Genomic DNA, 57,671 nt, shown 5'->3' with positions numbered 1-57,671 from the left:
TACTTGGACTACTATAATAATTCCCATAACCTTTAAGAAGCTCATATTTTCATTTATATGTTCAAATATATTAGCATTTGTACTTCTTACATTAAATCCATTAAACACTGCACAAAGCACAAACATTGAGAAATATGCTGTCATATGCTCTTCAGTATTAGCAAACATCTCTACAAAGAATGGAGCTTTTAAGAATACAAAACTTAATATAGTTACCCAAATTCCTGCAAAAATAATTTGATTCATCATCTTACCTGAAACTATACTTTGAGTTCTTGATTTAGGTTTTTCAAGCATATATTTCTTAAGAGCAGGTTCAGAACCTAATGCTAACGCACCAAGACCATCCATAACTAAGTTAATCCAAAGTATATGAGTAATCTTAAGTGGCTCCTCAATACCAAAGAAAGGTGAAATAGCACAAACTGCAACAGCTGCAACATTTATAGTTAATTGGAACTTTATAAACTTTAATATATTATTATAAATTGTTCTACCATATAATATAGCACTTTCTATAGATTTAAAATTATCATCTAAAATTACTATTGAACCAGCTTCTTTAGCTACATCTGTACCACTACCCATAGCAAAACCAACATCTGCTCTCTTTAATGCTGGCGCATCATTAACACCATCACCAGTCATACCACATACAAGATTTAACTCCTGAGCAAGTCTTACCATTCTTGATTTATCTGTTGGTAATGCTCTAGCTATAACTCTTAAGTTTGGTATAATAGCTTTAACTTCGTCATCTGACATTTTATTTAATTCTTCTGAAGTTAATGCAACATCTGTATCTGCTCTTAATAATCCGGCCTCTTTAGCAATTGCAACTGCTGTTTCTTTTCTGTCACCAGTTATCATTACAACTTGAACTCCAGCATTTTGTACTTCTTCAATAGCTTGTTTTGCTTCAACTCTTACATCGTCACGAATTCCAACAAATCCAACAATAACTAAGTCATCTGGAAGAGTATCTTCTACTAATCCACTTTCACTATAAGCAAATGATAAAACTCTCATAGCTCTTATAGCTAATTCATCTATCTTAGAGTTAATTTTATTTTTATTTATATCAACTACATTTCCATTTTCATCTAACATTTTTGTTGCTTTAGCAAGTAATCTTTCTGGAGCACCTTTATATACTGTTTTTCCATTTAACTGACTTGCTGAATATTTATTAGCTGAATTGAAACCTTGTGATTTTTCAACAACTAAGCCTGTTAACTTTTCCATTTCTCCTTGTGTTAAGAAGTTAAGTAATGCCTTATCAGTAGCATTTCCCCCTACTATTTTACCATTTGCATCAAACATAGCTCCTGTATTTTTCCCAATACAAAGCTTCATCATTTCTTTAACTTTAGAACCCTCTTTATAAGTATCCTTTAAGTTTCCATCAAAGAACTCAACAACTTCTAATTGACCTTTAGTAATTGTTCCTGTTTTATCTGAGAATAAAATATTTAATGATCCCGCTGTTTCAATACCTATTGGTTTTCTAACAAGTACATTATTTTGTAACATCTTAGATGTGTTTCTCATAAGAACAATTGCAATCATAAGTGGTAATCCTTCTGGTACTGCCATAACTACAATAACAACTGCTAACATAATAGCTTCTAATACATCTTTAAATATTAATACTCCACCTTGTGCAAAGTACTCTGCAAATCCACCTTCGACTAGTACCTTATGTCCTAATAAAGCTAATGCAATAACAACTGAACCAATATAACCAAACATAGAAATTTGTTCTGCAAGTTTAGTAAGCTTAACTTTTAATGGACTTTCTACTTCATCATCAGCCATATCTGCAGCCATAGCACCCATCATAGTTTTCATACCAACTTTAGTTACTTCCATAACACCTTCGCCATTAAATACTACAGCACCTCTAAATAAAGAATGTGCATCTACGAATGTATCTCCAGTTATATCTGCTGTCATAGCAATTTCTTTATAAGTCTTAGAGTCTTCTACTGCAACCTTTTTACATTCTTCTGCTTCACCATTAAGAGCTGAATTATCTACTCTTAATTCTCCATTATAAAGATATCCATCAGCTGGAATTTTATCTCCACTTTGAAGAATAACCATATCTCCTACAACTAGTTCATTTACTTCAATTTCTACTACCTTACCATCCCTATGTACTTTACATACATCTTTTTTAGTAGAATTTTTTAACTTTCTATACTCATTATCACTTGCAATTTCTGTCTTGGCAGAAATTCCAGTTACTAATAATACAGATATTGCTATACCTATTAATTCCCCAAATTCAGCATATCCCATAAATGCCATAATTGCCATAATTGCTGCAATTGCAAGCAATAACTTAATCATTGGATCATCGAATGCACCTTTAAATTTGTCCCAAAAAGTTTCTGGCTCTGCTTCATGAATTATATTATCTCCATAGAGCTTTCTACTTTCTTCTATTTGCTCTTTATTAAGCCCTTTAATCATTCCATTCTCTCCTTAAATAAAATTTACATATCTTTATATAATATACTATCTTATCATTTATTTAAATATCATATTGTTAACTTTTCTTTAAAAAATATACATGCAAAAGTGAATTTATCTTTTGCATGTATCTCTTTAACTATTGATATAAAGCTAATACACCATTTAAATCAGCGATTTTACCTTCTCCAACAGCCTTAAACTGCCACTCTGCCCCATTTCTATAAAGCTCAGCAAATATTACTGATGTAGCTGTAGATCCATTTTCCTTTAAATTAAATCTACATAATTCTTTTCCATTTTGTTCTAAATCAACTAGTCTAACGTATGAATTATTTATCATTCCAAAAGTTTGTCTCTTAGCCATAGCTTCATGAATTGTAACAACAAATACTATCTTTACTATGCTTGGATCGATATTATCTAATTCGATATTTATAGTTTCATCATCACCTTCACCAGCACCAGTTCTATTATCACCACCTAATGTAATACCTCTACCTGCTTTATTATTAAAGAATATTACATTTGAAACAGTGTTAAATTTATTATTTGCATCTAATAAAAATGCTGCTATGTCTAAATCAAAATCTGAACCACTATTTGAAGTATCCCATCCTGCACCAAGCATTACCTTCTTTAATCCTGGATTTCTTTTTGTTAAATCTAATACATCATTCTTGTTTAAATTTAAAATCCCACCGGTTGGTGCATTATTATTTGTATTTCCAGCTAAATTTCCAAATCCTGAACCTAAATTAATTCCCATATCAATTTCCTCCTCTATTTATACATATCTGCTAAAGATTTAACTGTAGCATGTAATAATTCTCCTTTAGCTTTAAATTGCCAGCTTCCATTTGTTCTTTGTAATTCAGCAAATAGTAATGCTGTATTATCTCCACCATCTTCTGATAAATTATATCTACAAATCTCTTTATTACCATTATCCTCATTTACTAATCTAATGTAAGCATTTTTTACTCTAGAGAAACCTTGCTTTCTAGATACTGCATCATAAATGTTAAGAGCAAATATAACCTTATTACAATTTGATGGAAGTCTATCTAAATCAACAGATATTCTTTCATCATCTCCATCTCCAGCACCAGTTCTGTTATCTCCATGAAGATATATTCCATCTCCTTTTAAGTTTCCGAAATATATTACTCCTCTATTAACAAGTTTATCATTACTATCTAATAATAATGCAATTAAATCTAAATCATAATCTGCTCCTAAATTAAAAAAACCTTTTTTAGCAACATCCCATCCAGCTCCTAACATAACATGCTTTAATCCTGGATCTGCTTTTCTCAAATCTAAAACATCATTTTTTTGTAAATTTAAAACTCCAACCATATTTTTTCCTCCTCTAAAACTCTTATTCAAAATTCAATCTATTATAGGTACTAATAGTTTTTAGTTATTGTTGAAACTACTATTTTAGTTTCTAAAAAATATTTTTTCAAAAAGTCTGCCCAAGCAGACTTTCATCCTAAACTACTAACTATATAAGCTTCTAACTACATATACAGACCTAAAATTCCATTTAAATCAGCAATCTTTCCTTCTCCAATAGCTTTAAATTGCCAATCACCACTTGTTTTATATAATTCTGCAAAAATTACTGAAGTAACTGTTGAACCATTTTCTTTTAAATTGAATCTACATATTTCTCTTTCATTACGTTCTTCATCTAAAATTCTTACATAAGAATTTTCTACCATACCAAATGTTTGTCTTTTAGCTTGTGCTTCATGTATAGTAACAACAAAAACAATTTTTTGAACATGTGGTGATATAGCTTCTAAGTCTATTCTTATTCTTTCATCATCGCCTTCACCAGCACCTGTTCTATTATCACCCTCTAAACAAATTCCTTGGCCTTGCATATTATTAAAGAATATTACATCATCAGGTATGTTTTGAGCTTTTCCATTTGCATTTAATAAAAATGCAGCTATGTCTAAATCAAAATCTTGTCCTATGCTTGCAACATCCCATCCAGCTCCTAGTATTACTTTTTTAAGTCCTGGATTTTTCTTAGTTAAATTTAAAACATCGTTCTTTTTTAAATTTAAAGCATTTACTCCATTATTATTTGCACTTGATTGCATATTTCCTATCATTGAACCTAAATTAATTCCCATTTTACAGACCCCCTATACTTTAAGAATTATTTTTAATTACCTTACGTGATAAAGTATACCACTTAATGAAATATATTTCAACACTTTTTATAGTATGAAATAAACTTTTGTTTTTACTATTTATCTTAAGTATGTCCACATTAAAAATTTTATTCAATAAATTTACAACTTTTTTTGAAAATTTTTTATAAAGTCGACCTAAGCCGACTTTATTTATTAACTATTAACTTTGAGCTATATTTTTCTTCATGCTATGTTTAATTCTTTCAAGCTTAGCTGAATTCTCAATTCTTTCTGTTCTATTAGCTTCTTGAATTGCTTTTGTATCTTCAATACCCTTCATTATTGTTTCAAATGACTTTTCTAAAGTAGAAATAGCAACTGAACTTCCTGATGCCATTTTTGCAATTTCAACTGATTGTCTAGCGGTATTTTGAGCATTCCTCATAATAAGTTCATTAGTTTTATCATCTAATTGCTTAATTGATTTTGCTTGTATTTCTTGTCTCTTTAATATAACTGCTTGTGCTAAACATTGTTTAAATATAGGTAATGTTACTATAAATGATGAGTTAATTTTTCTCATCAAATTAAAGTTAGACATTTGAATAGTTTGAATCATTGGAGCTGCTTGAATAGCAACATTTTCAGCAATTTGAAGATCGTACACACGTTGTGATAGCATCTCTTTACTTATTTCAAGCTTTTGAGTTAACATTTGCTTTTCTTCTTGATTCATTGCATTATTCATTGATATTTGTGATATGTATGCATCTATTTCTTCTAATGCTAACTCACCGGCTACTATATACTTTTCAAGTAGTTGATAAAAATGAAGATTTGCATCATATAACTTCTTTAAATTTGCATTAGATTCTCTAATATCATTTTCGTATTTTTTTAATAACACATATACTTTCTCAACTTCATATCCCATAGTGTCGTATTTTTGAAATATTTTAGCAACACTATTTCCTACCCCTTTAACTAATTTAGAAAATATAGATTGTTTCTCTCCACTTTCAAGTTCCTTAACATCAAATTTATCCATTATTTTAGTTAAGCTTACTAGCATTTCACTAGCTTCCTCTGCCTTTACAGCTTTCATAGATTTTAATAATTCATCAGAAACCTTAGATATATTCTCACTAGCCTTTTGCCCAAACATTACTATGGAATTTGGATTTTGAATTTCAACTTCTCCAGTAAGGTCTTGAACTTCCTTCATTCCTCTTAATCTTTGCTTATACTCTGATATAGTTGACATATCAAAATCATTATTTTGCATTTGCATATTATCATTTTGATTCATCATACCTTGAAATTGCATTGATTGTTGATTTTGGTATCCCATTTGTTGATTTGGATACATTCCTTGTTGTCCTTGATACCCTATTTGCTGATTTGCTTGCATTCCTTGTTGTCCTTGATATCCCATTTGCTGATTTGGATACATTCCTTGTTGTCCTTGATATCCCATTTGCTGATTTGGATACATTCCTTGTTGTCCTTGGTATCCCATTTGCTGGTTTGGATACATTCCTTGTTGCCCTTGGTATCCCATTTGCTGATTTGTTTGCATCTCCTGCTGCCCTTCATATGCACCATAATTATTATTCATATTTTGAAAATCAACATTCTCTATATTATCTTCATTAAATGACTTTCCAAACATATTATTATCATCTTTAATCATAACTTATATTCCCCTTTATCTATATAATTAAAACCTATTATTTTCTTAGAAATCTTGAAAAAACACCTTGCTTTAAATTAATTAAATTATTATATTTTGAATCATATTTCATTACATCTAATCTAAAATCATTTAAGGCTGTTTCCTTAATAACATTATTAATATTAAATAAACCTGATGGATTAAATATAACTATATCAATTCCTATAGTATGAATATATCCTAATAGTATTTGCATAGATTCAGGCATAGTATTTTCATCTTCAAGATAAATTACTATCTTAGGTATAGCACCTGTAAAATCAAAATTATCTATTAACCTAACAATACTTTCATTTAATCCTAAAACTAATACTAATAATCTTAATATTTCTTCTTTATTAAATTTTCTACTAAACAAGTCCTTACTACTTATTGTTTCATTAAACTTATTAAGTAAAAAATTCTGAACATCCTCACTATACTTAGAAAATCTATATAAAGGCAATTTCTTAATTTCCTCTATATCAAAAGAACCATCACTTAATTGACAAAACATAAGCTGGTACATATCATCTTTAAATTGAACATCTTCAGAGAAATATATTCCATTAAAAACTAAGGTATTTTGTGATGATGTGCAATACTTAACCAATTTTTGATATTCAAACTCATCACTATATACACCATCTATTTTTTTAAAAAAGCAGGGAACTTGAACTATGTTTCCTTCAACTTTAAATCCACTTCTTAACTTACAAGGCTCATTCCAGTAAATATAAATATCTTCTAATATGGTATCTAATAACACACTTTTAGTATAACCTTTTCTAAATTGCCACGGCTTAAACATTCCTGTATTAGAAAATAGTTGTTCTTCTATATCCCTTTGAACTTGCTTAGTAATAGTTTCAAAGTTATCAATAACTTTTCCTCTGTTAGCCTTTTCCCTAAAAGATTCTATATTTAATATACCCATACTTTTTATACATTCACTTAATCCATTATCTTCAATTTCATTCCAAAGTTCTTCTTTTAATGGATTAATATAAATAACATCAAATCCCATTTTATAAAGCATAATTAAAAAATAAATTTCATGTCTTTGTATATTCCCATAGTAAATACATTTTGGATTTATATTAGCGTCATATTTTATATCTTTTGCATAAGTGTATGTCCAAACAATTAACTTTGTTATAAAATTATTTCTTACATTTTCATTAAAGAAATTTTCTTTATTGCAAGCAATAGGTATAATATATTCTAATGCACTTAAAAATTTAAAATTAATTTCTAAGTCATCAAATATTGTGATATCTTGCGAAGTGATTTTATAAACATCCATAGATGCAAGCTCATTAAAAATATACTGAATTAATTCCATTTCTCCACTTAATGGAATGCTATTATCAAATATAATACACTTATCTTGCTCTTCTATGCATTTACTTTGAATTGTCTTAATAAAGTCATCATATTTCGAACTATCTTCTACACCTATAAATCTATAAAAATATGGCTTAAACTTATTATATGTATCTTCTCTTTCATAAATAGTTCTAAACATATAACTTGTTATGTTTTTTAAATTTATAGCCATTTTTCAAATAACCTCTTACTTTCCTAGAATAAACCTTACATCTAAATTTTAACCTATTTCATACTTTACTTTCAACATCTTCCTATTTTAGATAAATTTATTCTCATATTTATACAATAAATCATTTATATAATCTAATATCTCTTCAGTTGAATTTATTTTATCTTTTCTAGTTATTATGGCTTTATCATGCTTAAAGGAACTATGTTTAGGAAGAATAGCTATCCCTCTAGTAGTAAATTCCTTATCCACCTCTGTGTCCCCAGAAGTAATTAGATTTTTTATATTAAATTTTTTAACAATATAATCAACAGCATATACCTTATTTATTTTTTTATGAATAATAAATATCTTAGCCTCTATTTTTAAAACATCAATATTCTTACTAAACTTATCCTTTATAATATAATAAAACTTATTTGCCTCTTCTGAATCTTTACACTTAACAGTAATATAGAAATTTTCAATATTTCTTACATCTATAATATTTATACTTTCCTTATAAATTTCTTTTAATTCCTCTAGATAATTAATATTTTCAATTAACTCATTATAATTACACAAATTCCTCATTTGCTTGTCCCACTCGTTATCTAGCTTTCCATCAATATAAATTTGAGCTCCATTAGTACATATAATAATCCTAGGATTATAGACCCTTATAAAATCAACTCTTAATGTTTGACTAATACTTCTCATTGTACATGGTATAAATATAAATAGTTCATTTTTTAATAATTCTTGTAGCTTATCATAAGCATAATTAGTCATGTATGTTATTTCTCTATCTCCTAATTTCTCAACACATTTATATCCTTTATGCTTAGAATGTATAATAGTTCTATCTAAATCTGTAATAAAAAATATATTCTCCATTTATTTTTCATTAATTATCGAAATACAATTATAATCACTATTCTTGTACTCAATAACCTTTACTCCCTTTTCATCTGCTAATTTAATTATATGCTCTACATTTTTATCATTCTTATTTTTTACTAATATAATTCTCGGATCTCTTCTTAATAAAACCCTAGCTGATTCACCAACGCTTAACTTAATATTATTTATATTGTTAATATCATATAATTCTCTTATACTATTAACAATATTTATTGAATATTGTTTATCTATAACTTCTAAATCTAACTCTTTACTTTTAATACTTATATTTTTAAACTCATTATATATTTTGTTTATAAAATATTGTGAATAGTCCTCATCCTCTAAATAATATAAGGTTTTTGCTCCATGAAAATCATTTTTCCCAATATACTTTTCATTGTGAACAGTTCTGCTTATTAACCCACTTACAGTTGAATTTAAACAACATGTTACTATACCAAAATCTTCTCTTGTTCCACATACTTCACATAATTTTGCTGGATCAGAAATAACAGCTAAAGAACTATCTATATTAGTTCCATTTTCACTATTAAAAATATCTATAGATTTATTTAATTCTTTAGTTATAGATCCCTTCCCTGTCCATCCATCAACAAATTGTATTTTTGCATCTTTATTCTTGTTTAAAATATATTTTAAAGCATTTATATCTAGACCTTTTCCTCTTATAATAGAAATACTGTAATGTGGTATACTAACATTATATTTTAATCTTAGATACTTACTCATTAATATTCCATAAGGAGTACCAGCTCTAGCTAAAGATACTATTACTAAATCATTTCCCTTTTCTCTATATACTATTTCTGATATTTTTGCCACATAGTATGCAATTATTTTTTTATCTCTATTTAGCATATTAAGAAACAAACTTTTTATCTCTTTACTAGGCTTATTTTCTTTTGAAATCATTTCTGAATAATTAATTCCATTTCTTATTAATGCCTCTTTCTCTTTTATTGTAATTTCCTCTATATCATTAGTTAAATCTTTAAGTAAAAATATACAATCTTCATCATAACTATGCTTGACTAAATTTATATTATCCATAACTCTTAAATCCTTACTATAATCATATTATTTGTTAATTTAACATTTAAATCATCTTCTGTTATTAAAATTACTTTATCATACCTTTCTTCTATTTCGCTTTTATTATAGAAGTAATACTTAACTCCTTTATGATAAAATACATGCTTTTCTTTTATTGGATAATCATCAATATTCTCGCAATAAATAGGACTTCTTGTAGTACTTTTAAAAAATACATCACCCTTTATGTAAGAAGCTATTCTACATGGAATATATATATTTTCACCATGGCCTAATATTAATACTTTCTCACTACTTTTAATAAAAGATTGCAACTTATTAGCAACCTCTTCACAGCTTTTTTCTAAAGCTTCTATTTCATTAAATTCTACTCCAAATCTACCTGTATTCAATAAATAACTCTCTTCTTCTTTATAACTTGTCTTTAAATTTATTCTATCTAAAACCTTATAATTTAGAATATCAGTAGTTTCTTCTATTAACTTATCTGAATTATCTATATAAGTACTATTATCATTTATTTTAATATCTCCGCATATTAACGATAAAACTTCTACATTAATATTTTCTTTTTTAATTAAATCATCATATGCTTTTCTATGCTCTTCACTTCTCCAATCTAATATACTAAGAATAATAAAATCCCTTACACTACTTACTGATTTTAATTCCTTTATTATATTTATCATAGATTTTCCTGTTGTTATTTCATCATCTACTAAAATTATTTTTTCTGCATTTACAATCTTATCTTTATCTAATGGGAAGCATTTATGTGTTGTAGCATGAGAATGTTCTTCTTCAAATTTTAAGAGTGAACTTAATTCTGTTATATCTTCTCTAGTAGTTGTAATATAATAACAATTTTTAATATATGAAGCTACAGCCATTCCTAATCCAGTTGCTGTTTCAGCAAACCCTAATACACATATTCTCTCATTACTTTTATAAGGTAATTCTTTTTGTTCCTTATCAAAAATAAGACCAGCTAATTTTGCTCCTATTTCCTTACATATATTAGGCCTAGCTTCAATATGCTTACCTAGTACCTTACTTATAAATAAAAAATTTCTCTTTTCATTATTAATCCTTTTTCCCATAACTATCAAATCATTTAAATCTAAATTATATCTATTATCTCTTATATTTATATCTATACTCATAAGCCTTCCCCTTTTTCTCTATATTTCTATAGATTTATTTCTAAAGTTATACTTATCATTTTCTTTATATAACTCTTCATTTGATACTTTTCCATTTAATACCCCAAAAATTTTCGCCCTGCTCATTATCTTTTTTGCCCAATTAAAATGTGGTTTTACCTCATTCATTTTATTTCCACCATATCCTTTAAATACTCCTCCATCATTACAAGATCCAATTATATTTTTTGCATCAATATATTCTTCATAAGTAACTGCATATAATGAATTTACATATTTAATTTGACTTGGGTGAATTATCGTTTTACCACAAAAGCCATTCTCTTTATCGACTTTAATTTCATTTATTAAACCAATAATTTCTTTAGAATTTATATCCTCTGAAAAATATTCCCAAACTGGTGCTGAAATAACATAATTTTGCCCTTCTCTTAAAAATATATTTATAATATCAATCAAACAATCAGCTACAACTCTTACATTATAAATACTTGAATTAACGCTTCTTCTTAATCCAAACTTTGAAGAAAAATCTGTTCCTCCAACTCTAATATTTAAAATAATATCGGAATATTTATCTATTACTTCTTTTAAATTTATTAATTCTTGTAGTCTTGTCTCCTTATAAATAATATCTTCACTTTCTAAAATAGGCATAGCGTATAAAACTTCATTATATCTTTCAGAAAGTTCTTTTATATATTCAAGATAAGCTATGGAGTTTTTTGTTGTAAACTTTGGAAAAATAAATCCCGCAATATAACTATAATGTTCAGGTTTTAGTTTAGAAGTAAACTTAATAAATTGGTTGTAATTTCTTACTCTAAAAAAAATAAGAGGAATATTATTTATAACCTCTATATTCTCACTATAAATTTTCAATTTATCTAACATCTTAACTACATTATCTTCTGCAGCTTTAACCTCACTATCTCTAGTTGCATCCTCAAAACAAATAGAAATTGCTCCTAATTCATCAAAGTCTCCATTAATTATTTTTTCATAAAAGTCTTTTTCTCCATTCATATATAGATTAGCACCTACTGCATATTTCAATATATCCTTATCTGAATACTTATTAAATACTACCGGTTCTTTATAAAATAAATTCTTTTTACATTCTTTTAAATATCTCACTTTATCTTCATACTCCTTTGTAATACCTATTAATTACTTTTCTGTAATAGTTAAGTATTATTTAATTATATCAAAATAAATGCTATTTTAGTTAAAATATACTCTTAATATTTTATTATATTTTTTTGACAATTTCTTCATATCCCCATATAATATTTGAGTATTATTCGCATTATATTAACAATAAAAAAAGGGGGGAAAATATATAATGTATTTAATTATTTCTATTTTTTCGTTATTAATATCATTTTTGCTTTCTGTTATTAAAACAGATTACAGAAAAATATTAATATTTGTAAATGTTCTTATATCACTTATATATATTATATGGAGATTTACTGTTATACCTATTAAACACGGACTCATAAGTTTTATATTAGGCTTATCTCTATATTCTGCAGAGGTTTTAGGACTAATATCATTTATAAACTTTCAATATTTATTTACTAAGAATTATAAATTAGAGAGTAAATCATTAAATGATTATCTTCCTAATGACATTCCTTCAGTAGATGTACTTATATGTACATATAACGAACCATTAAATCTACTAAAAAAAACTATAATGGCTAGTAAAAAATTAGATTATCCTAAAAATAAACTTAAAATTTATGTTTGTGATGATGGTAATAGAGTAGCACTAAAAAATTTATGTAAAAGCTATAATGTAAACTATATTACTAGAGATAATAATGAAGGTGCTAAAGCAGGAAATATAAATAATGCTTTAAATATAATAAATGGTGATTTATTTGCTATTCTAGATGCAGATATGATTCCTAAGAAAAACTTTCTAAGTAGAACTGTTGGATACTTTGTTAGCGAAAACACTTCTTTTGTACAAGCTCCACAAGTTTATTATAATCAAGACATGTACCAATATAATCTTAATAAAATACTTCCTAATGAACAAGACTTCTTTATGAGAGATATAGAAGAAGCTAGAGCTGCTAGAAATGCTGTTTTACACGTTGGAACAAATGCAGTTTTTAGAAAAAAATACGTTATGGATATAGGCGGATATCCTACCTGTTCAATAACTGAAGATATGGCTGTTGGCATGCTATTATAATCTAAAGGCTATGATTCAGTTTTTATAAACGAAGAATTAGTTTTAGGCTTAAGTGCTACAACTTTTACTGAACTTGTTAAGCAACGAGATAGATGGTGTAGAGGAAACCTACAAGTAATGAAACAATTTAATGTTTTATTTAATAAAGGTTTATCTTTAGGACAAAAAATTACATACCTTGATGGAGTAATATATTGGCTTTCAAGTCTCCAAAAACTTATATATATTTTGTGTCCATTAATATTTTTATTAAGCAGTAAATTAATTATAGATTCTTCAGTAAAAAACTTATTAATAGTATTTATTCCTTTTTTACTAGGACAAATATTAATATTTAATAGACTTTCACCTAGAACAAGAAGTTTAAGGTGGTCTCACTACTATGAAATAGCTATGTCTCCTCATATAAGTCTTTCTATATTGCGCGAATTATTTTGTTTAAAATTGAAGTTTAATGTTACATCTAAAGATATAACTAATGATAAAAAACAATTTCAATTTAAAATGGCTTTACCTCATATTTTAATAATACTATTAAGTATACTAGCTTGGATTTCCGGTACTGTATTCATAATAAATAATAAAATTAATTTAGGCGCCTACTTAATTAATATTATATGGAGTGTATATAACTTTTTAGGTGCAATAGTTTCTATTAAAGTTGCATATCAAAATCCATTGTATAGGAAAAGTGAAAGAATTCAGATTCATGATGCCATAAATATTTTTATTAATACAGAAAAAGGTAAATTAACTGGTTCCTTAATAGATATATCAGAAAATGGGATGGCCATAAACTTAGATAAATATTCGGATATTACATTAAATTCAAAAATAGATATACATATTGATAATAATATAATTCCTTGTAAAGTTGTTAGAAATAAAGATACTCTATTGGGATTGGCGTTTGAATCATTAAATAATACTCAATTCGATTTCATAATGAATATATACATAAATAATATGAAGCCATATTATGATACTAAAAAACTTCAAAAATACCTAGAAAAAAAATCCTCGCTAAAGGATATTTTTTCATTTAATAAATCAAAAGTTCAATCTACTTAATTAATAACTATCTCAAAATTATAAAAATATAATTTTGAGATAGTTAAAAATCTTATATCTTTACTAAAATTTCATTTATTTCTTGACTTACTTTAAGTCTTTCTGAATAAACCCAATCCACATCAAATTTTAAATTAAATATCTTAGAAAAAGAGTAATACATATTTATTTTTTGATAATAAATTTCTAAATCTTCAAGATTCCCTGTAAAGCATGCTGGTTTAGTTATCTCTTTTGCCTTAGCTACAAATATCTCATCAACATACTCTAAAAACTTATCCATAAGTTCTTCATTTGTAACGTCAAAAGGAACCTTTAATAAATCCCATTGATCTGCTTCTTTAAGTTTGTATCTTTTAATCTTTTCTAATATTAATAAGTATTCACTTATATCCATTTTTGTATAGTAATCTAGCTTCTCTTCTCTTGTTTTCCATAAAACTAACTTTTCATTTAAAGGTAAACTTTTAATGGTAAGAATTGCTTCTGACGGACCTACAACTGCTTGTTTAATAACTTCATCTTTCACTTCAAGTTTTCTACTTATAAAGTTATGTGTGTCAGAAACACCTGCTACATATCCTACATCATAAATTCCCTTTCTACCGGCTCTTCCTGCTACTTGTTTAACTTCTTGAGAAGTTAATTCTCTCATTTCTTCCCCATCAAATTTTCTTATAGACATAAACACAATTCTTCTAATAGGAAGATTAACGCCCATTCCAATAGCATCTGTTGTAACTAACACTTTATTTTCTTTATTTATAAATTCTTCATACTGCATTTTTCTAACTTCAGGAGGTAAATCTCCATAAATAATACTAGTCTTAACATTTTTATTAGAATAATCCTGTGCTATTTCTAAAACTCTCTTTTTTGAAAAAACTACAATAGCATCTCCTTCTTGAACATCATTATAACTAAAATTCTTAGTTTCTACTTCTAATGGTATACTTCTGTGATACTCTTTTATTTCATAATCATCTTCACAATCTTCTAAAATCTTAATTAATAACTCTTTAGCATTCATTGCTCCACAAATATGAATTTCATTACATCTTAAACCAAGAACAGCCCTAGTCCATGCAATTCCTCTTTGTGAATCGTTAATCATTTGAATTTCATCAATTACAGCAATATCATAATTTTGCTTTAAATTAACTTTTTCAATAGTACAAGAAACATGTGTAGCATTTTCTTTGATTATCTCTTCTTCTCCAGTCATTAAATCACAAACTACACCTTCGTTATTTAATTTCTCATAGTTTTCTAGTGCAAGTATTCTAAGTGGTGATAAATATACTCCCTTCTTTGCAGTTTTTAATCTTTCTACCGCATTATAGGTCTTACCTGTATTTGTATCACCTAAATGAACATATATCTTTCTTTTCATTCTTCTGGTTACCATATATTCATCTTTAGGATTATCAGGAAATGCTTCTTCAAAAGCTTCACCTATAAGTTTAGGTATATGTTGCTTTGTAAGAACTGTCATAACACCTGAATTTAAAAATGTATTATAATTTCCCCTTACTACCTCATAAAAATCAAAATCTGTATTATTCTTTTTGTTATAGTCCTCAAGCATTCTCTTAGAAGCATCCTCTAATATCTCCTCATACCTGTCACATACATCTTGATATTCCTTAAAACCTTCATTCTCCATTTCCTTAAGTAATCTTATCTTTTTTCTAATCGATGTTTCTTGTTCTATTAATGCTCCTACTTTAGAATGATGTACTATCTCTTCTATTTGATTAATTTGACTCTTTAATTTTTTAAATTCTCTTAGTGCTGCATTCTTTTTCATATATTTCCTCCACTACTCTATTAGTTCTTTTATCCATATTACTGCTTTTTTCATGGCTTCCTCTTTATCATTATTAATAGGTTCAAAGAAATCTATTTCTCCTATAAACTTATTATTTGGAATTTCTTTTTTTATATTATTAAAAAACTTAGTTGCTCCACCGCCACCATGACATGCAAATAACGCTATATTTTTTCCTTGTATTTTATTTTCTTTAAAAAAAGTATTAAATGGCGGTGCATAAGTTCCAACCCATATAGGTGTTCCAATAATAATATTCTCGTAATCTTCTATATTTTTATTTACTTCTAAGAGCTCTGGCTTTTCCTTAAAAATTACACTTTTTCCGCCCCAGAAATATTTTTTAAATCCTTTATCACTATATTTCTTTTTTGTTTTTAACTCTAAAACATCTGCATTTATAGCCCTTGCTATAGTACTTGCAATTAATTTTGTATTACCTTCTAATGAATAAAATATTACTAAATTTTTCACTTAATAATCGCCTCTTTTTTTATTTATTAATATAACATTATTATAAACTACTTTACATTATTACCCAAGGTAACTTACTCCTTTAAATTAATCATATTAACTTCATTAAATTGAAACACAATTGACATATTTTAATACTATAATTTAATCATAAAGTGTTAAACAAAAATTTCCCCTATAAAAAAAGTTCCTAGAAAAATACCATCCCCCGGTAAATTTCTAGGAACTTTTATTTATAAATTATATAACTCTACTATTAATTTTAACTATTCTAAAAACATCTTCATATCATCTTCAACATTAGTTATTCCACCAATTCCAAAGTTTTCAACTAAAACTTTAGCTACATTAGGTGAAAGGAATGCTGGAAGTGTTGGTCCTAAGTGAATATTCTTAACTCCAAGATATAATAATGATAATAATACTATTACAGCTTTTTGCTCATACCAAGCAATATTAAATGCTATTGGTAACTCATTAATATCTTGTAATTCAAATACTTCTTTTAATTTTAGAGCTATTAATGCTAATGAGTAAGAATCATTACATTGACCTGCATCTAAAACTCTTGGAATTCCATTTATATCTCCTAGGTCTAACTTGTTGTATTTATACTTAGCACATCCTGCAGTTAATATTACTGTATCCTTTGGTAAAGCCTTTGCAAAATCTGTATAATAATTTCTTGACTTAGCTCTTCCATCACAACCTGCCATAACAAAGAACTTTTTAATAGCTCCAGTTTTAACTGCTTCAACAACTTGATCAGCTAATGCTAATACTTGTGCATGAGCAAATCCCCCTATAATTTCACCTTGTTCTATTTCTGTTGGTGCATTACACTTCTTAGCTTGTTCAATAATTGCAGAAAAATCTTTAAATCCATTTTCATCAGCTTCTATATGAACACACCCTTCAAATCCTGCAGCCCCTGTTGTGTACATTCTTGATTTATAGCTTTCATTCTTTGGTGGTACTATACAGTTAGTAGTCATAAGAATTGGTCCATTGAAGCTTTCAAATTCTTCTTTTTGCTTCCACCATGCATTACCATAGTTACCTACCAAATGCTTGTACTTCTTTAAATTTGGATAGTAGTGAGCTGGTAGCATTTCTGAATGAGTATAAACATCTACTCCTGTTCCTTCTGTTTGAATTAATAATTGTTCAATATCTTTTAAATCATGTCCTGATACTAATATACCTGGATTTTTTCCTACTCCTATATTTACTTTTGTAATTTCAGGGTTTCCATAAGTTGTTGTATTAGCAGTGTCTAATAATGCCATACCATCTACCCCTACTTTTCCTGTTTCTAAAGTTAAAGCAATTAATTCATCTATTGATAATGAATCATCTAAAAGCTTAGCTAAAGTTTCTTGCATAAATGCATCTATTTCTTCATTATCATAGCCTAAAGCATTAGCATGCTTAGAATATGCTGATAGTCCTTTTAATCCATAAGTTATAAGTTCCCTTAAAGATCTTACATCTTCATCCTTAGTTGCAAGAACTCCTACTTCATTACTATTTGACTTTTCCTTTAATATTAAGTTTAGTGATTTAGTTTCTTTACTTCCACTTACTACACCTTTAATTTTTTCTAATATACCTGCTTTTTTATCCATTTCTTCATTTGAAGAAGCATCCCATAAAGCAACTTCTGATAAACCTTCTTTATTATTTAACTTTGATATCAATTCATTTTTTATTCTTAAAGTTTCTTTTACTCTTCCATAAAATACTTCATTATCGAAGTTTGCATTTGTAATAGTTGTGAAAAGATTTAAAGTGATAAAATGATTTAACTCCTTATCAATTTTCTTTCCCTCTTTTCTTAATCTTGTTGTTACTTCTGATAATCCCTTAGTAACATATATTAATAAATCTTGCATATTAGCTAATTCTGGGCTTTTACCACACACCCCAAATTTAGTACATCCTGTGCATCCTGCTGTTTCTTGACATTGAAAACAAAACATCTTATTTTCCATATTTAAAATCTCCTTACGAAATATATTTTTTAAACTTCATGCCCTTATTCTATATCTATATAAAAAAAGAGTCTGTAACTATTGTTACAAACTCTTTTTTTTCTAATTAAATAATTCTTCTTCTAAACTTTCAACATCTAATACTCTAATTATTTTTCTATCAAATTCAATATATCCTAAATCTCTTAAACTAATCAATTCTCTAGATAATGATGGCCTTGGAATACCTAATAATGATGCTATTTCTTCTTTAGTGTTATTTAATATAATAGAATTACTTTTTTGGTCTTTTATTTCATTTAATATATAGTTAATTACTTTTTGCCTTAAACTTTTAAAAGATATACTCTTTATTTTTGAATTTAAAATAAATACTTTATCACTTAATAGAGATATAAAGTTTTCCAATACCTTTTCCTCATAAGAACATATTTTTAAAACATCCTCTTTATTTATAAAAAGCACCTTACATTCATTTAAAGCTATTACGGTTGCAGGATATGTTTTTGATTTTGAAAATACTAATGCCTCTCCAAATACATCCCCTTGAAGTAACCTACTTAAAACTATGTATTTTCCATTAGAATATAGCCTTTGTATTTCTACTGTTCCAAACAAAACTAATGCTAAACTTTTACATTCATCATCTTCATGTGCAATTATTTCGCCCTTACTATATGTTTTTATATAATACTTAATTTCTCTTAAAACATTTCTTATACTTTCATCACTTAATCCAATAAACAATTGATTTTTCTTTATTGTTTTAATTATTTCTTCCATAAGAATACTTCCTTTTCTATTGTATAGGTAACATAATTATAAACTCACTACCTTCTCCCTTTTCACTAATTACACTTATCTCTCCTCCGTGAAGTGTAATTAAGTTCTTAGTTAATGTTAATCCTAAACCACTTCCTCCAAATCCTTCTGATTCACCATTATAAACTTGACCAAATCTATCAAAAATACTATCATGATACTTTTTATCTATACCTACTCCAGTATCCTTAACTCCTATTTTAACTTTTTCATTTAATTTATTGACACTGACGCTTATAGTTCCTCCTGCATCAGTAAATTTAATAGCATTCCCTATTAAATTTATTATACATCTTTCTATATCTAATTTATCACAATTTATAAATAACTCTTCTATCTCTGGATCTACTATAAGCTCTATCCCCTTAACTTGTGCAAGTTCAGCCATAGATAATGCTGTATCTTCTACAAGCTCTACTATATTAACTTTCGCTTTATCAATCCTGTAAAATCCTGAATCTATCTTAGATGTATCAATAATATTATTTATTAAATTTAATAATCTTTTTGAATTTCCCTTTAAAGTATTCATATATGTTTGCATTTTTTCATTAGATATAGGAGTTTTTGATTTATTTAATGAACTTATCAACTGTTCTATAGATAAAATAACATTTAATGGTGTTCTAAGCTCATGTGATAAATTAACAAAATAATTATTTTTATATTTTTCTAACTCTATAAGCCTTTTATATAATTTTTTATTTTCAATTAATTTATTATTTAATTCCTGCGTTCTTTGAATTACTAGTGCATCTAATATTTTTACCTGATTATAATATATATATATTATACTTGCTATAATAATAATATATATTATATATGCTATAGGGCTTCTCCAAATAGAATTCTTTACCTTTATATTTACCTCTGATACATCAGACCAAACACCATTATAATTTCTTCCAGCTACTAACATTTTATATTTTCCTGGTGCTAAATTAGCATATCTTGCATAGTTTTCATTTCCTGCAAATGTCCATTCACTATCTATTCCTTCAAGTTTATAAGCATACTGCATTTGATTTATATTTTTATACTCTGGTATAAAGAATTTTATATAAAGTTCCCTAGAATCATAATCTAAAACAATGTTATCATGTACTTTTATCTCAGTTCCTCCGCTAGTTTTTATACTATCAACTATTACGTTACTAGTATTCATCTTTAACTTAATATCTACCGGGTTAAATTCTGTTAAACCATTTACTCCTCCAAAATAAATATTACCTTCTTTGTTTTTATGATAAGAAAATCCATTATGCTCATTACTTGCTAGACCATCTGATTCATAATACCTTATAAATTTATCATTCTCTTGATCATACATTGATATTCCATAATTAGTACTTACCCAAATATTATCATTATTATCTACTACTACTCCATAAATAAAATCATTAGATAATCCTTCACTGTAAGTATATACTGTAAACTCTTCAGTTTCCTTATTTAATTTATTTAATCCATTCTGAGTTCCTATCCATATATTTCCTTTGCCATCTTCTGCTATAGATCTTACATTATTAAAACTTAATGAATTTACCGCTTCATCATTAGCTAAATAATTTTTAACCTCTCCTGTTTTTTTATTATACTTAACTACCCCGCCTTCATTTCCAAGCCCAAACCACATTATTCCATCACTATCTTCATATATACTACTAATAGTTTTTTCGTAAATACCATTTTCCTCTAAAATATCATTATATGAAACAAATTCATTTTTTCTATCAAATGTAGATATTCCACCTCTAGTTCCTATCCAAAGAATTCCTTCTTTATCAATATGTAATGCTCTTATTTCATTATTTACTATACTATTTTTATCATCAGATTTTTTATAAACACTAAATTTATCTGTACTTTTATCATATTTATTTAATCCATTATCAGTTGCAATCCAAACTTCATTTCCTATTCCAGTTATATCTTTTATTCTATTACTACTTAATGAATTATTATTGTTAATATCACTATAATATCTAGTAATGATATCATTTTTCTTATCTATTCTATTAATCCCTGAATTAAATGTTCCAACCCATACTATACCTTCATCGTCTTCATATATCCCACAGACACTACTATTACTTAATGAGTTATTGTTTGTTGGATCATTTCTATAAACATTAAAATCCTTATTAGATGAAAACTTACTTATTCCATTAAATGTTCCTACCCATATTACCCCTAAATTATCTTGATATAAATTGATAATATTATCATCACAAATGCTATATTTATCTGTATTATTTTTATATGTATAAAAAATTTCATTTTCTTCATCAAAACGCGCTAAACCTTGATCTGTAGCTAACCACATTGTCCCATCTTTATCTCTAATTATATCTCTTATGAAATTACTTGGAATAGACTTAGAATTGTTAGGATCATGAGTATATACCTTTACACTATAATCATCTAAATTCATTACATTTAATCCACCTGTTTTAGTACCTATCCACAACTTCTTTTCACTATAATAAACAGAAAATATATTATTTTCACTAATTGTATTTGGATTATTTTTATCATGTAAAAATTCTTCTATTTCATTATTACTAGGATTATATTTATATAATCCTTCCCTTGTAGATACCCAAATATTTCCTTCACAATCCTCATCAATAGCTTGAAGACCTTTATTTTCTAAATACTCACTAGCTACTTTTACAAATGTATCATTCTTACTATCATATAAATTCAATCCATTTATAGTACAAACCCAAAGTCTTCCTTTTGAATCTATTAATAACTCATCAACAACGGTATTAGACCTTACTTTATCATCATCTGATACTAAATACCTCGTTATATCTCCAGTAATTAAATTCATTTTATTTAATCCACCGTCAGTACCTATCCATAAATTTTTATCCTCATCTTCTACCAATGAACTTATCATATTATTACTAATGCTATTAATATCATTTTTAATATTCTTATATACTTTAAACTCATTTCCATTATATCTATTTAATCCATCATTAGTCCCTATCCATATATATCCAAAGCTATCTTGGTATATATATTCCGCTAAAGATTGTGATAATCCATCATCTATAGTTATACTCTTAAAATTAATATTATAATTATCTTTAGCATAAGAATCGTTACAAAATACCCCTATTAATATAACTATAAATATTACAACCTTTTTTATAATTTTATTCATTGGTTTACCTCTCCCCCATTTTTATCTCTTCTACATATTATAACAAATTTATCTAAATTAATCATTGGAATTCTAATTTTAGTATTATTTTCATGAAAATAATTTATATTTTTTAACCTTTTAAGTATAATTGTATAAAAAAAGGAATTTGTACTATTTATTACAAACTCCTTTTTTATAATATTAAATAGGAAGGAAAATTATAAACTCACTACCTTTTCCTTTTTCACTCGTTACACTAATCTCTCCACCATGAAGCTTAATTAAGTTTTTAGTTAATGTTAAACCTAAGCCACTTCCTCCAAACTCTTCTGAAGCCTCATTATAGACCTGTCCAAATCTATCAAATATACTTTTATGATATTTATTGTCTATACCTATTCCTGTGTCCTTAACACTTATTTTCACATATTCATTTAACTGTGATATATTAACAGTTACACTTCCTTTAGGTTCTGTAAACTTTATTGCATTTCCAATTAAATTAATTATACATCTTTCTATATCTAATTTATCACATTTAATAAATAACTCTTCAATTTCAGGATCCACTATTAACTGTAAGTCTTTTATCTCTGCAAGTTCAACCATGCTTAGTGCTGTATCTTCAACTAGACTTACTATATCAGTTCTTTCTTTCTCTATTTTATATGATCCTGAATCTATTTTCGATGTATCTATTATATTATTAATTAAATTTAATAATCTTTTTGAATTACCCTTTAAGGCATTCATATAGGATTCCATCTTTTCTTTAGTTATTTCCTTACCTTCACTATTAAGAGTAGAAATTAACTGTTCTATAGATAAAATAACGTTTAATGGTGTTCTAAGCTCATGTGATAAATTTATAAAATAATTATTTTTATATCTTTCTGTCTCAATTAATTTATTATATAACTTCTTATTTTCACTTAACTTGTTGTTTAATTCTTGTGTTCTTTGAGCAACTAACCCATCTAATATTTTAACTTGATTATAAAACAAATATACTATTATACAAATTATTACAATATAAATAACATATGCAATTGGACTTTGCCAAATAGAATTTTTAACTCTAATTTCTATTTTAGAAATATCAGACCAAACACTATTATAACTTCTTCCTGATATCAACATAGTATATTTTCCTGGCTCTAAACAAGCATATCTTGCATAATTTTCATTTCCAAGAAATGTCCATTCATTATCTGCTCCTTCTAATTTATAAGCATATTGAATTTGATTAGTATTTTTATATTCCGGAATAAAAAACTTTATATATAGTTCTCTTGAATTATAATCTAATACAATATTGTCACGCTCTTTGACTTCAATTCCTCCACTTGTTTTAATAGTATCAATTATTACTTTTTCAGTGTTCAAATTTAATTTAACATTACTAGGATCTATTTCTGTTAATCCATTTACACCACCAAAATAAATACTAGTCCCCTCTTTATTTATATGATAAGAAAATCCATTAAATTCATTACTTGAAATTCCATCTGATTCATAATATCTTACAAATGTATCATTATATTGATCATACATTGATAATCCATAATTAGTACTTGCCCAAATATTATCATTATTATCTACCACAACTCCATATACAAAGTTATTAGATAAACCATCTTCATATGTATATGTAGTAAATATTTCTTTGTCTTTATCAAACTTATTTAATCCATTTTGAGTTCCTATCCATATTGCTCCACTGCTATCTTGTGAAATTGATCTAACTGTATTAAAACTTAAAGAATTTATATCTTTTCCATTAGAAACATACTGCTTTATATCTCCAGTTTTTCTATTATATCTTACTATTCCACCCTCATTTCCAACAGAAAGCCATATTTCTCCATCATTATCTTCATAAATAGCTGAAATATTTTTTTCATAAATTCCACTTTCCTCTAACATTTGATTATAGGATCTAAATTTATCTTTTCTATCAAAAGTATATAGTCCTCCTTTAGTTCCAATCCAAAGTAAACCATCCTTACCTATAAACAAAGCTCTTATTTCATTATTTAAAATACTATTTTCATTATTATAGCTTTTAAAAGCTCCTGTATTCTTATCATACAAATTTAAACCATTATCAGTAGCTATCCATACTTCATTTCCTATCCCTGTTATATCTTTTATTCTATTACTACTCAATGTTTGAGAATCATTAACTGAATTATAGTATCTAGTTATTTCTCCTGTTTTTTTATTTATTCTATTTACTCCAGAATTAAAAGTTCCTACCCAAACCATTTCATCATCATCTTCATATATTCCACATACACTGCTATTACTTAATGAATTATCATTTAGTGGATCATTTCTATAAACCTTAAATTCTCTATTTATAGAAAACTTACTTATTCCACTAAAAGTACCTACCCATATAACTCCTAATTTATCTTGAAATAGACTTACAATATTATTATCTGATAAACTATACCTTTTAGTGCTATTTTGATAATTATAAAACTTTTCCTCTTCCTCATCGAATAAAACTAATCCTTGATCTGTACCCAACCATATAGTATTATCTTTAGCTATAAGCATGTCTCTTATAAAGTTACTAGGTATAGTTGTACTATCATTAGGATTATGCCTATAAGATTTTATGCTATAGTCCTTTAAATCCATTATTAATAATCCATCTGTTTTAGTCCCTAACCATAACTTTCCATCTTCATAAAGCATTGAAAAAATATCTTTTTTACCAATTATATTTTTAGGATCATTGAATTCTTCTATATTTTTATTTATAGGATTATACCTGTATAATCCTAAGTCTGTTGAAATCCATATATTCCCTTGATCATCTTCTACAAAATCTTGAAGAATAGCTTTTTTAAATAAATCCGTTGGAATAGTAATAAATTTATCATTTTTTCTATCATAATAATTTATTCCACTAATACTACATGCCCATAGTTCTCCCGAAGAATCAATCATCAATTCCTCAATTACAGAATTTGAATATGTTTTATCTTCTTCAGAAATTAAATATCTTGTTATATCTCCAGTAACTAAATTCATTTTATTTAATCCACTATCAGTACCTATCCACAAATTCTTATAATTATCTTCTACCAAGGATGTAATTACATTATTACTTATACTATTATCATTATTTTTAATATTTCTATATACCTTAAATTCATTCCCGTTATATCTATTTAATCCATCACTAGTCCCTATCCACATATATCCAAAGCTATCTTGATATATATATTCAGCTAATGATTGAGATAATCCATCATCTATTGTTATACTTTGAAAGTTAATATTACCTATTTTTTCTGCATATGCGTTATTAAAAAAAATGCATATTAAAGCAAGCGAAAACATTATTACTTTTCCTATTATTTTACTCATATCTCATCAATCCTACTCTTTCATTTTCAACATATTATAACAAATTTATATAAAATAGTCATTGCTTTTATGATTCAAATAATTTCCATAACAAATTTATTTTTTATAAAATATAAGTATTTTCATATCTAAATAGAGATATACTAAATTATACGGAATTATTTATTATTTCTATATTTAGGAGGTATATGATGAATAATAAGTACACTGATTTATTTGATATATTAATAAAATCTTATTATGACGGTAATTTTGATGAAACTCTTAATAAAATAATTACTTGTCACGAGAAGTCTCCACAAGAAACTTTTGAAATAATAACTTCATTATGTGGAGTAAAGGTTGACTTTGATAACAACTACGTCTATAACCTAAAAAAGGCAATAACTAATTATAATGTTAATAAAAAAATAGTAGAAAAGTTAGAATGTTCTGGCTCTAATTGTAAACCTGATGCAAATAATACATATGGTTGCCAACGAGCTTGTCCTTTTGATGCTATAAAATTTGATTATTCAAATAACACAACTTTTATTGATAATGACATTTGTATAGATTGTGGTATTTGCGTAGATTCATGTAATAATGGACGTATTTTAGATAAAATAGAATTTTTACCTATCTTAGATTTATTAAAAAATAATAAAACTGTTATTGCTGCTGTTGCCCCTGCTATTATAGGTCAATTTGGTAGTGATGTAACTATGGATCAGTTAAGAGCTGCCTTTGTTAAAGTTGGATTTACAGATATGATTGAAGTTGCTTTTGCTGCTGACATGTTAACAGTAAAAGAAGCTATTGAATTTAATAAACATGTAAAAGGACCAGATGATTTAATGATTACTTCTTGCTGTTGTCCAATGTGGGTAGGTATGTTGAAAAAAGTTTATAAAGAACTAATTCCTAACCTTTCACCATCAGTTTCTCCAATGATTGCTGCTGGTAGGGTTATTAAAGAGCTTAACAAGGATGCTAAAGTTGTATTTGTTGGTCCTTGTATAGCTAAAAAAGCTGAAGCTAAAGAAAAAGATGTTGCTGGTGCAATTGACTTTGTTTTAACATTTGAAGAACTTAATAATATATTTGAATCTTTAGAAATTCATCCTAGAGATTTAAAAGGAATTCCATCTATAGAGTATACATCTAAAGGTGGCAGATTATATGCTCGTACTGGTGGCGTTTCAATTGCTGTTTCAGAAGCTGTTGAAGAACTTTATCCTGATAAGATAAAAAACTTTAAATCTAGAAAAGCTGAAGGTGTTAAGGAATGTAAGGCAGTACTTAATGAAGCTTTAGCTGGAAAAGCAAATGCTAGCTTTATTGAAGGAATGGGTTGTATTGGTGGTTGTGTTGGTGGACCTAAAATTTTAGTTCCTCCAGAAGAAGGCAAAAAAGCAGTAGATAACTTTGCTTATGATGCTTCAATAAAAGTAGCTGTTCATAGTAAAGTTCTTGATGATGTTTTAGATAAACTAGGTATAACATCATTAAAAGACTTTGAAGATCCTAAAAAAATAAATATTTTAGAACGTAAATTTTAAAAAACTCATGCAAAAAAATAAGTTATGCACAATGTGCATAACTTATTTTATATCAAAACTATCTTCTGTTTTGTTGTTCTTTTTTAGCTCTTCTACAAGCAACACATCTAGTTGGCTCATTAGTGAACCCTTTTTCTTTGTAGAATTCTTGTTCTCCTGTAGTAAATACGAATTCAGCTCCGCAATCTCTACATGTTAAAGTCTTATCTGTCATAATAAATTTCCTCCTTTTATTAAAGATTAATACAGCTATCCATATAACTTTCTAAAAGAAGAAATTTACATACACACACATATAAACCTTTTTTCTGCCACTTGGCTAGAATATAATTATATCATATATAAATATAAATACAAGTACTTTTTTAATTTTTTAATGATTCATCAAGAAGATTTTTTGCTTCATCTAAAGATATATTTTTAGATTGACTTATTTCCTCAGCAACTAAAGACTTTGTTGAATTTAAAACTTGTTTCTCATTAGCATTTATATTTCCATTGTTCATAACTTCACTTAAATTCAATATAACATCTAAATAATCTTTTAAAGTACCATCTTTTATTTTTTTAGAATTAATACTCATTCTTTCCTTAGCAGTAGTACTTTTTATCTCTTCTACCGTTAAAGTAGTTTTACTAAAATCCTCTAAATAACTATCTATGTCCTTACTTTCACTTACAAGTCTAATATTACTATCTTCAATTCTATTCATAGGGTATGTAAGTTTCATTGTACTATTAAAAATGTCTATTTTATAAAACTTCTGCTTTTCACCCTTAAATTCTCTTTCTTCAATACAATCTATGACCCCAATTCCTTGACATGGATAAACAATTTTATCTCCTATATTAAACAAATAATTACCTCCTTAGGTGTTTATCATTTAATTATAGCACACTTTTCGTTTTTTTGTAATTTTTTATTTTATCATATTTTTAAATATAGGTCAATATTAGTCTCTTATCCATATTTTACCTAATATCAAGATAGCTAAATTCTATTCTTTTTAACTATAAATTAATTTGTTTACTTTAATTATAATTTTAAGAAACCCTCTCTTATTTAATCAACGTTCTATTTCTATTCATATACTATTATTATCTATCAAAGAAATTACCGCACAAATGATTATGAGGTGAGTTACTATGAATATAAAATCTAAAGAATACTTTCCACCTAAGTCAAATTCAGTCTATATCTACAGAGGCTTTAGCAATAGTTTGATTAATTTTAAAACTTCTATAGATTATTTTAGTGAAAACAAACTTCAAGTTAGACTTGATAACGGTATAACTAGCGCTATAAATGTTTATGAATATGTAGATGATGGTATTAAACTATCTTTTCAATCCGAAAATACTTGTTATCATCAGAATTTATTAAATGAAAATAATTATATAAATAATTATTTAATAAAAGAACCTATTATTAAAGATAATATGTGGTTTTTATCTAACGGAAGTAAGCGTTGTATTACTAATATAGACATAGAAGTTAAAACTCAATTTAATTTATTCCCATCAGCTATTGAGATTGTTACTATATCAAAAAACAACCGTGAATTTTCTGTAGATTATTACGTGCTAGGTATAGGACTTGTTAAGAGTATATATTATACTAAAAAAACAGGCACATTATATTTTGAACTTGAAGATATACTAGAAAACTCCTCTTATTCAAAAAATATAAAAGTCTACTATCCAGATAAAAATTTAAATTCTATTTGGTTTTCACCTAGAACTTTAAATTACTACACTAATGAGGATATAAGTCTCGGCTTTTCAAAACTATTTGAAACCCCTCCTTCTGGACTACTTCCATTAATAAATCGTAATATAAAAATAAAAAATATGTATTATAACCTTAAAAATAACTTTGCTTATATAGACTTATCTGAAAAAATTATAGATTATTTAAATAATAATAATTCACTTAAGGCATCCTTATTTTTCGAGTGTATTTATTATACGTTAAGGGATTATTATAAAACAAACAATATATCTATTACCATTAATAATGAGCCTTATACAAAGTATTTTAAATCAATAGTTCCAACAGATGAATTTAAAGCTATTCAATGGCGAATACAGGATTGTAAATTTCCATTTACTTATGTAGTGGAAAAAGATGATACACTAATAAGTATTTCGAAAAAATTCGATATTCCCTATGATAAAATTGCTAAACTAAATAATATAAAAAATCCTAACAAACTTTCAAAGAATCAGATTCTACAAATATATTCTTCTGGTGTATATACAATAAAAGAAAATGATTCCTTAGAAAGTATTTCTAAATCATTTGGATTAAATATTAATAAACTAATTCAAATTAACAACATCACTGATTTAAGCTTTGTTAGTCCAGGAAAAAAAATAAAATTATATTAAAAAGGTGGATTTTTAAAATCCACCTTTTTAATTAAAATATTTTTAATATATATTTTTATGCTTCTGCTTCTTCAAATTGACTGTTATAAAGATTTGCATAGAATCCATCTTTAGCTAATAATTCTTCATGATTTCCTTGTTCTACTATATCTCCATCCTTCATTACAAGTATTAGATCAGCATCTCTTATTGTTGATAATCTATGAGCAATTATGAAACTTGTTCTTCCATGCATTAAATTATCCATAGCTTTTTGAATTAATACCTCAGTTCTAGTATCAACTGAACTTGTTGCTTCATCAAGTATTAATATCTTTGGATCTGCTAAAATAGCTCTAGCAATAGTTAATAACTGTTTTTGACCTTGAGATACGTTACTTGCTTCTTCATTTAGCTCCATATCATAACCATGAGGTAATGTTTTTATAAAACTATGAACATGAGCTGCCTTAGCCGCTTGTTTAACTTCCTCATCAGTTGCATCTAATCTACCATAACGTAGATTATCCATTATAGTTCCGTTAAATAACCATGTATCTTGAAGAACCATACCAAACATTTTTCTTAAATCATTTCTCTTAAAATCTTTAATATTATTACCATCTATTAAAATTGCTCCATCATTAACATCATAGAATCTCATTAACAATTTGACCATTGTAGTCTTACCAGCACCTGTTGGACCAACTATTGCAACTCTTTGACCCGGTTTTATATGAGCTGTAAAATCATTAATAATAGTTTTTTCTGGATTATAACCAAAATGAACATCTTCAAAATCAACTTCTCCTACTATATCTTTAGTGTTTATTGGATTTTCAACATCTAAAGTTTCTTCTTCTTCATCTAAGAATTCAAATACTCTTTCAGCAGCTGCTGCAGTTGATTGAAGAACATTTGCTATTTGAGCTGTTTGCCCAATTGGTTGCATAAATGATCTAATATATTGAACGAACGCTAAAATATCTCCAACTTCAATAACCTTCTTTATAGTAAGCCATCCACCAAGTATAGTCACTAATACATATCCTAAGTTTCCTACAAATGTCATTATAGGCATCATCATACCTGATAAAAATTGTGATTTCCATGCACTATTATAAAGAGTATTATTAAGTTCTGTAAATTTCTTAATTTCTCTTTCTTCTGCATTAAAAGCTTTCATTACATTATGTCCAGAATAAACTTCTTCAACCTGACCATTAACATACCCTAAATATTCTTGTTGAGTTTTAAAATATTTTTGTGACTTTTTAACAACTCCTGCAATTAAACCAACTGATACTGGAATTATAATTAATGATGCTACTGTCATTATCCAGTTTATTGAAAACATCATTATTAGTACTCCAATAAGAGTAGTAGCCGCTGTTAACATTTGTGATAAACTTTGATTTAAAGTTTGGCTAACAGTATCAACATCATTTGTTACTCTTGATAACACTTCACCATGTGTTCTAGTATCAAAGTATTTAAGTGGCATTCTATTAATCTTTTCTGATATTTCTTTTCTCATATTATATGATACTTTTTGAGCAACACCAGTCATGACCCATCCTTGTATCAAAGAGAAAAGTACACTAATTAGATATAAGCCAACTAAAAATATAATAATTTCCCCTATACGAGTAAAATTAATTCCTTCTGCATTAGCTGTTGTAACTTTTTTAACTAATCCATTAAATATCTCTGTTGTTGCATTTCCTAATATTTTAGGACCTACAATTGAAAATGCAGCAGAGCCAATTGCAAATATTATAACAACTATTATTGATAAGCTGTAAGGCTTTAAATATTTAATAAGAGTTCTCATAGTCTTTTTAAAATCCTTAGCCTTTTCGCCACCTTTTCCCATTCCGCCCATTGGACCTCCACCCATTGGACCTCTTCCATACTTACTCATTTGAAAGCTCCTCCTTTGAAAGTTGTGATAGAGCTATTTGTTGATAAACTTCACAGTTTTCCATAAGCTCTTTGTGAGTTCCTTTACCTACAACCTTACCTTCATCAAGAACTATAATTTGATTTGCACCCATTATAGTACTTATTCTTTGAGCTACAATTAACAATGTACTTTCATTTAATTCAGTATTTATTGCCTTTCTAAGGTTAGCATCAGTTTTAAAGTCTAATGCAGAGAAACTATCATCAAATACAAATATCTCTGGTTTTTTAGCTATAGCACGAGCAATTGCAAGTCTTTGTTTTTGCCCTCCAGAAACATTTGTACCTCCTTGTGCTATTTCTGTATTAAATCTCTCTTCTTTACTACTTATAAACTCCATTGCTTGAGCAATTTCAGAAGCTTTTATCATATCTTCATCAGTTATATTCTCTCCCCCATATTTTAAGTTACTTTCAATTGTACCTGAGAATAACAATCCCTTTTGAGGTATAAATCCTATTTTTTCTCTTAAATCATGTTGTGATACATTCTTTATATTTACACCATCAATTAATATTTCACCTTGTGTTGCATCATAGAAACGAGGTATTAAATTAATTAAAGTTGATTTACCACTACCTGTGCTACCTATAAATGCAGTAGTTTCACCAGGAAGCGCCTTAAAACTAACATCATGAATTACATCTTCATCTGCACCTGGATATCTAAATGAAACATTTTTAAATTCAATAGTTCCCTTTTCCTGAGCATTAAACATTTGTGTCTTTTCTATATCTTTTATTGAAACATCAACTTGCAATACTTCAGATACACGTTGAGCTGATACCATAGCTCTAGGTAATATAACAGAAACCATAGATATCATCAAGAACGCCATAATTATTTGCATAGTATATTGCATAAACGCCATCATTGTACCAACTTGCATAATCCCTTCATCAATTCTATGAGCTCCAACCCATACAATTAATAATGTTATTGCATTCATAATAAACATCATTAAAGGCATCATTGTTGTCATTATTCTATTAACAAATAAATTTGTTCTTGTTAAATTCTTATTTGCAACTTCAAACTTATCTTCTTCATACTTTTGAGTGCTAAAAGCACGAATTACAAGCATTCCAGTTAAGCTTTCTCTTGTAACAAGGTTCAATCTATCAACAAGCTTTTGTACACTTTTGAATTTTGGCATAGCAAAGCTAAATAATACTATTACTAAAAGTAATATTGATATTACTGCAACACCTATAACCCATCCCATTGATGCTCCAGTATTAATAACCTTAAGAACACCACCTACACCTAATATAGGTGCATAGAACACTACTCTTAATCCCATTACTACAAGCATAATAATTTGTTGTATATCATTTGTTGTTCTTGTAATAAGTGATGCTGTTGAAAACTCGTCAAATTCTGAATTTGAAAAACCAACAACCTTATTAAATACATCTTTTCTTAAGTTTCTACCTAATGCGGCACCAACTCTTGCAGCAATAAAACTTACAATTACTGTAGCTAACATACTTATTAATGCTATTCCTACCATCTTAGCACCTGCTAAAATTACATAATTAGATTGAAGTTTATCTATATTTATCCCTATATTCTTATATTGTAATTTTACATATGATGTCGCAGATTGAGTTATCATACTTTCTGGCATAGAATCTAACTTCTCATCTATACTAGATAACATTTGATTAATTTGATCTTTAGACATCATTTTTAGTACTTCAAATGTATCCATAGTAGATAAATCAACGCCTGCTGGTAGTTGTATCATTTCTGTCATCATATTACCATCATTAGAAACACCTTTTAAACCTTCAGTTTCTAACATGTACACTATTAGCATTGGTTTACTAAATATGCTATTAAGTTTGTCTATCTTTTCCTCGCCTTTAACATTTAGTTTATATAGGTCTTCATTTTCCAATTCTGGATACTGATTTAAATAATTATTGTATTCATCACTACTTAATGTTTCCTTATTAAGCAGCTCATAATCATCCATAATCACATTTTTATCATCATCACTCATAAAAATAAATAACTTATCTAGCTCTGACGATTGAATAACTTTAGGAACAGCATTTTCTACTCCACCTTGTTGTATTCCTACATTGACTATATCAGACATATAATCGGGCAATGATAAATCACATATAGCTTGAACAAATAAAAGTGCTATTGCGATTATAAATGAGCCAATAAAGGGTTTTAAATGTTTTAGTAATTTAAGCATAAGCTCTTCTCTCCTCATTTAATTAAATATATTTCTGATTTTATAATAATTATATTTTCATAACTATATAATGTCAATACAAATTAATTATGTTTTTATAATAGTTATATTTTTATAATTAATATATTGTAAAGTTTTTTAGAATGAATTATAATAATATCAATTACTACAGAAGGAGGATTCCATGGATACTTCAAAAAATTTAAATGATTTATCTGAAAACTTATATATATTACTATTATCTCTAAATAGACATATTTTTAATCCACATACTCTTACAAAAAAATTTAATGTTCCTCATTCACATATAAAGGTATTATTTTATTTAATTCATCATGGCCCAACATCTATTTCTAAAATGGCTAAGGAGCTTTGTATTTCAAAACCTAATATGACTCCTGTAATCGATAAATTAGTGGAAGATGGACTAGTAACTAGAGATTATGATCCTAACGATAGAAGGGTTATATTAATTCAAAGCACGGATAAAGCTTTAGATTTCCTAAAAGAAGGTAAAGAATATATTAAAGAGGATATACGTGAAAAACTATCCACTCTTGATAATAATGATATTAATATCATTTCAAATTCACTTGATGACTTACTTGCTATTATCAATAAATTTTAAATTACTTATATACTATATTTTGTACTTTAATAATTGTTACAAAAAAACTCGCATTGAATATAATCAATACGAGCTTTTTTTTATAATTATTTTATTTAATAAATACAAATTTAAGTACAAATACTGCTGCTACAACTATTGTTGTCATACTTATTTCTTTACTCTTACCAGCAAATAATTTTAATAATATATAAGATACAACCCCAAATACAATTCCGTCAGAAATTGAATATGAAAAAGGCATCATAATTATTGTTAAAAATGCTGGAATAGCTTCTGTATAATCTTCTAAATTTATTTCCTTTATTGTTTCTATCATAAATAATCCAACAATAACTAAAGCTGAAGCAGTAACTGCAGGAGTTATTATTCCAAATATAGGTGATAAGAATAATGCTAAGAAGAACATAAATGCTGTAGATACAGCTGTTAATCCAGTTCTTCCACCTTCAGCAACACCTGACGCACTTTCTACGAAAGTACTTACGGTACTAGTACCTAAGCAAGCTCCTACTGTAGTTGCTATTGCATCTGCAAATAAAGCTTTTTTAATGTTCGGAACTTTTCCATCTTTATCTAACATATTCGCTTTAGTTGCAACTCCAACTAAAGTTCCTATAGTATCAAACATATCCATAAATAATAAGGTAAATAATACTATAACCATATCTAAAGAGAAAATATTATGCCATTCAAATTGCATAAATGTTGAACTTATTGATGGTGGCATACTTACTATTTTATTCGGAAGATCTACAACCCCCATAGGTATTCCTATTACAGCTGTAATAAGCATTCCTAAAAATAATGCACCTTTAACTTTTCTAGCTACAAGTATTCCTGTAATTACAATACCTATAATAGCTAAAAGTCCAGCTCCTGAAGTTATATTACCAAGGGCAACTATTGTTCCTCCATCCTTAGGATGTACAACAATTCCTGCTCCTTCAAGTCCAAGTAAAGCTATTAATAAACCTATTCCAACTGAAATAGCCTTTTTTATATTAGTTGGTATTGAATCAACTATTGCTTCTCTAACATTAAATATAGTTAATAATATAAATATAAGCCCTTCTAATAATACTGCAGTTAATGCAAATTGATAAGAATATCCCATTGATAATACTACAGTATATGCAAAAAATGCATTCAATCCCATACCAGGAGCTTGAGCAAACGGCAACTTCGCATATAATCCCATTATTAACGTAGCTATTATTGATGATAATGCAGTGGCAGTAAATACAGCCCCTGAATCCATTCCTGCTGCAGATAAAATTGAAGGATTAACTATTAATATGTATGCCATAGTCATAAATGTTGTAATCCCTGCTATAAACTCCGTTTTTACATTCGTATCATTTTCTTTAAGTTTAAAGAAATTATCTAAAAAACTATTCATTATATAAGCTCCTTTTTCTTTTGTTTTTTTAGTACTTTTATATAATAACAGAAATTTTAAAAATTCCAATACTTTTACGAACATTTTTTTATTTTCTTTAATTTTTGTTCAGTTTTATAACCTTTTTTATACATTTTTATATTTTGTTGTCGACTAATATATTATACCCTCAAAATTACTAAGAAATTTATAATTTACTTTTTTAAGAAAAGTAGTATAATAGTTATTATAATTGCAAATTATTATCATTTGACTTTAGGAGGACAAGTTATGAAATTTAAAATATCAAAAATTTTAATATTGCTACTATCAACATCACTTTTACTTATGGGTTGTAATAATAATCAATCTACAAAGAATGAAGATGACAGCACTTTAAATATAGTGACTTCATTTTATCCTATATATGTATCAACTTTAAATATAGTAAAGGATGTTCCAAATGTAACTATTACAAATATGACAAAATCTCAAACAGGTTGCTTACATGACTATCAACTTACACCTCAAGATTTAAAAACACTAGAAAAGGCTGATATTCTTGTTGTAAATGGTGCTGGAATGGAATCTTTCTTAGATGACATAATTTCACAATATCCTAACTTAAAAATAATTAATGCTAGTGAAGGATTAAATCTTTTAGAAGAAACTGAACATGATCACGATGATGAGGAAATTCATTCAGACCACGATCATGAAGAAGATACTGACCACGATCATGATCATGAATATAATGCTCATGTTTGGGTAAGTGTATCTGGTAACATTAATCAAGTTAAAAACATAGCCTCTCAATTAGAGGAATTAGATCCTACAAATAAGGATGCCTATGAAACTAATACAAATACATACGTTTCTAAGCTTGAAAATTTAAGTAATGAAATGCATGATGAATTAGATAATTTACCTAATAGAAATATAATTACATTCCACGAAGCTTTTCCTTACTTCGCTAAGGAATTTAATTTAAACATTGCTGGAGTAATGCAAATAGAACCTGATTCAGAACCTTCTGCAAAAGAAATTGAGGAAATAATTCAAACAGTAAAAGATAATAATATAACTGCGTTATTTACAGAACCTCAATATTCATCAAAAGTTGCTAATACTATTGCCGACGAAACTGGAGCTACTGTTTATGAATTAGATCCAATTGTTACAGGGGAAGCTACACCAGATTCATACGATGATTATATAAATAAAATGAAAGAAAATCTTAATGTTTTAAAAGAGGCGTTAAAATGATAAAAAAATCAAATTTTAATAAAAATACTAGTTGTAATAATTTTTGTTGTACTAAAATTGAAAATTTTTCAGTTACTTTAGGCAATAATGAAATATTAAAAGATGTAAATCTCCACATTCATTGTGGAGAACTTACTTCTATAATAGGACCTAACGGCGCAGGTAAAAGTACACTTTTAAAAGCACTTCTAGGAGAAGTTAAACACGATGGAACTTTAAACTTTGTTGGTCAAAATAACAATAAATATAATCAACCTATAATAGGATATGTACCTCAGTACTTAACCTTTGATAAAAATACACCTATTAGTGTTCTTGATTTATTTGTCTGTTGCAAAACATCTATTCCAGCTTGGTTAACTCCTAAAAAGAAAATACGCGAACAAGTTTTAGAAAGTTTAGAAAGAGTTAAAGTACCACATTTAATAGATAGACGACTTGGTGCTTTATCCGGTGGTGAACTTCAAAGAGTATTACTTGCATTAGCTTTAGATCCAATTCCAAATATTCTTTTATTAGATGAACCTGTATCTGGAGTAGATCAAAATGGATTAGAGTTATTTTATGAAATTTTAATGGATATCAAAAAGAATTATGATTTATCAATTATTTTAGTTTCTCATGATTTAGATTTAGTTTATAAATATTCAGATCGTGTAGCACTTGTAAATGGAACTATAATTTGTTCAGGAACTCCAAAACAAGTATTTAATAATCCTGCTGCAAAAAAAATATTCGGATTATCATTTGGAAGCTCTAATGAAGAATCATCTAATACAGGAGGAATTTAAAATATGTTTGATACTTTATACAATGCCATTGACATGTTATTGCCTTTTCAATGGCTATCTCATACTTTTATGAAGAATGCATTTATTGCTATACTAATAATAACACCTTTATTCGGATTACTTAGTACTATGGTTGTTAGTAATAAAATGTCTTTCTTTGCTGACTCATTAGGACACGGTGCCTTTACTGGAATAGCTGTTGGAATACTGTTAGGTGGAATTGATCCTATGTGGGGGGCAACTTTATTTTCAGTATGCTTCGCAATAGCAATAACTATTATTAAAAATAAAGGTACTTCTTCTACAGATACAATTATAGGAGTTTTCTCTTCTACTTCGATTGCTCTTGGATTAGTGCTTATGAGCTTTTCTAGTAGTTTAAGTAAATTTTCTTCATATCTAGTTGGAGATTTACTTAGTATATCCAAAGGTGAAATAATCCTTTTAATTTTTGTATTTATAACAGTTATTATTTTATGGGCTTTAATATTTAACAAACTACTTGTTACAAGCTTAAACACTTCACTAGCAAATAGTCGTGGTATGAATACCTTATTAATTGAAATTATTTTTACTTGTACAATAGCAGTTATTGTTACAATAACTATTAGATGGGTTGGTTTACTTATAATTAATTCACTTTTAGTATTACCTGCTGCAGCAGCACGTAATATCTCTAAAAATGTACGCCAATATCATTTATTTTCAGTATTAATCGCTATATTTTCTGGTATTACAGGATTAATAATTTCATACTATCTAAATACAGTTACAGGTGCAACAATCGTTCTTGTATCATCTGCAATATTCTTTATCACTTTAATTGTTAGGCGTAAATTTGTATAATATAACTTAAACCAATGCCTGGAGGTAATAATTTGGATAACGAAATTAACTTTAATGATATACTTAAATCAAAAGGGTTAAAGGTAACTAAACATAGAACTTCTGTACTTCAGATTATATCCAATAGTACCCATCCCCTTAGTGCTGAGGAAATATATTCAAAATTAAAGGAAAACTCAATTTCTATAAATTTATCATCAATTTATAAAATATTAGATTCTCTTTCTAATAAAAATGTAATTTCTAAATGTATTTTAGGTGATGATAACAAAACTTCCTATGAATTGAACACTTCCGAGCATAAGCATCACTTAATTTGTAAACAATGCAAAGAAGTATTTCCTATAAATGATTGTCCTCTATGTGTTTATGAACAACATATACGAGATGATATGGATTTTGATGTAACTGAGCACCGACTTGAAATATATGGCTATTGTAAAGCTTGCAAAAAAATGACTAAAGAGTAAACTAACTCTTTAGTCATTTTTTATCCTCTATTTATCTATAATACTCATTTTATAAACTGTAGTATGTCTATACTCTTGACCAGCTTCTAATACTATATTTGAAAACCCAGAATGATGCACGCTATCTGGGAAATACTGTGTCTCAAGACATAACCCTTGTCTTTTCTTATATCTTACTCCACCTTTTCCTATTTCATCTTCATTTAAGAAATTCCCTGTATAAAATTGTATTCCTGGTTTTGTAGTAAATACTTCTAGGACTCTTCCACTCTTATCATCTACAACTTCAGCAGCTTTCTTTAGTTCTCCTGTATAATCATCAATAATCCAATTATGATCATATCCATTTCCATTAATTAATTGATCATATTCTTTTTCTATATCCAATCCAACATATTTAAGCGTAGTAAAATCCATTGGTGTTCCTAATATATTTCTTATTTCACCAGTTGGTATACTTTCTGAATTTGCTACTGTTATACTACTTCCACAAATATTAACCTTGTGATTTAATATATCACCAGAAGCATGTCCGCCTAAATTAAAGTATGAATGATTAGTTAAATTTAAAACTGTATCTTTATCAGATTTACCATAATAATTAATAACCAATTCATTTTCATCTGTTAACTTATACTCAACAATAACTTCTAAATTTCCTGGATAATTTTCTTCTCCATCTCTACTCAAATATGATAATGATAAATACTCTCCATCTTTATCATTTTTAATCTCCGAATTCCATACTACTCTATTAAATCCTTTATTACCACCATGAAGATGATTATTACCATCATTTTTTTCAAGCTGATATTTTACTCCATCAACTTCAATTTCAGCTTTTCCAATTCTATTAGCACAACGACCAATAATAGAGCCAAAATATGTTGTTGTTGTTTTATAATCCTCAAATTTATCATATCCTAAAACAATATCATCTTGTTCTCCATGCTTATTTTTGGTAAGTAATGATAGTATTATTCCACCATAGTTTGTTATCTTCACAGTAGTGTCTTTATTAGCCAATGTATAAATATAAACTGATTTATCATCAATTTTATTTAGCATTTCTTCTTTTTGTATTCTCATTATTGCCCCTCCATTAACGTATTTACATAATATTCTATCATACTAATTATACCAATCATAAACACAACTGTAAACATTACCACTTTAACTTATTAATTTTTCTTCTTTAAGAATTATTTCTAACTCTTTAACAAGATTATTAATATCCTCTAATATCCTCTCATTACATTTATTAATATTATTAATTAAACTCTCAATATTATTCAATAAATTATTAGGTATCTTCTTACACGAAGTATTAACTATACTCAAAAGCCTTTTCTCGCCTGGATGAGGAATTTCATTTACAGCAAAAATAATATCAAAATAACTATCAAAAAATGCAGATATTCTATTATTTAAATTGACTAAATCCTTTCTATTTATTGCTTTTTCTATTTGATTATAGTATGCTGATAAATTCTTTTTTAATATAGGATAATTTTTATTAACTATATTTTGTTTAAGCTTATCTGGATAATCTACAGTATACTTCTCTTGTAGATCCTTAAATTCATTATATCTATCAAAAACTATTAACGAATTAATTACATTATTCCAAAAACAAGTTGTATATCCTATAGATGCATTATATTTTCCCACAACATTTTCCAATTGATTCTTTAACCAACTAAATTCAAAATAAGCTATATCAACTTGTATTGATGAATTTCTCAATATAAACTCATCTGAAGTACCCCAAAACGTATTATTTATCTCCATTAAGTCCGAAAACTTCTTACCAATTAATTCTCTTTTTTCAATTGGTATATCTTTTTCCGTAATTATATCTATATCAATATCTGAATAATTATCCTTTCTTCCACTTGCACATGATCCTGCTAAAGTTATAGCAACTACTTCATCTAATCGCTTAAACTCATTGACTATTTGATAAACTATCATATTCATACCCATAAGTCTCACCCCTTTTATCAATTTTAAATACAATATAGAATGTAGTTTATTAATTTTAATAAAAACCACATCCTATATAATTTATTCTATTGCCTATATATTTAGTATATTATTTTATTAATACTTTTATTGATTTTGCTGGAACCATTACTACATCACTATCTATCCTTTCAATAATTTCAGTTCCTGCTTTTTTCTCATCAACAAGTACTCCCCAATTTTTTTCATTAAGCTTAATAGTTTCTTCTTTTTCATTAGCATTTATTATAACTGCTATTTTAGAACACTTATTATCAATATTTTTAGAATCTATTAAATACGCAACTAAATTATCAGCCTCGAACTCATTTCCTTTTTCTAAGAAGTGGATATTTCTTTGTATTTCCTTATTGCTATTCATTCTAAAAGCTTTATACTCTTTTCTTAAAGAAATTAACCCTTTATAATACTCAACTAACTCTTTATACTTAACTTTTCTATCCCAACAAATTCCATTCACCTTATCAGAGGATGCAAAACTATTTTCAACTAACTTCCCACTTTCATCAACTTTACTTCTTGCCATTTCCTCACCAGCATGTATAAAACTTATACCTTGTGAAGTAAGTATTATTCCAGCTATTAACTTATTCATCTTTATTAATTCTTCTTCTGTACAATGTGGCGATACTATTTGAAGTTTATCCCACAAAGTATAATTATCATGTGCTGATGCATAAGTTACTGTTTGATACGGTTCATTAGCCCAAAATTCCTCAGAATATACTATATTAGTTTTATCAACTTCTTTATGAGGTGTTGATGCTACTATAGCAAACTTAATTGTTTCTTCAAGTCCCTCTTTACCATTTACAAATCCAGCTTCTTCTTCATAGAAAACATGTCCTTTTATTCCATCTCTACAGTCATCACTAAATGCTGCTATTTGTAATTCATCAAACTTATAGGTATTTTTCTTTAACGCTGCTTCACTATCCTTTAAAGGGCTTGGGCCTCCCATCCAACCTTCACCATATACAATTATACTTGGATCTACTTTATTTAATTCTTCTCTTATTAATTTCATAGTTTCTATATCATGTATTCCCATTAAGTCAAATCTAAATCCATCAATATGATATTCTTTAGCCCAATATACAACAGAATCCACCATATATCTTCTAAACATATATCTATCTGATGCTGTTTCATTACCACAAGCTGAAGCATCACTATAATTCCCCTCTTCATCTTGTCTATAGTAATATCCCGGAACAGCCTTATTTAAACAAGATTCTAGATTATAAGTATGATTATAAACAACATCCATTACAACTCTTATTCCTGCCTCATGTAATGACTTAACCATTTCTTTAAACTCTTTTATTCTAACATTTCCCAAATAAGGATTTGTTGAATAAGAACCTTCCGGTACATTATAATTTTTAGGATCATATCCCCAGTTAAACTGTGGCTCATCTAACTTAGTTTCATCTATAGATCCATAATCAAATGCTGGTAATAAATGAATATGAGTAAACCCCATATCCTTTATGTGATTTATTACAGTTTTAATTTTTGTTCCTGGAATACATGAATCCTTAATAGTTAATGCTTTAAATTTCCCCTTATAATCATTATCTATTCCTGAAGACTCATCAATAGATAAATCTCTTATATGTGCTTCATATATTATTGAATCAGTAGGATCCTTTAACTCTGGTTTTTTATCCCCTTGCCATCCTTCCGGATTTGTACTTTCTAAATCTATTATCATTCCTCTATTTCCATTAACACCTACCGATTTAGCATAAGGGTCAACCACTTCGTTAATTTTTCCATCTACATTAACTAAATAATTATAATATTTACCATTCAAATCTCCATTTAACTCAATTATCCACGTTCCATTACTCCCCTTACTCATAGAATAAACTTCTTTAGCATCACAATTATATTTATATCCATCATCGCCATACAACGCTATTTGAACATTAGTTGCTGTAGGTGCCCATAATATAAATTTGCATCTATCTTTATTATAAATTGCTCCTAATTCTCCGTTATAACCATATATTTTATCAAAATCATTATTAAATTCCATTTTAATACTCATTTTATTATCTCCCCTCTATAAACTTTGTCCATTGGATAAGAATTTTCGGAAACGTTTCCGACTTATATATCAATTGTATACTATTTTTCAATCCTTATCTACAAATAAATACATTTTAATATTATTTTTATATATAAAATAATTTAATTAATGAAAATTGTTTGTAATTTAATAACTACAAACAATTTTCTATCTTAATTAATCCCATTCACCACTAACTTCTTCTTCGTCTTCTTCATTTATACTTTCTTGATTGCTGTTATTATCATAATCATTTTCATAATCCTCCTTCCACTCTCCAGTTTTATATTCATAAAGAGCTTCTCTTAAAGAGTTATAATCAAAATTACTTTCATCTGGTTCTATATCATTGAATATAAAATCATGTAAAATTTCAGTATTTTGTTTTCTATCCATTATAAATACCCAACCAATTCCTCCGCCATATTTCATATCATCAGATAATTCTGTAAGCGGAATATGAATTTGCTTTGTATCTAAGCTAGGAAATTTATAAATTGTATATGCCATATTTATAGCATCCATAATATCTATATTAGTATTTATATAATCTAACATGCTATTAACAATTCCTAAGTATTTTGTTGGTTTTGTTTCTCTTAACTTTTCTGCAACTTTAAATAATACTTCTCTTTGTCTTTCAGTTCTCTCAAACTCATCTCCAACACCTTTTCTTATTCTTGCATAAGATAATGCTTGTTTTCCATTTAATAATTGTAATCCTGTTTCTGTAACGGGGCAGTCATTTCCACCTGTAGATTCTCCGATATACTTATTTAATTCCTTTAATTGATAATCTTTAACATCTATTTCTAATCCGCCAATCTGATCAATTATAGCTTCAAACCCCCAAAAATTTATTATTATATATTTATCTATACTTATGTCATATGTTTCTCTTATTGTATCCTTTAATAATTCTATTCCCCCAAAAGCCATAGCTGCATTTAACTTGTTGGCTCCATATCCTTCAATATCAACAAGTGTATCTCTAAATAATGAAGTTAATCTTATTTCTTTATTATTACTATCCAATGTTGCAATTATAATAGAATCTGCTCTTGCAGGTTCCTCTAAATCTCTTCCATCTGTCCCAACTAATAATACATTAGTAATTCCCTCTACTTCTTTATAATCTACATCATCTTCGCTTTTCTTCTCTACAGTATTTAATTTTACTTCATTAGGCTCTGTATATATTTTACTTTTTACATAACTAAAATATCCCATAATTGTACCAATTATAGCTACTATTACTAAGATTATAATTGAACCAATTATTGCTTTCTTTTTAGGGAATTTTTTTCTTTTATCTACTGTATTTCTATTCATTTTTTTGCCCCCTATTAATAAACTATACGACTTATATATTTTACCATATTTTTCATCAACCATGATATAAATTCATTATTTTTATATAAATATATTTTATACTATATTAATTTTTTCTATAAAAAAAGACTATAAGAATAAATCTTATAGTCTTGAAAATTCAATTACTTTCTGTTGTTTTGAGCTTTTCTTGCTCTTCTGCACTCAACGCATCTTACTGGTTCGTTATCGAATCCTTTTTCTTTGTAGAAAGCTTGCTCTCCTTCAGTGAATAAAAATTCTTTTCCGCAGTCTCTGCATACGATAGTCTTATCTGCCATTTTAAATTCCTCCATTTTCTTAAGATTTATCATGGTTAATAACATATCTCTTGAATAGGAGAAATTTTATTAATCTACTTTAAATCTTGTGCTTGTATTAGTCAAATATTTTTGACTTCTTTTTTAATTATACCATATATATTTCATATTACAACACTTTTATACAATTTATTAATTTTTTATCAAAAAAAACATTATGTATATTTCTCATAAGTATACTTTTATTAATTTTCTATTATTAACTCCCCATCAACAAATGCCTTTTCCCACTGTTCTACATAACTTCCACTAGACCATTCAGACATTATTATTTCATCATTTTCACCTATAGGAATCATTTCTAATGGCTCTGTTATCAAATTTCCATTCTCTATTTTATAAATCGCTATATAATCATAAAATTGAACTAATGCAATTTTTCCTAATGGAGATATAAATACATCCTTAAAAAATCCTAATTGTTGTTTTAGTGCTTTCCAAGACATATAGAGAGAATTATAATTTATAAATCTACTATCAGGTAGTATTGATATTTTAAAACTTTCCCCTGCTTCATTAATATCTCTTGGTAATAAATTAGCTACAAACATCCAGCGTCCTATCCTTCGTTCTATTGCCAAATTATTATAATTTATTGATGAAATATTTAATTGCTCTAATTGTTCCTGGGATAAACTATTAATTTCTCCTTGAAATTCTTCTAAGTATTTCTCCTTTTCAATTCCTGTAAATATCTCATCTATCTGTAAACCATTTTCAATGTTAATATTATTTACAGGTATTATTTGATAAATTGGATAATTTCCCATAAAAGAATTTCCTTGATATTTTCCTATTGCAATATAATCATTTCCAACAAATTTTATGGTCTTATACTCACTTTTATCTAAATTTAACTTTCCTACTGTATTATCTTTTAATTTTTCGTCATATTTTCCAACCTGAAATTCATCATATTCAAAGCCATTACTATTCTTTTGATTAACTTCTAATTTCCATATTCCATTTAATCTCGGAAAAATAATATTTGGTTTTTCATAAACATTTCCTATTTTCCAATTATCATGAGATATCCATAAAGTTCTATATTTCTCATTGCTATATATTCCTTCATCTATTTCCTTATTTGGAGTTTTAATACCTAACATAATTCCTTCTTTTGCATCAAACTCTTCCTCTTGAGTTTCATTTCCTATGACAACATCATTTTTGATATCATCAAAATTAGCACTTTTATTTATACGCCTTAATTTAATCAGATTACTTTTATATAGTAATATCATTTCAGTATCAGAATTTAAAAAGAATTCTCCTATTATTTGATTCTTATCAATTATAGATATTAAATCTACCATTTCTCTACCGTTCATAAACTCATTCATTGTTAAGCTATTTTCATAAGAAATGATGTAATCCCCCTGAACAGCTTTTAATTTGTAATGAATATTTTGTTTATAAATCCCTAGAATATTAACTTTATTACTATCTAACTGTATTTCATCACCAATTAAATACGCTAAATCCTCCTCATCATCTTCTTTATCACCTAGTTTTTCTAGCGATTCAATTCTCCAGGTTCCAATAAAATTAAAAATCCCACTATTCTCTTCACTAATACTCTTCGCCTGACCCCCAAAAAGTAATATTATAATGAAAAAAAATATTAACAAAAATTTTCTACTCATACTATATTTCTCCCTGATTCAATGGAATTTTAATAACTACTTCTGTCCCTTCATTTTCCTTACTTTCGATTTCTAAGCTTCCATTATGTAAGTTTACTATCTCATCACATATAGATAAGCCTATTCCATTCCTAGATTTACTATTTTTGCCCTTATAAAATTTATCCTTTACTCTTGGTAAATCTTTAATACTGATTCCACTTCCATTATCTTTTACTATAAACACCAAATTACCATTTTCTCTCTTAACACTTAATATTATTTCTCCATGCTCACCAGTAAATTTAAAAGCATTATCTATAATATTACTTAAAACTTGCTTAATCCTATTTTCATCAAAATAAACTTTACCAACATTTTTATCTATATTTATTATAAACCTTTTTTTCTCTCTATCAGCTCTTGGTCTCATATAATTTGCAATATACTCAATAAAACTTTTCACGTCATTTTCTTTTACATTTAATGTAATAACACCGTTTATAAGTTTTGAAAAATCAAGTAACTCCTCAACCATATCAGTTAACCTATCACTTTCTTTTTCAATAATATCAAGGCCTAAAGCTACTGTTTCCATATCACTACAATCATATTTTAATGTAACAGCCCATCCTTTAATTGATGTTAACGGAGTCCTTAGTTCATGAGAAATTGATGATATAAACTCATTTTTTAATTTTTCTCTTTTTTCAACTTCACACCCCATATAATTCAATGTTTTTGATAATTGAGCAATTTCAATATTATCAGTAATATTACTTCTAATATTTAAATTCCCTTTTGCCATTTCTTTAGCAACCTCTGTTATTTTTTTTATTGGATATACTATATCCCTAGCTATTATTAAACTCATTATTATTCCTAGCATACCCACAATTACAGAAATAGCTAAAAATAATATACTAAATGAATCTATTATTTTATGTACTTCCTCTAATGAAAAAATAATTCTAACTATACCAATTCTTTCATTAATATCTATTTTAGAGGTAATAGCTTTAGATACTATCATTACCTTATCATTATAACAATTTACTTTTCCAGTCCAAACCCCTACCTCACCAGCTTTAGCCTTTGCAATATCTGGTGTGCTTAAAAGTTCTGCATCTCTTACCCCATATGAATCCATTAATAAATTTCCATCTGAATCTAATATTTCAATTTGTTCATCATTAGTATTCAAAAAAACATCAACATTTTCATATATATTTTCCATTAATTTATTATTTGAAAAATATTTTTGATAAAATTTAATAGATGATTCCAGTTGATTAAGTAAAGTATTTTGAGTATTTTTATAATAATATCCCTTTAAACATAACAGAGTTAATATATCTAGTATTAAAACTGTTAATATTATTACTATAAGGAAATTCTTTAGTAACTTACTTCGTATACTCTTCACACTCTTCTCCTCTCCATCTATAACCAAATCCCCATATTGTCTCTATATATCCTTGTTTGGATGATGAATCTTCTATTTTACTTCTAAGTCTTCTTATATTAACATCTATAATCTTTGAATCTGCAAAATAATTTTTCCCCCAAGCCAAATCCAGTAATTCATCTCTTGAAAAGGCTCTATTAGGATTCTCTATGAATATTTTAATAAGTGAATATTCTTTAGGCGTTAAATCTATCTCTTCATCACCCTTAAAAATTTTCTTTCCATATATATCTACAGTGAATATCCCCTCTTTTAAAACCTTTTTCTCATCATCTTTTCCAATTCTTCTTAATATAGCTTTTATTCTTAACAATAATTCCATAGGATTAAATGGCTTTACCATATAATCATCTGCCCCATATTCAAGACCTATTATTTTATCCATCTCTTGTCCCTTTGCTGTCAGCATTATGATTCCTATGCTCTCTTGTTTTTCTCTTACTCTTTTACATACCTCAAACCCATCTATTCCTGGTAACATAACATCTAATATTACTATATCCGGCTCTTCTCTCTCTACTATTTCTAAACCTTCCTCTCCATTATCAGTTTCTAAAACTTCAAACCCATTTCTCTTTAGATTTATTTTTAAAAACCCTCTTATACTTTCCTCATCCTCAACTATTAATATTTTTTTCATGCCAATTTCCTTTCAGTTTTATAGACTTACTTTCTTTATTTATATTTTCTAATATATACAAATAAAATACTGGATAAATAATTAATTCATCCAGTATTTAAAACTTTTTTACTTCAGAGTTCTAAATTCATATCCTAAAGACTTTAAATAGTCTATAATTTGTTGTAATGCTTGTGCTGTTGTTTCCTTTGCATTTGTATCATGCATTAACACCACTAAAACATCATCATTTCCTGCTAAATCATTTACTGAACCCTTTAATCTACTTACTAATTGCTCAACTGTTCTACCGTTACTTTCTGCATCTCCATTCAAACTATTCCAATCTATGTAACTATAACCGTTTTGTTCTAGAATAGGATCTAACGCTTTCGTATTCCAGGACATATGTCCTCCAGGCAATCTAATAACATTAGTAGTAAAATCTTCACCTAAAACTGATTTCATTATATCTTCTGATTTTTTCATATCATTTATAAACGCAGTAGGATCCGCAACTCTGCCTGGATATAAGACACTATAATCATGACAATATCCATGATTTCCAATGGCGTGTCCTTCCATAACCATTTCTTTTAACAATTCTTTTTGTGTATCACTTTTCTCAACATTACTTCCTAACACAAAGAAAGTAGCCTTTGTATTATTAGCTTTAAGAGTCTCTAAAATTTGCTGTGTTACCTCAGTAGAAGGTCCGTCATCAAAAGTAAGATATGCAATTTTCTTTCCATCTTCTCTTAAATAATTCCATTTACTAAGCATACATTCTATATCTTTAGCATTATCTGCATATAAATCATTTTCATAAGAAGTATATACTATATCTTGTTTATTTGTAGCAGTATTAACATTTTCTTTGTTAGATATATTAGATTCTTCACCATCAACCTTAGCATTACTACTTTCCTCTGACTCATTTTCTTCCTTTATATTTATGTTTTGACTGGCAACAACTTCTGTATCTTCATTATCATTATATAAGTTTTTTATTCCAAACAAAACACCTACTAAAACTATTATTGCAATACTATTTTTTATTATAATCTTTCTTTTTTTGCTAAGTTTTTTTCTTGTAAACTTTTTTGATTTGTTCATCTTAAATTCCCCCTATCTACCTCTTACATATCTCTATACTTTATATTATACCTATATAAGTGCTAAATTAAATTACAAAAGAGTTACAATACAACTATAATTTATGGCTATTTGTGAATTTTTTTCCTTATTTGATTTCTACATTAAATTAAAAATATAAAAAAAGTTAGCACCATAAAATTTTATAGTACTAACTTTTCTTATTTAAATAAACGGATTATAAAAACGTCCTTTATTAGCTATATTAGCAATTATAGCAATAACTAATATAGAGGCAACTAAAATAATCGCAATATAATCATTTTTCTTAAAAGGCTTTTCACTATACCATGTACGCTTTTTCTTATTTCCAAATGCCCTCAATTCCATGGCTGTACTTATTGTATCTATTCTATCTAGACTTGAAAAAATAAGTGGCATTAAGATAGCTGCTGAATTTTTTATTCTTTTAATAAAACTTTCTTTTTTTGATGTATCTATTCCCCTTGCTTGCTGTGCAAATGATATATCTTGATAATCCCTTTGAACATCTGGAATATATCTTAAAGCTATAGATACTGAATAAGCTACCTTATAATTAACTCCTATTTTATTTAACGAAGCCGCAAATTCACTTGGGTTTGTAGCAACCATAAACAATAATGCCATAGGTATTATTGAAAAATATTTAAGAGTTATATTAAATTGATAAAATAACTGTTGAACTGTAACTGTATATGGACCTACTATTTTAAACAAGTCTGTTCTACTTCCATATATCTCTACCCCTTCATATGGTGAAAAAATGAATATAGCTATATTATTTATTAGTAAAAATACTAATATAAAATATACTACAAATGCAATTTTTTTAAATTCTACTTTAGAAAGCTTAAATACAATAATACTTATAATAAACATTCCTACAAGCACTCTAGTATCATATGTTATCATTGAAGCTATTGCCCATAAAACTAATGCTATCAATTTTGCAGCACCCGTCAGCTTATGAATAGGCGAATCTATTTCTGAATAACTTAACATTGTATTCATTTTTGTCTAACCCTCCTATCATAATCAATAAACTTTTTAACAAATAATCTTGGATTTTCTAACCCTGTTTTTACTGCTAATTCATATAAAGAAGTTTCTTTTAAATTAGATTCCTTTATTACCTCTTTATCAGTAAGAATATTGGCTGCTGTATCATCAGCTAGCTTTAACCCATTAGCCAAAACAATTGCTCTATTAGTATATTCAAGCATTAAATGCATATCATGAGTAATCATTACAATAGTTACTCCTTTTTTATTTAGTTCTCTTAAGAACTCCATAATCTCCGTATAATGCTTAAAATCTTGACCTGCTGTGGGCTCATCTAAAATAATTATTTCTGGATTTAAAACTAGTATTGATGCAATAGTAACACGTTTTTTTTGTCCATAACTTAGTGCAGAAATTGGCCAATTACGGAATGGATATAAACCACATATTTTTAGTGTTTCAATAACTCTTTTATTTATTTCACTTTCTGAAACTCCTCTAACCTTCAATCCTAAAGCAACTTCATCAAAAATCATAGTTTTTGATATCATTTGATTTGGATTTTGCATTACCATACCAATTTTCTCAGCACGTTCTTTAATAGTATCATTTATTAAATCTCGCCCATTAAATAATATTCTTCCTGAAGTTGGTTTATAAAAACCACATATTAACTTAGATATAGTAGATTTTCCTGCTCCATTTTTTCCTACTACACTTACCATTTCACCTTTATTAATTTTAAATGAAACTCCATGTAAAATCTCCTTACCTTTTTCATAACCGAACTTTACATCTTCCATTTCAAGTAATACTTCTTTATTACTAACTTTTACTTCTTCTTTTGTTTCATTGTACCAATTTTTTATTTTATCTATAGATTCATCTATTTTTAATAAATTTATATTTTCCGGTTTAATTTCAGGTGTAATTTTACATCCAGCATATTTTAAAGCCGTAATATATAGAGGTTCTCTTATTCCTATATCATTAAGTATATTAGAACTTAATAATTCTTCAGGAGTTATATCTGCAGCAATAATTCCTGAATCAATAACAATTATTCTATCTATAGATGAGTGTAATACATCCTCTAATCTATGTTCTATTATTAATATCGTTTTATTGCTTTCTTTTTGTATTTGATTTATTAACTCGATTGCATTCTTCCCAGTAGCTGGATCTAAACTTGCAAGTGGTTCATCAAATAATAATATATCTACATCCGAAACCATAACTCCCGCTAATGTTACACGTTGTTTTTGTCCACCTGACAAACTGTAAGGTGCAGAATCTAAATGACTATCTATATCTACAATTTTTGAAACAAGCCTTACTTTTCTCTTCATTTCCTCTTGTGATACACAATCATTTTCTAACTTAAAAGCAATGTCCTCAGCTACTGTAAGTCCTATAAACTGTCCATCTGGATCTTGTAATACAGTACCTACTGTATTAGATAATTCAAAAATGCTTGAATTCTTACTTTCTTTACCTTTAATCTTTAAGCTTCCTGTTATTGTTCCTTCATGTAAAAAAGGAACAAGACCATTTATACAGTTAGAAAATGTACTTTTTCCTGAACCAGATGGCCCAACAATAAGTACCTTCTCACCTTCATATATAGTTAAATTTATATTTTTTAATGTTGGCTTTGCTTGAGCTCTGTATTGAAATGTAAAATTTTCGAACTCAATTACAGGTTTTTTCATAGCAAATCTCCCTCGTTTTTATATGTAATATAATTAATTTTCATCTTTTATCTTAAATTTTAATTAATCTTCTCTATCTAAACTACCTGTTTTTATCTTAGTTTTAGCATAAGTATGTAATAATATAGTTCCTAATACAGCAACTGTAATTGAATTTGATATTGCTGCTATAGTTCCTTGCAAGTATACTTTATTAGCTGGTTCCGCATATATAACTATATCTAACTGGTCTTATGTCAATATTTTGGACACAAAAAGTCAAACTTTTTTATGCTGCACTTCTAGCTAATAATTCACATTGTTCTGGTGTCATGTAATTAATAGAAGAGTGTATCCTTTTTCTGTTATACCAACCTTCAATATATTTAAATATAGCTATATTGGCTTCTTCGAAGGTACGATATGTATTTCTATAGATTTCTTCCTTCTTTATTGAAGAATGGAAAGATTCTATACAAGCATTGTCATAAGGACAACCTTTTTTACTAAATGATTGTATAATATTAAACTCTTTACATAGCTCTTTTAAATCATTACTAGTATATTGAGATCCTAAGTCTGTATGAAATATTATATGCTTATTTTTATTAGGATTTTGATTGTAATAAGCATTTTTTAAAGCTTTAACAACTAAATCATTAGTCATTCTTTTACCGAAAGCGTAGCCAATTATTTTTTTAGAATGTAAGTCAAGAACTGAAGCTAAATAGCACCAACCATCCCTACTAGTATGAATATATGTAATATCTCCTACCCATTTTTCATTAATACAAGTAGTTGTAAAGTCTCTTTTTAAAACGTTTTCTAAATCTTCTACTACCTTTTTACTTGAATGAGGCTTGTATTTCTTTACAGTTACTGCACAAAGGTTAAGTTTAGTCATTAGTCTTTGAACTCGCTTCAATGATACATTGAAGCCTTCTATACCAAGTATATAATGAATTCTAGGAGCACCATATATGCCTTTATTCTCTTTATATATCCTTTTAATAGCTGATTTTAATTCCTCATTTTCTAGTTCTCTTGCAGATTTAGTTTTATCAAAAGATTTATAATATGTGCTTCTGGCTACGCCTAGAACGGTACACATAGTCTTAATATCATGTTTGCTTTTATTATTATTTATAAATTCTATCACTTCATCTAATTTCTTGTTGCAAATATGGCCATAGCTTTTTTTAATATTTCATTTTCCTCTTTAATTCTTGCCATTTCTTTTCTTAAAGCTTTTACTTCTTTTAATGTCATAACTTCATTTTCATCTATTTTAATTTCTTTTACATCTTTAATCCAGCCGTTAATTGTTGATTTTGCAATGCCATATTCGCTACTTAACTCTGCTAAGCTCATTCCTGATTTAAATAACTCTACTATCATATCCCTATATTCTTGATCGTATCTTCTGCCCTTTCCCATAATGGACACATCCTTTCTTAACTAAATATTATTTTAACTTAGTTCGTCTTAATGTGTCCACTACTTTATACTAACACCAATTGATACTGAATTATTAGTTAAGACTGGAATTAATACAGATGATTACTGTATAAAAAAAGCTGTTTCCGAAGCTATTTTTAATTATGGCACTAAGAGCTAACATATTTAAATTACAATAAGTTTATTTTTATATTTTTTTAGATAATTTATTCAATATATTGAATGAATTATCTAATTTAAATTTATTTTTAAGGAGTGATATTTATGAATTTAACTTTGTTAACTACTTCTAATACTTCTAATGATTTAGCTGTTATATATACTAAACTATCTTTCGATAAAACTAAAAATCTTAAAACTCACTTTGAAGATTGTAAAAAATGTCTTAATTATACGCATCTTAAACTTTTTAAAATTTATAATGATGACTCAATTAGTAAAGATACTTCTTTATACTCTAGAATTGAATTTTCAAAACTAATTAATGATGCTAAGATGGGTAAATTTTCTACAATCATAGTTCCTTCTATAGATAGATTAACCAGAAATTATAATGAATATTTAAATTTAAAGTTATTGCTAAAACAACTTAATATAAAACTTATAGTCGCTAATTTATACTTTTAATAAAGGAGGTTTATATTATGCGTAAGAAAAATATTAAAAGTGAAAATACTTATATTGATTCCTCTAAAATGTGTGCTATATATGCAAGAAAATCTCATAGTTCTGATACTAATACCAAAGAAAATCAATTTGATAAATGTATGGAGATTGCTACCAAAAACAATCTTTCTTTATATGCATTTTATTACGAAAAGGTTACTGCTGTTCAAATTCCAATATATGAACGTAAAGAATTTCATAGCTTAATTTGTGATGCTAAAGCTGGTAGATTTAAAACTTTGATAGTATCAACCTTAGATAGATTAGTTCGTAGATATGATGATTGGATACAAACAAAAGAATTTTTAAATAAGTACAATATAAAGCTAATATTCGCTGATAAAGGTACTACTTTTGATATTAATTCTCCATTTTCAGACACTGTTATAAAGATGGAATTGTTAAATGCTATACATGAAGCTGAAAATATTAAATCTAGAACTGATTTAGGTAAAGCTATAAGTAGAGCTAACGGTGAATATTCTAGTGGTGGTGGTATTCCCCTAGGATATTCAAAAGTTCCAAATTCTAAAGAGTACTCAATAAATATTATAGAAAGTAAATTTATTAATTATTTATTTGAATCTTCAATTGAATATGTTAAGACTTATAAACAAATGCAATATAGCAAACTTGGTAAAAATGTCTTATATTTAGCTATCGAAGCTTCAAATAATTTTTCTATTGATGGTCTAAATACTATATTATATACACTCAAAAAAGAAAATGATATTACCTTAATAAAAGATTTAATTAAATTATTAAAAACATATAACTCTCATGATTTATTTAAATTTCAACTTAATAATTTTATTACTGTGTTTTCATCCAAAAAAAATTTGGGCTCATATGTTAAAGATATATTATTAAATCCTGTTTATACAGGCTTGCTATATATAATACCAAGAAATAAAAAAAATCACTCTTCAATACCTGATAAAGCCATAGTAGAAGGATTTAATACTTTTTTGTTAGACTATACTGCATTTAATGAAACCACCAATATTGATGGTTTTATTAATAGAGATATATTTGAGTCTGTTTATTGCTATATCTATAAATTACAAATAGATAAAAAGGATTTAACTCCACATTTCATATTTAAAGATAAACTTAAATGTAGTTGTGGAAAAAAATTGTATCTTATTGAACCTGGAATATTATCTTGCAATAATAAGAAATGTCATAAATATCATAAGGATACTGTCTTAGAATTAGTTTTATCAAGTATTATTGATGAGATTCTTCTAGATGGTAAAAATACATTCAATAAATTTATTGAAGGATTAAATTTAAACATTTCTAGACTAAATAAAAAATTAAATTATTTTAGCAAAAGAAATGATGAATTAACAGACAAATATATACTTAACCCTGATGAATTTATAGAAGCATCTATTTATGATAATACTCAATCTATAGAAAAAATATTAAATTTAATTGCTAATCATGAATGTAAAAAAGCTCTTATTGAAGACTTAAAAGAACCTGTATTAAATAATGAAAATCTATCACTAAGTATAGGGAAAAAAAGGCAAGAACTTAAAAGATTATTAATTTTTAATATTTTAAATAACGAAGATACCTATAGTAGTCTGCTTAATGGACTTATCAAGGAGGTGATAATATCATATGATAATAAATCAGAATTACTCTCAGGAAGTATCCAGTACGAAGTTACAGCAAAAAACAATAGCTGTATATGTGCGTGTATCAACTGATGAGCAAGATGGAAATAATTCTAAGCCAAATCAATTAAAAGTTATAAACACTTATATATCTTCTAATTTTAATAACTTTAATGTAAAAACTATAATTTATGATGAAACGATGAGTGCATCAATTCCCATACAACATAATAAAAATAATGAGGACTATCCTGAAAAATACGACTTTAGGCAATTACTTAATAGACCTGAGTTAATTAGAATGTTAAGCGATGCTGAACTAAACAAATTTACTGATATATGTGTTTATTCTCATGATAGACTTTCTCGTGATGAATTTCAAACATTTATAATTCTAACTACTCTAAAACTATTTAAAGTTAAAATACATTATTGTTGCCCTACTGAACAAAGTACTAATAACTCAGAAAAAGGTAGTAAATTTTTAGATTATATGTTTTCTTGTTTTGCTAATATAGAAGCTTTTAAAATATCTACTAGAGTAACTGAAGGTTGTGAAATTAATGCTAGAAATGGTATTTGGGGAGGTGGAAAGCCTCCATTTGGATATACATTACAACAAATACCTAATACCAAGAAGAAAAATAAATCCCAAAGTAAATTAAAAGTTTGTTATCAAGAAGCTTTTATTGTTAATAAAATATTTTATTTATATACGACGGGATATATTCCCAGTGAGATAATTGCGGAAATCAAAAATCTAAAACTTAACTCTATTTACTCACGTAAGTGGTCTACTGATGCCATTCTAAGTATCTTAAGAAATCCAGTATACAAAGGATTTCAAGCTTATAATAAACGTGGAGGGAAAAGAAAGCCTAATAGAAATTCTGAAGATAAATTTATATATGCTGATTATAATGAAGATTGGGCTATAATTTCTCAAGATATATGGGATAAAGCTAAACAAATTAGATTACAAAGAGAAGCATCAACTACAATTCACAGCACTAACTTTCTATTAAGAGATGTTTTAAAATGTGAACATTGCAATACTGTATGGTGTTAGTATAAAGTAGTGGACACATTAAGACGAACTAAGTTAAAATAATATTTAGTTAAGAAAGGATGTGTCCA

The 57,671-nt window shown here is 27.1% G+C and carries 46 protein-coding genes (1 of these 46 running past the window's edge); 12 read left to right on the top strand and 34 right to left on the bottom strand.

Features of this window, described 5'->3' with window-relative positions; genetic code table 11:
• The 10 genes from HCG76_RS04910 to HCG76_RS04865 all read right to left on the bottom strand — a co-directional run.
• On the bottom strand, positions 1 to 2,478 hold the 5' portion of the coding sequence (locus HCG76_RS04910) for a calcium-translocating P-type ATPase, PMCA-type (protein WP_221700382.1). 174 nt of this gene lie to the left of the window's left edge; 2,478 of the gene's 2,652 nt are visible here — the first part of the coding sequence; it begins with the start codon at positions 2,476 to 2,478; its stop codon lies beyond the left edge, outside the window.
• Between the two features lie 139 nt (positions 2,479 to 2,617).
• Complete coding sequence (locus HCG76_RS04905) at positions 2,618 to 3,247, bottom strand: TerD family protein (protein WP_221700383.1); 630 nt, start codon at positions 3,245 to 3,247, stop codon at positions 2,618 to 2,620.
• 14 nt (positions 3,248 to 3,261) lie between these two features.
• Positions 3,262 to 3,840 (bottom strand): TerD family protein, encoded by a 579-nt coding sequence (locus HCG76_RS04900; protein ID WP_221700384.1) that lies wholly within the window; start codon positions 3,838 to 3,840, stop codon positions 3,262 to 3,264.
• 164 nt (positions 3,841 to 4,004) lie between these two features.
• Positions 4,005 to 4,631: a TerD family protein gene (locus HCG76_RS04895; RefSeq protein ID WP_221700385.1), complete on the bottom strand. Its 627-nt coding sequence runs from the start codon at positions 4,629 to 4,631 to the stop codon at positions 4,005 to 4,007.
• 223 nt (positions 4,632 to 4,854) lie between these two features.
• Positions 4,855 to 6,327 (bottom strand): toxic anion resistance protein, encoded by a 1,473-nt coding sequence (locus tag HCG76_RS04890; protein ID WP_221700386.1) that lies wholly within the window; start codon positions 6,325 to 6,327, stop codon positions 4,855 to 4,857.
• 37 nt (positions 6,328 to 6,364) lie between these two features.
• Positions 6,365 to 7,909: a YceG family protein gene (locus HCG76_RS04885; RefSeq protein WP_221700387.1), complete on the bottom strand. Its 1,545-nt coding sequence runs from the start codon at positions 7,907 to 7,909 to the stop codon at positions 6,365 to 6,367.
• Between the two features lie 87 nt (positions 7,910 to 7,996).
• On the bottom strand, positions 7,997 to 8,785 hold the full coding sequence (locus tag HCG76_RS04880; protein WP_221700388.1) for an HAD family hydrolase: 789 nt from the start codon (positions 8,783 to 8,785) through the stop codon (positions 7,997 to 7,999).
• On the bottom strand, positions 8,786 to 9,865 hold the full coding sequence (locus tag HCG76_RS04875; protein ID WP_221700389.1) for a cysteine protease StiP domain-containing protein: 1,080 nt from the start codon (positions 9,863 to 9,865) through the stop codon (positions 8,786 to 8,788).
• 5 nt (positions 9,866 to 9,870) lie between these two features.
• Complete coding sequence (locus HCG76_RS04870) at positions 9,871 to 11,031, bottom strand: phosphoribosyltransferase domain-containing protein (RefSeq protein ID WP_260458102.1); 1,161 nt, start codon at positions 11,029 to 11,031, stop codon at positions 9,871 to 9,873.
• 18 nt (positions 11,032 to 11,049) lie between these two features.
• A complete protein-coding gene (locus tag HCG76_RS04865) occupies positions 11,050 to 12,168 on the bottom strand; it encodes an HpcH/HpaI aldolase/citrate lyase family protein (RefSeq protein ID WP_221700390.1) in 1,119 nt (372 codons plus the stop codon).
• A 208-nt stretch (positions 12,169 to 12,376) separates the two neighbouring features.
• On the opposite strand from HCG76_RS04865, the gene HCG76_RS04860 reads away from it, so the two are divergent.
• Together HCG76_RS04860 and HCG76_RS04855 are read left to right on the top strand one after the other, a co-directional pair.
• Positions 12,377 to 13,240, top strand: a complete 864-nt coding sequence (locus HCG76_RS04860; RefSeq protein ID WP_221700391.1) for a glycosyltransferase — start codon at positions 12,377 to 12,379, stop codon at positions 13,238 to 13,240.
• A gap of 117 nt (positions 13,241 to 13,357) precedes the next feature.
• The gene (locus HCG76_RS04855) at positions 13,358 to 14,311 is read left to right on the top strand and encodes a PilZ domain-containing protein (RefSeq protein WP_221700392.1); all 954 of its coding nucleotides are present in this window, start codon (positions 13,358 to 13,360) and stop codon (positions 14,309 to 14,311) included.
• Positions 14,312 to 14,363: 52 nt separating this feature from the next.
• Here the strand turns inward: HCG76_RS04855 and HCG76_RS04850 are convergent, their stop codons facing one another.
• The 6 genes from HCG76_RS04850 to HCG76_RS04825 form a co-directional block, all read right to left on the bottom strand.
• Positions 14,364 to 16,121 (bottom strand): SUV3 family DEAD/DEAH box RNA helicase, encoded by a 1,758-nt coding sequence (locus tag HCG76_RS04850; RefSeq protein ID WP_221700393.1) that lies wholly within the window; start codon positions 16,119 to 16,121, stop codon positions 14,364 to 14,366.
• Between the two features lie 12 nt (positions 16,122 to 16,133).
• Positions 16,134 to 16,616, bottom strand: a complete 483-nt coding sequence (locus HCG76_RS04845; protein ID WP_221700394.1) for a flavodoxin family protein — start codon at positions 16,614 to 16,616, stop codon at positions 16,134 to 16,136.
• A 266-nt stretch (positions 16,617 to 16,882) separates the two neighbouring features.
• Positions 16,883 to 18,610, bottom strand: coding sequence for a hydroxylamine reductase (hcp, locus tag HCG76_RS04840; RefSeq protein ID WP_221700395.1), 1,728 nt, complete (start codon positions 18,608 to 18,610; stop codon positions 16,883 to 16,885).
• 102 nt (positions 18,611 to 18,712) lie between these two features.
• Complete coding sequence (locus HCG76_RS04835; RefSeq protein WP_221700396.1) at positions 18,713 to 19,393, bottom strand: Crp/Fnr family transcriptional regulator; 681 nt, start codon at positions 19,391 to 19,393, stop codon at positions 18,713 to 18,715.
• A gap of 16 nt (positions 19,394 to 19,409) precedes the next feature.
• A complete protein-coding gene (locus HCG76_RS04830; protein WP_221700397.1) occupies positions 19,410 to 22,610 on the bottom strand; it encodes a ligand-binding sensor domain-containing protein in 3,201 nt (1,066 codons plus the stop codon).
• Between the two features lie 183 nt (positions 22,611 to 22,793).
• Positions 22,794 to 25,976, bottom strand: coding sequence for a ligand-binding sensor domain-containing protein (locus HCG76_RS04825; protein WP_221700398.1), 3,183 nt, complete (start codon positions 25,974 to 25,976; stop codon positions 22,794 to 22,796).
• Between the two features lie 191 nt (positions 25,977 to 26,167).
• On the opposite strand from HCG76_RS04825, the gene HCG76_RS04820 reads away from it, so the two are divergent.
• Complete coding sequence (locus tag HCG76_RS04820) at positions 26,168 to 27,517, top strand: [Fe-Fe] hydrogenase large subunit C-terminal domain-containing protein (RefSeq protein WP_221700399.1); 1,350 nt, start codon at positions 26,168 to 26,170, stop codon at positions 27,515 to 27,517.
• Between the two features lie 58 nt (positions 27,518 to 27,575).
• Here the strand turns inward: HCG76_RS04820 and HCG76_RS04815 are convergent, their stop codons facing one another.
• Positions 27,576 to 27,731 (bottom strand): zinc-ribbon domain-containing protein, encoded by a 156-nt coding sequence (locus HCG76_RS04815; protein ID WP_195987370.1) that lies wholly within the window; start codon positions 27,729 to 27,731, stop codon positions 27,576 to 27,578.
• 151 nt (positions 27,732 to 27,882) lie between these two features.
• Positions 27,883 to 28,374 carry a CarD family transcriptional regulator gene (locus HCG76_RS04810; protein ID WP_221700400.1) on the bottom strand — a complete coding sequence of 164 codons (492 nt, stop codon included), beginning with the start codon at positions 28,372 to 28,374 and terminating at the stop codon, positions 27,883 to 27,885.
• A 289-nt stretch (positions 28,375 to 28,663) separates the two neighbouring features.
• On the opposite strand from HCG76_RS04810, the gene HCG76_RS04805 reads away from it, so the two are divergent.
• Entirely contained in the window at positions 28,664 to 29,908 is a 1,245-nt protein-coding gene (locus tag HCG76_RS04805; protein ID WP_221700401.1) for a LysM peptidoglycan-binding domain-containing protein, read from the top strand.
• Positions 29,909 to 29,963: 55 nt separating this feature from the next.
• On the opposite strand, the gene HCG76_RS04800 is transcribed toward HCG76_RS04805, so the two are convergent.
• Together HCG76_RS04800 and HCG76_RS04795 are read right to left on the bottom strand one after the other, a co-directional pair.
• Complete coding sequence (locus tag HCG76_RS04800) at positions 29,964 to 31,811, bottom strand: ABC transporter ATP-binding protein (protein WP_221700402.1); 1,848 nt, start codon at positions 31,809 to 31,811, stop codon at positions 29,964 to 29,966.
• Positions 31,804 to 34,065, bottom strand: coding sequence for an ABC transporter ATP-binding protein (locus HCG76_RS04795; protein ID WP_221700403.1), 2,262 nt, complete (start codon positions 34,063 to 34,065; stop codon positions 31,804 to 31,806). The genes HCG76_RS04800 and HCG76_RS04795 overlap by 8 nt, the downstream gene beginning before the upstream one ends.
• 184 nt (positions 34,066 to 34,249) lie before the next feature.
• Between HCG76_RS04795 and HCG76_RS04790 the strand changes: the two genes are divergently transcribed.
• Positions 34,250 to 34,693, top strand: a complete 444-nt coding sequence (locus HCG76_RS04790) for a MarR family winged helix-turn-helix transcriptional regulator (protein ID WP_221700404.1) — start codon at positions 34,250 to 34,252, stop codon at positions 34,691 to 34,693.
• Between the two features lie 91 nt (positions 34,694 to 34,784).
• On the opposite strand, the gene HCG76_RS04785 is transcribed toward HCG76_RS04790, so the two are convergent.
• Positions 34,785 to 36,095: an NCS2 family permease gene (locus HCG76_RS04785; protein ID WP_221700405.1), complete on the bottom strand. Its 1,311-nt coding sequence runs from the start codon at positions 36,093 to 36,095 to the stop codon at positions 34,785 to 34,787.
• 270 nt (positions 36,096 to 36,365) lie between these two features.
• Here HCG76_RS04785 and HCG76_RS04780 point away from each other — a divergent pair, with 270 nt between their 5' ends.
• From HCG76_RS04780 to HCG76_RS04765, 4 genes are read left to right on the top strand one after another with little or no spacing between them, the layout of a single operon-like run.
• A complete protein-coding gene (locus HCG76_RS04780) occupies positions 36,366 to 37,340 on the top strand; it encodes a metal ABC transporter substrate-binding protein (RefSeq protein ID WP_221700406.1) in 975 nt (324 codons plus the stop codon).
• On the top strand, positions 37,337 to 38,131 hold the full coding sequence (locus HCG76_RS04775; RefSeq protein WP_221700407.1) for a metal ABC transporter ATP-binding protein: 795 nt from the start codon (positions 37,337 to 37,339) through the stop codon (positions 38,129 to 38,131). Before HCG76_RS04780 ends, HCG76_RS04775 begins: the two co-directional genes overlap by 4 nt.
• 3 nt (positions 38,132 to 38,134) lie before the next feature.
• The gene (locus HCG76_RS04770) at positions 38,135 to 38,977 is read left to right on the top strand and encodes a metal ABC transporter permease (protein ID WP_221700408.1); all 843 of its coding nucleotides are present in this window, start codon (positions 38,135 to 38,137) and stop codon (positions 38,975 to 38,977) included.
• A 32-nt stretch (positions 38,978 to 39,009) separates the two neighbouring features.
• Positions 39,010 to 39,447 (top strand): Fur family transcriptional regulator, encoded by a 438-nt coding sequence (locus tag HCG76_RS04765; protein ID WP_221700409.1) that lies wholly within the window; start codon positions 39,010 to 39,012, stop codon positions 39,445 to 39,447.
• Between the two features lie 27 nt (positions 39,448 to 39,474).
• Here the strand turns inward: HCG76_RS04765 and HCG76_RS04760 are convergent, their stop codons facing one another.
• The 13 genes from HCG76_RS04760 to HCG76_RS04700 all read right to left on the bottom strand — a co-directional run bounded on the left by HCG76_RS04760 (position 39,475) and on the right by HCG76_RS04700 (position 54,219).
• The gene (locus HCG76_RS04760; protein ID WP_221700410.1) at positions 39,475 to 40,536 is read right to left on the bottom strand and encodes an aldose epimerase family protein; all 1,062 of its coding nucleotides are present in this window, start codon (positions 40,534 to 40,536) and stop codon (positions 39,475 to 39,477) included.
• A gap of 84 nt (positions 40,537 to 40,620) precedes the next feature.
• Positions 40,621 to 41,433, bottom strand: coding sequence for a nucleotidyltransferase domain-containing protein (locus tag HCG76_RS04755; protein WP_221700411.1), 813 nt, complete (start codon positions 41,431 to 41,433; stop codon positions 40,621 to 40,623).
• Between the two features lie 109 nt (positions 41,434 to 41,542).
• Positions 41,543 to 43,528: a type I pullulanase gene (gene pulA / locus HCG76_RS04750; RefSeq protein WP_221700412.1), complete on the bottom strand. Its 1,986-nt coding sequence runs from the start codon at positions 43,526 to 43,528 to the stop codon at positions 41,543 to 41,545.
• A 198-nt stretch (positions 43,529 to 43,726) separates the two neighbouring features.
• Entirely contained in the window at positions 43,727 to 44,881 is a 1,155-nt protein-coding gene (locus tag HCG76_RS04745; RefSeq protein ID WP_260458103.1) for an LCP family protein, read from the bottom strand.
• A gap of 164 nt (positions 44,882 to 45,045) precedes the next feature.
• Positions 45,046 to 45,201, bottom strand: a complete 156-nt coding sequence (locus HCG76_RS04740) for a zinc-ribbon domain-containing protein (protein ID WP_195987384.1) — start codon at positions 45,199 to 45,201, stop codon at positions 45,046 to 45,048.
• 224 nt (positions 45,202 to 45,425) lie between these two features.
• The gene (locus HCG76_RS04735; protein ID WP_221700414.1) at positions 45,426 to 46,886 is read right to left on the bottom strand and encodes a hypothetical protein; all 1,461 of its coding nucleotides are present in this window, start codon (positions 46,884 to 46,886) and stop codon (positions 45,426 to 45,428) included.
• A gap of 1 nt (position 46,887) precedes the next feature.
• The gene (locus tag HCG76_RS04730; protein WP_221700415.1) at positions 46,888 to 48,291 is read right to left on the bottom strand and encodes a HAMP domain-containing sensor histidine kinase; all 1,404 of its coding nucleotides are present in this window, start codon (positions 48,289 to 48,291) and stop codon (positions 46,888 to 46,890) included.
• Positions 48,272 to 48,973 (bottom strand): response regulator transcription factor, encoded by a 702-nt coding sequence (locus HCG76_RS04725; RefSeq protein ID WP_221700416.1) that lies wholly within the window; start codon positions 48,971 to 48,973, stop codon positions 48,272 to 48,274. Before HCG76_RS04725 ends, HCG76_RS04730 begins: the two co-directional genes overlap by 20 nt.
• Positions 48,974 to 49,081: 108 nt before the next feature.
• Entirely contained in the window at positions 49,082 to 50,068 is a 987-nt protein-coding gene (locus tag HCG76_RS04720; protein ID WP_221700417.1) for a polysaccharide deacetylase family protein, read from the bottom strand.
• 204 nt (positions 50,069 to 50,272) lie between these two features.
• Complete coding sequence (locus tag HCG76_RS04715; RefSeq protein WP_221700418.1) at positions 50,273 to 51,100, bottom strand: energy-coupling factor transporter transmembrane component T family protein; 828 nt, start codon at positions 51,098 to 51,100, stop codon at positions 50,273 to 50,275.
• Positions 51,097 to 52,803, bottom strand: a complete 1,707-nt coding sequence (locus tag HCG76_RS04710; RefSeq protein WP_221700419.1) for an ABC transporter ATP-binding protein — start codon at positions 52,801 to 52,803, stop codon at positions 51,097 to 51,099. Before HCG76_RS04710 ends, HCG76_RS04715 begins: the two co-directional genes overlap by 4 nt.
• Positions 52,804 to 52,866: 63 nt before the next feature.
• Positions 52,867 to 52,986 (bottom strand): hypothetical protein, encoded by a 120-nt coding sequence (locus tag HCG76_RS04705; RefSeq protein ID WP_370777849.1) that lies wholly within the window; start codon positions 52,984 to 52,986, stop codon positions 52,867 to 52,869.
• An 85-nt stretch (positions 52,987 to 53,071) separates the two neighbouring features.
• Positions 53,072 to 54,219, bottom strand: a protein-coding gene (locus HCG76_RS04700; protein ID WP_260458273.1) for an IS3 family transposase whose coding sequence is annotated in 2 segments (ribosomal slippage) — positions 53,072 to 53,976 and positions 53,976 to 54,219 — 1,149 coding nt in all. Because the reading frame shifts where the segments join, the coding sequence is not laid out codon by codon here.
• 285 nt (positions 54,220 to 54,504) lie between these two features.
• Here HCG76_RS04700 and HCG76_RS04695 point away from each other — a divergent pair.
• From HCG76_RS04695 to HCG76_RS04685, 3 genes are read left to right on the top strand one after another with little or no spacing between them, the layout of a single operon-like run.
• Complete coding sequence (locus HCG76_RS04695) at positions 54,505 to 54,867, top strand: recombinase family protein (RefSeq protein ID WP_221701780.1); 363 nt, start codon at positions 54,505 to 54,507, stop codon at positions 54,865 to 54,867.
• Positions 54,868 to 54,884: 17 nt separating this feature from the next.
• The gene (locus HCG76_RS04690; protein ID WP_221701781.1) at positions 54,885 to 56,627 is read left to right on the top strand and encodes a recombinase family protein; all 1,743 of its coding nucleotides are present in this window, start codon (positions 54,885 to 54,887) and stop codon (positions 56,625 to 56,627) included.
• Positions 56,539 to 57,603, top strand: coding sequence for a recombinase family protein (locus HCG76_RS04685; RefSeq protein WP_221701782.1), 1,065 nt, complete (start codon positions 56,539 to 56,541; stop codon positions 57,601 to 57,603). Before HCG76_RS04690 ends, HCG76_RS04685 begins: the two co-directional genes overlap by 89 nt.
• Positions 57,604 to 57,671 lie beyond the last annotated feature (68 nt).

Origin of the sequence: Clostridium sp. K13 (assembly GCF_019734195.1) — a bacterium.
GTDB lineage: Bacteria > Bacillota > Clostridia > Clostridiales > Clostridiaceae > Clostridium.
Note: the sequence above shows the minus strand (reverse complement) of the source record. Positions and strands in the feature narration are given on the sequence as shown.

Bases quoted from the DNA above. Each gene is read 5' to 3' on its own strand.
- HCG76_RS04905 (WP_221700383.1), bottom strand. From the start codon at position 3,247: ATGGGAATTAATTTAGGTTCAGGATTTGGAAATTTAGCTGGAAATACA.
- HCG76_RS04900 (WP_221700384.1), bottom strand. From the start codon at position 3,840: ATGGTTGGAGTTTTAAATTTACAAAAAAATGATGTTTTAGATTTGAGA.
- HCG76_RS04895 (WP_221700385.1), bottom strand. From the start codon at position 4,631: ATGGGAATTAATTTAGGTTCAATGATAGGAAATATGCAATCAAGTGCA.
- HCG76_RS04890 (WP_221700386.1), bottom strand. From the start codon at position 6,327: ATGATTAAAGATGATAATAATATGTTTGGAAAGTCATTTAATGAAGAT.
- HCG76_RS04885 (WP_221700387.1), bottom strand. From the start codon at position 7,909: ATGGCTATAAATTTAAAAAACATAACAAGTTATATGTTTAGAACTATT.
- HCG76_RS04880 (WP_221700388.1), bottom strand. From the start codon at position 8,785: ATGGAGAATATATTTTTTATTACAGATTTAGATAGAACTATTATACAT.
- HCG76_RS04875 (WP_221700389.1), bottom strand. From the start codon at position 9,865: ATGGATAATATAAATTTAGTCAAGCATAGTTATGATGAAGATTGTATA.
- HCG76_RS04870 (WP_260458102.1), bottom strand. From the start codon at position 11,031: ATGAGTATAGATATAAATATAAGAGATAATAGATATAATTTAGATTTA.
- HCG76_RS04860 (WP_221700391.1), top strand. From the start codon at position 12,377: ATGTATTTAATTATTTCTATTTTTTCGTTATTAATATCATTTTTGCTT.
- HCG76_RS04855 (WP_221700392.1), top strand. From the start codon at position 13,358: ATGAAACAATTTAATGTTTTATTTAATAAAGGTTTATCTTTAGGACAA.
- HCG76_RS04850 (WP_221700393.1), bottom strand. From the start codon at position 16,121: ATGAAAAAGAATGCAGCACTAAGAGAATTTAAAAAATTAAAGAGTCAA.
- hcp (WP_221700395.1), bottom strand. From the start codon at position 18,610: ATGGAAAATAAGATGTTTTGTTTTCAATGTCAAGAAACAGCAGGATGC.
- HCG76_RS04835 (WP_221700396.1), bottom strand. From the start codon at position 19,393: ATGGAAGAAATAATTAAAACAATAAAGAAAAATCAATTGTTTATTGGA.
- HCG76_RS04830 (WP_221700397.1), bottom strand. From the start codon at position 22,610: ATGAATAAAATTATAAAAAAGGTTGTAATATTTATAGTTATATTAATA.
- HCG76_RS04825 (WP_221700398.1), bottom strand. From the start codon at position 25,976: ATGAGTAAAATAATAGGAAAAGTAATAATGTTTTCGCTTGCTTTAATA.
- HCG76_RS04820 (WP_221700399.1), top strand. From the start codon at position 26,168: ATGAATAATAAGTACACTGATTTATTTGATATATTAATAAAATCTTAT.
- HCG76_RS04815 (WP_195987370.1), bottom strand. From the start codon at position 27,731: ATGACAGATAAGACTTTAACATGTAGAGATTGCGGAGCTGAATTCGTA.
- HCG76_RS04805 (WP_221700401.1), top strand. From the start codon at position 28,664: ATGAATATAAAATCTAAAGAATACTTTCCACCTAAGTCAAATTCAGTC.
- HCG76_RS04800 (WP_221700402.1), bottom strand. From the start codon at position 31,811: ATGAGTAAGTATGGAAGAGGTCCAATGGGTGGAGGTCCAATGGGCGGA.
- HCG76_RS04795 (WP_221700403.1), bottom strand. From the start codon at position 34,065: ATGCTTAAATTACTAAAACATTTAAAACCCTTTATTGGCTCATTTATA.
- HCG76_RS04790 (WP_221700404.1), top strand. From the start codon at position 34,250: ATGGATACTTCAAAAAATTTAAATGATTTATCTGAAAACTTATATATA.
- HCG76_RS04785 (WP_221700405.1), bottom strand. From the start codon at position 36,095: ATGAATAGTTTTTTAGATAATTTCTTTAAACTTAAAGAAAATGATACG.
- HCG76_RS04780 (WP_221700406.1), top strand. From the start codon at position 36,366: ATGAAATTTAAAATATCAAAAATTTTAATATTGCTACTATCAACATCA.
- HCG76_RS04775 (WP_221700407.1), top strand. From the start codon at position 37,337: ATGATAAAAAAATCAAATTTTAATAAAAATACTAGTTGTAATAATTTT.
- HCG76_RS04770 (WP_221700408.1), top strand. From the start codon at position 38,135: ATGTTTGATACTTTATACAATGCCATTGACATGTTATTGCCTTTTCAA.
- HCG76_RS04760 (WP_221700410.1), bottom strand. From the start codon at position 40,536: ATGAGAATACAAAAAGAAGAAATGCTAAATAAAATTGATGATAAATCA.
- HCG76_RS04755 (WP_221700411.1), bottom strand. From the start codon at position 41,433: ATGGGTATGAATATGATAGTTTATCAAATAGTCAATGAGTTTAAGCGA.
- pulA (WP_221700412.1), bottom strand. From the start codon at position 43,528: ATGAGTATTAAAATGGAATTTAATAATGATTTTGATAAAATATATGGT.
- HCG76_RS04745 (WP_260458103.1), bottom strand. From the start codon at position 44,881: ATGAATAGAAATACAGTAGATAAAAGAAAAAAATTCCCTAAAAAGAAA.
- HCG76_RS04740 (WP_195987384.1), bottom strand. From the start codon at position 45,201: ATGGCAGATAAGACTATCGTATGCAGAGACTGCGGAAAAGAATTTTTA.
- HCG76_RS04735 (WP_221700414.1), bottom strand. From the start codon at position 46,886: ATGAGTAGAAAATTTTTGTTAATATTTTTTTTCATTATAATATTACTT.
- HCG76_RS04725 (WP_221700416.1), bottom strand. From the start codon at position 48,973: ATGAAAAAAATATTAATAGTTGAGGATGAGGAAAGTATAAGAGGGTTT.
- HCG76_RS04720 (WP_221700417.1), bottom strand. From the start codon at position 50,068: ATGAACAAATCAAAAAAGTTTACAAGAAAAAAACTTAGCAAAAAAAGA.
- HCG76_RS04715 (WP_221700418.1), bottom strand. From the start codon at position 51,100: ATGAATACAATGTTAAGTTATTCAGAAATAGATTCGCCTATTCATAAG.
- HCG76_RS04710 (WP_221700419.1), bottom strand. From the start codon at position 52,803: ATGAAAAAACCTGTAATTGAGTTCGAAAATTTTACATTTCAATACAGA.
- HCG76_RS04695 (WP_221701780.1), top strand. From the start codon at position 54,505: ATGAATTTAACTTTGTTAACTACTTCTAATACTTCTAATGATTTAGCT.
- HCG76_RS04690 (WP_221701781.1), top strand. From the start codon at position 54,885: ATGCGTAAGAAAAATATTAAAAGTGAAAATACTTATATTGATTCCTCT.
- HCG76_RS04685 (WP_221701782.1), top strand. From the start codon at position 56,539: ATGATAATAAATCAGAATTACTCTCAGGAAGTATCCAGTACGAAGTTA.